This window comes from Streptomyces marokkonensis, assembly GCF_008312835.1.
Taxonomy (GTDB): Bacteria; Actinomycetota; Actinomycetes; order Streptomycetales; family Streptomycetaceae; genus Streptomyces; species Streptomyces marokkonensis_A.
Window position 1 is genome coordinate 397778 of the sequence record NZ_VSKS01000004.1, and the last position, 53169, is coordinate 450946.

Genomic DNA, 53169 nt, shown 5'->3' on the forward strand with positions numbered 1-53169 from the left:
AGCCCTTCCCGATCGTCTACGACGAGGACGGCATCGCCCACGCCCTGCCCGAGTCGATGCTGCCGCTGGAGCTGCCCGAGGTCGAGGACTACAGCCCGCGCACCTTCGACCCGGACGACGCCGACACCCAGCCCGAGACGCCGCTGTCGCGCAACGAGGACTGGGTCCACGTCACCCTCGACCTGGGCGACGGCCGCGGTCCGCGCCGCTACCGCCGCGAGACCAACACCATGCCCAACTGGGCCGGTTCCTGCTGGTACGAACTGCGCTACCTGGACCCGCACAACAGCGACAAGCTGGTCGACCCGGAGACCGAGCGGTACTGGATGGGCCCGCGCGAGGGCATGCCGCACGGCGGCGTCGACCTGTACGTCGGCGGTGCCGAGCACGCCGTGCTGCACCTGCTGTACGCGCGCTTCTGGTCCAAGGTGCTGTACGACCTGGGGCACGTGTCGTCGGCGGAGCCGTTCCACAAGCTGTTCAACCAGGGCATGATCCAGGCCTACGTCTACCGCGACAGCCGGGGCATCGCCGTACCGGCCGCCGAGGTGGAGGAGCGCGACGGCGGCTACTGGTACCAGGGCGAGAAGGTCACCCGGCTGCTGGGCAAGATGGGCAAGTCCCTGAAGAACGCCGTCACTCCGGACGAGATCTGCGCCGAGTACGGCGCCGACACGCTGCGCCTGTACGAGATGGCCATGGGCCCGCTGGACGTGTCGCGGCCGTGGGACACCCGCGCGGTGGTCGGTCAGTTCCGGCTGCTGCAGCGGCTGTGGCGCAACGTCGTCGACGAGGCGACCGGTGACGTCACCGTCGTCGACACCGAGGCCGTCGACGAGGACACCCTGCGCGCCCTGCACAAGGCGATCGACGGCGTGCGCGGCGACCTGGAGGGCATGCGGTTCAACACCGCCATCGCCAAGGTCACCGAGCTGAACAACCACCTGACCAAGCGGGGCGGAGCGCTGCCGCGGCCGGTCGCCGAGTCCCTGGTGCTGCTGGTGGCGCCGCTGGCCCCGCACGTCGCCGAGGAACTGTGGCGCAAGCTGGGGCACGCGGACTCGGTGGTGCACCAGGACTTCCCGGTGGCCGACCCGGCGTACGTGGTCGACGAGACGGTCACCTGCGTCGTGCAGATCAAGGGCAAGGTCAAGGCGCGGCTGGAGGTGTCCCCGGACATCTCCGAGGAGGAGCTGGAGAAGGCCGCGCTGGCCGACGAGCGGGTCGTCGCGGCGCTGGACGGGGCCGGGATCCGCAAGGTGATCGTGCGGGCGCCGAAGCTGGTCAACATCGTTCCGGCGTGAGGTGAGCGAGGGCGGCCGGGGCCCGGGCCGGATGCCGGTCAGGGCCCGGGCCGACGGCGGGTCCGGGTTCAGTGCTCGGGGTAGTCCCCTACGGGCAGGTTCGGGGTTCTCAAGGAACTTCCGGCCTGCCCGTTGCGTTTACCGTTGAAGAGCGGCGCGGAGTGCGCCGGGACAGGCCGAAGGGCCCGGGAGGAGAGCCTCGTGGAAGCGGTGTTCGCAGTGGTCGCCCTGCTCTTCGTGCTCCTCGTGGTGCTCGGCGCCTACGCCACGGTGAAGGTCGTCGGCGCCGCGAAGCGCAGCGCGGACCGCCACCTCACGCAGGCCCGCCGCACGGTCGAGGACCACACCCTGAGGGCCAAGGCCTTCGCCCAGCCCGGCCCGGCCGGTGAGATCGCCCAGCTCCGGCTCACACTGCGCACCTCCATGCGGGCCACCCAGGACGCCCTGGAGGCCACCGTCGCCGAGGACGAGTCCCTCAAGGAGTCCCTCGGTCTCTTCCAGCGTCTCAGCGCGCACGGTCACGAACTGGACGGCGAGCTCAGGCGCCTGGAGTCCGAGCCGGACCGCGCCACCCTCGCCGCGCGGCTGCCCGGGCTGCGTGAGCGCACCGAGCGCATCACGAGCTCCGCGGACTCCCTGCGCTGGGCCGCCCGCGACCGCGCCCGCCGCTTCGCGGACGACGACCTGGACTCCCTGAGCGGCCAGATCGACATGGAGGCCGGGGCCCTGCGGCACTGGACCGCCACGGAGCCGCAGCCCGCGCCCCCGCGCCGGCCCGAGGCCCCCGCCGCCGACGCCCCGGCGACCGGCCGGACCTGGCCGGAGGCGCAGGAGCCCGCCCCCGGGCGGACGCCCGAGCAGGACCCCGCGCGGGCCGCCCTCGACCCGCCGGCGCCGCGGCCCACCTACCCCTGGCAGAAGAAGCCGCGCCCCGAGAGCACCACGTGAGCGCCGCGTGAGCACCGCGTGATCCGGCCACGGCCGGACGCGGCCCGCGGGGCCGGGCTGCCGCACGGGCACTACGCCAGGTAACCTCCAGCTCATGTCCCGCCATGTCGCGATCGTCACCGATTCAACGGCCTACCTTCCGGCCCGGACGATGGAGTGGCACCGCATCACGGCGGTACCCCTGATCGTGGTCCTCGGCGACCGCGCGCTGGAGGAGGGCACGGAGATCTCCACCCGTTCCCTCGCCCAGGCTTTGCAGAAGCGGCGCCCGGTCACGACGTCGCGCCCCGGTCCCGAGGTCTTCGCCGAGACCTACCGCAGGGTCGCCGAGTCCGGCGCGACCGGCATCGTCTCCCTGCACCTGTCCGCCGAACTGTCGGGCACCTACGACGCGGCGGTCGTCGCGGCCCGCGAGGCGCCGGTGCCGGTGCGGGTGGTGGACACCGGGATGATCGCGATGGCGCTCGGCTTCTGCGCGCTCGCGGCCGCGGAGACCGCGGAGGCGGGCGGCACGGTGGACGAGGCGGTCACGGCCGCGGAGAAGCGGGCGGCGGCCACGTCCGCCTACTTCTACGTCGACACCCTCGACTATCTGCGCAGGGGCGGCCGGATCGGCGCCGCGCAGGCCCTGCTGGGCTCGGCGCTCGCGGTGAAGCCGCTGCTCCAGCTGGCCGGCGGCCGTATCGAACCGCTGGAGAAGGTGCGCACCGCGTCGAAGGCGATCGCCCGCCTGGAGGAGATCGCGGCCGATCGGGCGGGCGGCGCGAAGGTCGACGTGGCCGTCCACCATCTCGCCGCCCACGAGCGCGCGGCGGCGCTCGCGGAGCGGCTGCGGGGCCGGCTGCCGGGCCTGGCCGACCTGCACGTCAGCGAGGTGGGCGCGGTGATCGGGGCGCACACGGGGCCCGGGTTGCTGGGAGTCGTGGTCTCGGCCCGGTGAGGCGCGGGGCCGCGGCCCGGCGCTCGTACGGGTGACGGAGTTGTCCACAACCGGTGAGTAGTCCCCGGGAATCGAGCAAGATCATCGCGGGTCCGTCGATGTGCCGGATCCTCGTCGCATGGCACTTCGATCACGCTCGCGCACAGCGACCCCGACCAGCGGACCGGGCCGTGGCCCCACGTCCGACAACCGCGTCCGCCACCGCCGCACCGGCGGGCCCCGTTCCCGGGCACGGCACGGGTACCGCCCCCGCGACCGTCTCGCGTCGGCGGAGGAACTCCGGCGACGGGCGGAGGCGCTGTTCGGCGGGGGCGACGCGGGATCGGGTCCCGCCGGGGCGGGCGACGGGGTCGCCGGGCGGGTGCCGAGGTGGGCGGTGGACGGGGCGGGGCGCGGCGGGCGGTCCGCGGCGTTGGCGGCCGTGAACCGTTCGGTGACGGCCGGTGCGCACGGGCGGGCGGCTCAGCACCGCGCCCACGGGGTTCGGGTGGACCACGAGGTTCCCGTGGACCGCGGAACCGGGGACCGCCCGGTGGTGAACCGCCGGACCCCGGTGGCGCGTTCGCTCGCGACGGGGCGCCCGGCCGCCGTCCCGCGCGCGGCCTCCGCGGACCGAGCGGTGAGGATCGGCCACCCGGCTCGTCCGGTGAGCCCGGCCCGTCCGGCCGCTGCGGCCGGGGTGGCAGTGGCGGATGGGGCTGACGGTGGTGCGGGGTCCGTCGACCGGGGGACGCCCGAGGGGGTCCCGGAACCCGGGCCTCCCGTGGGCAGCGAAGCGGAGCCGTCCGTGGGCAGGCGGGGTGAGCGGGTGGGGCTCGCGTTGCGGGAGCGCCTGCCGCTGTGGGTGCAGGCCCGCTGCGGACTGGAACGGCGCGGCGTCGTCGCGCTGTCGGCGCTGCTCGTGCTCGTCCTCGGCTTCGCCGTGCAGCACTTCTGGTCGGGCCGGACCCAGCCGGTGAGCGCCCCCGAGGTGGTACGGGCGGCCGAGTCGCACGCGGGGCAGGCGAACGGGGAGGACGGAGCACGGGGAGCGCCGGCGGGCGCGGCGAAGGACGGCGGCTCGGCGGCGCCGCCGATCGTGGTCGACGTCAGCGGCAAGGTGCGCGAGCCGGGCATCCACCGCCTCCCGGCCGGTTCGCGCGTCGAGGACGCGCTGCGGGCGGCGGGCGGAGTGCGTCCCGGTACCAGGACCGACACCCTCAACCGCGCCCGCTTCCTCGTCGACGGCGAGCAGGTGGTCGTGGGAGCTTCCGCACCGGCCGCGGCGGCACCCGGCGGCGGCACCGGCACGGCGGCGGGAACCGGTCCCACCGCGCCGGTGTCCCTCAACACCGCCACGCCGGACCAGCTCGACGCCCTCCCGGGGGTCGGCCCCGTACTGGCCCGGCACATCGTCGAACACCGCACCCGGAACGGCGGCTTCCGCTCGGTGGACGAACTGCGCGAGGTCAACGGCATCGGCGACCGCCGCTTCGCGGATCTGCGGAACCTCGTACGCCCATGAGCACCGGGACGACGGTGCCACCGGCCACGGGCACCACTGCGCGGCGGCCCGTCCACGCGGCGTCCGGCAAACGGCTCGGCGCCGCGCACCCGAGACAGGAGGGACCGGCGGACCTCCGGCTGGTCCCGCCCGCGCTGGCCGCGTGGGCCACGGCGGCGCTGACGCTGCACGCGCCGCCCGCCCCGGTGGTGGGCGCCGTGCTCCTCTCCCTGCTGACGGCCCTCGCCCTCCTCGTCACCCGGAGCCGCCTGCCGGGGCGGGGACGCGCCGCCGCCCACGCCGTCGCCGCCGTGCTGCTCTGCGTCGCCGCTGCCGCCGGCTCGGCGGGGCTGCACGGCGCGGACCTGCGGCGCGGCCCCGTGCCCACGCTGGCACGGGAGTACGCCCGGGTCACCGCCGAGGTCGAGATCGCCGCCGACCCCCGGCTCACCCGGCCCCGGGTCAGCGGGAACCGTATGGCCCCGCCGTCCGTGCTGATCGAGGCCGACGTGCGGCGGGTGGAGCGCCCCCGTGGAGCGGTGCGGGCGACCCGGGCACCCGTGCTGCTGATCGTCGACGCGCGCCCGCCCGGGCGCACCGCGCCGACGAGCGGGCGGAGCTCCCCGTGGCTCGGTTTGCTCCCCTCCACCCGCCTGCGGGTGGAGGCACGGCTCGCCCCGGCGCTCGAGGGCGGTGACCGGTTCGCGGCGGTCCTGCGGGTGAAGGGCGGGGACGGGCCGCCGGTCGTGGGCCGGCCGTCGGGTCCGCAGCGGCTGGCGGGCAGGCTGCGGGCCGGTCTGCGGGAGGCGACCGACGAACTGCCCCCGGACGCGCGGGCGCTGCTGCCCGGGCTGGTCGTGGGGGACACCGCGAGGATCACCCCGGAGCTGGACGAGGCGTTCAGGGAGACCGACCTCACGCACACGCTCGCCGTCTCGGGCGCCAACTTCACCATCCTCCTCGCCCTGCTCCTCGGCCCTCCCGGCCTGGCGCAGCACACCGAGCGCCGCGGCCTCGCGCCCCGCCTCGGCATCTCGCTGCGGGCCACGGCACTGCTGGGCGCGGCGCTCTCCCTCGCCTTCGTCGTCGTGTGCCGGCCCGACCCCAGCGTGCTGCGGGCCGCCGCCTGCGGATCCGTCGCCCTGCTCGCGCTCGCCACCGGCCGCCGCAGATCCCTGATCCCGGCCCTGGCGACCGCCGTTCTGCTCCTGGTGCTCTACGACCCCTGGCTGGCCCGCAGTTACGGGTTCCTGCTCTCCGTGCTGGCCACCGGCGCGCTCCTCACCCTCGCTCCGCGCTGGAGCGCCGGACTGCGCCGGCGCGGTGTCCCGCCCCGCCTCGCGGAGGCGCTGGCCGCCGCGGCTGCCGCACAGGCACTGTGCGCGCCGGTGGTCGCCGTGCTCGCGGCGCGGGTGAGCCTGGTGGCGATCCCCTGCAATCTGCTCGCGGAGTTCGCGCTCGCACCCGCCACGGTGCTGGGTTTCCTGGCCCTGGCCACGGCACCGGTCGCGATACCGGCGGCGCGGGCCCTGGCAGGGTGCGCGAGCTGGCCCGCGGAGTGGATCGCGCACGTCGCCAGGGCCGGGGCCGCGCTGCCCGGCGCGGGCGTGGACTGGCCCGGCAATTGGGCCGGAGCGGCGGCGCTCGGCGCGGTCACCCTGGTCGCGCTGCTCGTGGTGCGGCGCCTGCCGGGGCACCCCTGGTGGTGCGGTGCCTGCGCACTGCTCCTGGTGCTGGTGGTGGTGCAGCCCCGGCCACTGACCCGGGCGGTCACGGGCTGGCCGCCGCCGGGCTGGCGGATGGTGATGTGCGACGTGGGCCAGGGCGACGCGCTGGTGCTGGCGGCGGGCGGGGGCTCCGGCGTGGTGGTCGACACCGGACCCGACCCGGCCCTGGTGGACCGCTGCCTGCGCTCCCTGGGCGTCACCCGCGTCCCCCTCGTCGTCCTGACCCACTTCCACGCCGACCATGTGGCGGGCCTGCCCGGCGTGCTGCGCGGACGCGAGGTGGGCGCCGTCCAGGCGACGGCCCTCGAAGAGCCCGCCGGCCAGGCCGCGTTCGTACGGCGGCTCGCCGCCGCCCGGCACGTCCCGGTGACGCACGCCTCCGCCGGTGAGGTGCGGCGCGCGGGCGGGCTGTCCTGGGAGGTGGTGTGGCCGCCACAGGGCGCCCACGGCGCGGTGGGAGGGCCGAACGACGCCAGCGTGGCCATGCTGGTCCGCACGGCGGGTCTGCGCCTGCTGCTCCTCGGCGACCTGGAACCCCCTGCCCAGCGAGCCCTGGCGGGGTCACCGGCGGTCCGGCGGCTGACCGGCGTGGACGTCCTCAAGGTCGCCCACCACGGCTCCGCCCACCAGGACCCGGACCTGCTGCGCCGGGCGGCCCCGCGGCTGGCGCTGATCAGCACGGGGGAGGACAACACCTACGGGCACCCGGCCCCGGGCACGGTCGCCGCCCTGCGCGCCGGGGGCGCGACGGTGCTGCGGACGGACCGGGACGGGGCGCTGGCGGTGACCGTCGGTGAGGACGGGGGAGGGGAGCTGAGGGTGGCGCGGCGCTGAGGAGGGCGGGCGAGGCCGCCTTCCACGCCGGGCCGACGGCGGCTAGGTTGGAGCCGGCGAGTCATCCACGAGGAGCTGAGACATGGTCGGTTCTCCGAGCACGCGTTGACGTGGGGCCGTGACCGGCCCGTCATCGCGTGCTGCCCTTGTCGGTGCGGCACAGCGAGCCCTTCCCTGCCCGGACCGTCGGCGCGCCCTCGTGCGACCGGCGGCGGGCCTCGTCGCCGGCAACCCGAGGGACTCCCGTGCCGACCGCTTCCTCCGCTTCCTCCCCTTCCTCCGCTGTGTCCGACCCCCGTCGGCCTGTTCCGCCGAGCCTGTGGCGAAACGCCGACTTCCGCAGGCTGTGGACCGGTCAGACAGCCTCCCAGATCGGTGAACACGCGAGTCTGGTGGTGCTGCCGCTCTTCGCCGTCCTGACCCTCCACGCCAGTGCCGGCCAGCTGGGTGTCCTGCGCGCGGTGGGGCAGGCGCCGATCCTGCTGCTCTCGCTCTTCGCCGGCGCGTGGGTGGACCGGTGGCGGACCCGCACCACGATGGTGCTCACCGACGCCGGCCGGGCCCTGGCGCTGGGCGCCGCCGCCGTAGCCGGTCTCTGCGGCGTGCTCGGCCTGCCCGCCCTGCTGGTCCTCGCCTTCGCCGTCGGAGCCCTGTCCGTGTTCTTCGACGTGGCCTATCAGGCGTCTCTCGTGCGACTGGTGGAGCGCGACCAACTGGTGCGGGGCAACAGCGCGCTCGAGGGCAGCCGGTCCGCGGCGCAGACCGGCGGTCCCGCTCTCGGCGGCGCGCTGGTGTCCCTGCTGTCGGCGCCGGTCGCCGCCGCCGCGGGCGCGCTGTTCTTCGCGCTGTCGTTCCTGTCGGTCCGGCGGATCCGCCGGACCGAAGCGATCCCGGAGCGCCCGGGGCCCACCCCTCGCGTCTGGCGGCGGATCCACGAGGGCCTGCGCTTCGTCGCCGGTGACAGCGCGCTCCGGGCGGTGTGTCTGGCCTCGGCCGTCTTCCAGTTCTCCTTCGCCGCCGTGATGACCGTCTACCTGCTCTTCCTGCCGAGGGAGCTGCACCTGTCGGGCACCGTCGTCGGGCTGGCACTCACGGCGGCGGGACCGGGCGCGCTCCTCGGCTCGCTGCTCGCCGCCCGTCTGCCGGCCCGGTTCGGTCACGGCGCGGTGCTCGTGTGCGCGGCGGCAGTCGGCGACGGTGTGTTCCTGTGTGTGCCCGCGCTGCACGGCTCGTCCGCGGTGACGGTGCCCGCGCTGCTCGCGGCCGGGTTCGTGTTCGGCTGCGGCGGCCAGTTGGTGAACGTCACGGTCATGGCCGTCCGGCAGGCCGTCACTCCGGACGGGATGCAGGGCCGCGCGGCCGCGACGATCACGTTCGTCGGCATGGGGATGACCCCGCTCGGTTCGCTGGCCGGCGGCCTCCTCGCGGAGGAGTGGGGGCTGCGCACCAGCCTCCTCGTGACGGCCGCGGGCATGATGCTGTCCCCCGTGGTGATGGCGCTGTCCCCGCTCGCCCGCCTGGGACGCCGGCTTCCGGCCCCGCCCGCGGCGCGGGCGGTGACCGGTGGTGAGGACGGGGGCAGCAAGCCGCGGGTGGCGCCACACTGAGGACATGACTGAGGGCATGAACCCCGCGGCGATCGACGCCTACCTGCGCCGGCTCGGCGTCGAGCAGCCCGCGTGGCCCACCGTGGACGCGCTGCGCGAGCTGCACCTGCGGCATCTGGAGAGCGTGCCGTTCGAGAACCTGTCCATCCATCTCGGCGAGGAGATCGTGCTGGACGAGAAGCGGCTGCTGGACAAGGTGGTGGAGGCGCGGCGGGGCGGGTTCTGCTACGAACTGAACGGCGCCTTCGCGGCGTTGCTCGCAGCGCTCGGCTACGACGTCACCCTGCTCGCCGGGCGGGTGTACGGGGACGGGGGCCGGCTCGGCATCCCGTACGACCATCTCGCGCTGCGCGTACGGACGGTGGACGGCGGCGACCGGCTGGCCGACGTCGGTTTCGGCGCGCACTGCCATCTGCCGCTGGCCTTCGGGGAGCGGGGGGAGCAGAAGGATCCCGGGGGTACCTTCCGGATCGTCGAGGCGGGGGCGGACGCCGCCGGGGTGCGCGGCGGGCACGGCACGGTGGAGGCGGCGGACCTGGACGTCTTCCGGGACGGCCGGCCGGTGTACCGCCTGGAGGTGCGGCCGAGGGTGCTCGGCGACTTCACCGCCGGGGCCTGGTGGCACAGCAGTTCGCCGGCCTCCCACTTCACACGGTCGCTCGTGTGCTCCCGGATCACCGGGGACGGGGGACGGATCACGCTCAGCGGCCGGCGGTTCACCGTCACCGCGCCGGACGGGACGCGGCGGGAGCGGGAGACCGGGACGGACGAGGAGGTGCTGGCGCTCTACCGGGACCGGTTCGGTATCGCGCTGGACACGGTGCCGACGGTGCGGGAGACCCCGAGGGGCGGCTGACCCCGGTACCGGACAATGGCCCGTGTGAGTGATGTGCGACATGTGCTGGTGCTGCCCGACCGTGAGGCCGCGGAAGAGGTGGCCGAGGCCCTCGGGGAACGGTTCGGTGTGGACGAGGAGCCCCGGCTGGTGCGGGACGCGCTCGCCGGTGAGGACGACGCGGAGGACGCGCAGTGGCTCGTCGTCCTGCGGGACGAGGCGCGGCGGCTGGACCCCGGTGAGCTGAACGAGTTCGTGGCCGGGTGGGAGGGGTGGCGGGAGGAGCCGTAGGGGACCGCACGGCTGGGGCGGCGTTGTCGGTGGCCCGTGGGATGCTTGTCGCGATGGCCAGGAAGACCGGATCCGACGACCCCCTCGCCCCCCTGACGCTCGCCGTGGGCCAGGAGGAGCTGCTGCTCGACCGCGCCGTGCAGGAGGTGGTGGCCGCCGCGAAGGCCGCCGACGCCGACACGGACGTACGCGACCTGACTCCCGACCAGCTCCAGCCCGGCACCCTCGCCGAGCTGACCAGCCCGTCGCTCTTCGCGGAGCGCAAGGTCGTGGTCGTACGCAATGCGCAGGACCTGTCGGCCGACACGGTCAAGGACGTGAAGGCGTACCTCGGGGCGCCCGCCGAGGAGATCACGCTCGTGCTGCTGCACGCGGGCGGCGCCAAGGGCAAGGGCCTGCTCGACGCGGCGCGCAAGGCGGGTGCCCGGGAGGTGGCGTGCCCGAAGATGACCAAGCCGGCGGACCGGCTGGCCTTCGTGCGGGGCGAGTTCCGGGCCGCCGGGAGGTCCGCCGCACCGGAGGCGTGCCAGGCGCTGGTCGACGCCGTCGGCAGCGACCTGCGCGAGCTGGCGTCGGCCGTCTCCCAGCTGGTCGCGGACGTCGAGGGCACCATCGACGAGGCGGTCGTCGGCCGCTACTACACCGGGCGGGCCGAGGCATCGAGCTTCACGGTCGCCGACCGGGCGGTCGAAGGGCGCGCGGCGGAGGCCCTGGAAGCCCTGCGCTGGTCGCTGTCGACCGGGGTGGCCCCGGTGCTGATCACCAGCGCGCTGGCCCAGGGCGTCCGGGCGATCGGCAAGCTGTCGTCGGCGCGCGGCGGCAGACCCGCCGATCTGGCCCGTGAGCTGGGCATGCCGCCGTGGAAGATCGACCGGGTGCGGCAGCAGATGCGCGGCTGGACCCCGGACGGCGTGGCCGTGGCGCTGCGCGCGGTCGCCGAGGCGGACGCGGGAGTCAAGGGCGGCGGGGACGACCCGGAGTACGCGCTGGAGAAGGCGGTCGTCACCGTCGCGCGTGCGGCGCGGTCGAGGGGACGGGCGTAGCACCCCCGGCGACGGCGTGATCGAGTCGCTCCCCTCCCGCCGGGGGGGACAATGGAGGGTGTCGGCCTTCGACCGCCCAGCAGTGGGAAGGTGGCGAGCGTCATGGCTGAACACCCGCACGCAATGCTCGTCCGCAAGGGCTACGAGGCGTTCTCGCGCGGCGACATGGATGCCCTACGGGGACTGCTGTCCGCGGATGCCACGTACCACGTACCCGGGAACCATCCCCTGGCGGGTGACTTCAAGGGGCAGGACGCGATCATCGGGTTCTACGAACAGCTCGCCCAGGAGTCCGGCGGGACCATGGACATCGAGCTGCGCCATATCCTCGTCGACGGCCGCGGTCACGCGGTGGCGGTGCACCGCGTGCGCGCCGAGCGGCAGGGCGCGAGCTTCGAACAGATGGCGTGCTACGTCTTCCGGATCGTCGGAGACAGGATCACCGATGTCGACGAGTGCCTCGAGGACCTCGATGAGGCCGACGCCTTCTGGGCATGAGGCGTGAGGGAGAGGCCGAAGGCCCCGCCGCCACCCGGGGAAGGGTGCGGGCGGGGCCTTCGGATGAAGACTGTGAGCTCGTACCCGCGTGGCGAACGCAGGCCGCGTACGAGCTCGGGGTGCCGGCCGGGGGCGGATGAGAGAGGGCCCGCCCGGGGTCCCGCCGACGGTCAGATCACAGGGTTTCAGCCCTTGACGGCCGCGACCTTCTGAGCCAGCGCCGACTTCTTGTTGGCGGCCTGGTTCTTGTGGATGACGCCCTTGGAGACGGCCTTGTCGAGCAGACGCGCGGCAGCGCGCTGGTACTCGGTGGCCTTCTCGGTGTCACCCGCGGCAGCGGCCTCGCGGGCCTTGCGGATCGCGGTCTTCAGAGAGGACTTGACGGCCTTGTTGCGCAGCCGGGCCTTCTCGTTGGTCTTGTTCCGCTTGATCTGGGACTTGATGTTCGCCACGAATGAGCCTCTACAGGTTCTGGCCCGGGGCCGTACGGTGCCGCACGGAACCCGCGCCGGGTGATTTCTTGGGGTGTGCCTCGCGCTGAGAGGGCATGAGACACAGCCCCCCACACTACCAGCGGCCCGTTCAGTGGCCCAAACCCGTCCCGGGTCGCCACCCGTGGGACCATGGAGGCTACGTATCGATCCGACCCGAGACCGCAGACGCACAAGCACACGTATGCGGACGCCTCAAGAATCAGGACCCTGCGTGCCCGCGATCCCCAGCCATGTGCCCGAGCCGAGCCGTACCGACCCGGCGCTGATCCGCAATTTCTGCATCATCGCGCACATCGACCACGGCAAGTCCACGCTCGCCGACCGGATGCTCCAGCTGACCGGTGTGGTCGAGCAGCGGCAGATGCGCGCTCAGTACCTCGACCGCATGGACATCGAGCGCGAGCGCGGCATCACGATCAAGTCCCAGGCGGTGCGGTTGCCGTGGGCCCCGACCCACGACAAGGCCGACACGCACATCCTCAACATGATCGACACCCCCGGGCACGTCGACTTCACCTACGAGGTCTCCCGTTCGCTCGCCGCCTGCGAGGGGACCGTCCTCCTCGTCGACGCCGCCCAGGGCATCGAGGCCCAGACCCTCGCCAACCTCTACCTGGCGATGGAGAACGACCTCACGATCATCCCGGTGCTCAACAAGATCGACCTGCCGGCCGCGCAGCCCGAGAAGTTCGCCGAGGAGCTCGCCAACCTGGTCGGCTGCGACCCCGACGACGTGCTGAAGGTCTCCGCGAAGACCGGCCTCGGCGTCGAGGCGCTGCTGGACCGGGTGGTCGCCGACGTCCCCGCCCCGGTCGGCGTCAAGGACGCCCCCGCCCGCGCGATGATCTTCGACTCGGTCTACGACTCCTACCGCGGTGTCGTGACGTACGTCCGTGTCATCGACGGCCAGCTCAACAAGCGCGAGCGGATCCGGATGATGTCCACCGGCGCCACCCACGAGCTGCTGGAGATCGGCACCAACTCGCCGGAGATGCTGCCCGCCGACGGTCTCGGCGTCGGCGAGGTGGGCTACCTGATCACCGGCGTGAAGGACGTCCGCCAGTCCAAGGTCGGTGACACCGTCACCAGCCAGCACAAGGGCGCCCAGGAGGCGCTCGGCGGCTACAAGGACCCCAAGCCCATGGTGTTCTCGGGCCTGTACCCGCTGGACGGCTCCGACTACCCGGAGCTGCGCGAGGCCCTGGACAAGCTCCAGCTCAACGACGCCGCCCTGGTGTACGAGCCGGAGACCTCCGCCGCGCTCGGTTTCGGCTTCCGCGTCGGCTTCCTCGGCCTGCTGCACCTGGACGTGATCCGCGAGCGCCTCGAGCGCGAGTTCGGCCTCGACCTCATCGCCACCGCGCCGAACGTGGTCTACCGCGTCGTCATGGAGGACGGCAGCGAGCACATCGTCACCAACCCGAGCGAGTTCCCCGAGGGGAAGATCGGCGAGGTGTACGAGCCGGTCGTGCGCGCCACCATCCTGGCGCCCAGCGAGTTCATCGGCTCGATCATGGAGCTGTGCCAGACCCGGCGCGGTGTCCTGCTCGGCATGGACTACCTCTCCGAGGACCGGGTGGAGATCCGCTACACCCTCCCGCTCGCCGAGATCGTCTTCGACTTCTTCGACCAGCTGAAGTCCAAGACCCGCGGCTACGCCTCCCTCGACTACGAGCCCACCGGCGAGCAGACCTCGAGCCTGGTCAAGGTCGACATCCTGCTGCACGGCGACAAGGTGGACGCGTTCTCCGCGATCACCCACAAGGACCAGGCGTACGCGTACGGCGTGCGGCTCGTCGCCAAGCTCAAGGAGCTGATCCCGCGGCAGGCCTTCGAGGTGCCGGTGCAGGCCGCCATCGGCTCGCGGGTCATCGCCCGCGAGACCATCCGCGCCATCCGCAAGGACGTGCTCGCCAAGTGCTACGGCGGTGACATCTCCCGCAAGCGGAAGCTGCTCGAGAAGCAGAAGGAGGGCAAGAAGCGGATGAAGATGGTGGGCTCCGTGGAAGTCCCGCAGGAGGCCTTCATCGCCGTCCTCTCCAGCGACGACAGCGCGGGATCGGGCAAGGGCAAGAAGTAACCGTTGGTTACCGCGGGTCACTCCGCAAACCGGGCGGAACCGGGGCCCGTCGCACGCGAGTGCGGCGGGCCCCGCGTGTCGTTCGGGTAGCTCTCTGTACGAAGTAACAGGCCGTGGCCCCTTACGCCGTGGGCGGTCGGCCTTTACTCTGTCCGTGCTCGATAGTTACTCGCGAGTTAAACAACGGCGCGAGGAAACCCCAGCCGCACTGAGCCAGCCGCACCGTCGCGGGCCCCGGAGGACGTCGTGAGCGACACACAGACACTGATCGAGAACCGACCGCCGACCGTGGCGGCCCTCTTCCTGGAGCGTGTGGCGGCCACACCGGACGCCGAGGCCTACCGCTACCCCGTCCCACCGGCCTCCGGCGAGGGGCCGGACGACTGGAAGTCCCTCACCTGGGCGGGCACCGCCGAACGGGTCCACGCCATCGCGGCGGGCCTGATCGAGCTGGGCGTGCAGCCGGAGGAGCGGGTGGCGCTGGCGTGCGCGACCCGCGTCGAGTGGATCCTCGCCGACCTCGGCATCCTCTGCGCGGGCGCCGCCACCACCACGATCTACCCGCAGACCAACGCCGACGAGTCCGCCTACATCCTGTCCGACTCCCAGAGCCGGGTGCTCATCGCGGAGAACGCCGAGCAGGCGGCCAAGGCGGTGGCGAAGCGCGCCGAGCTGCCCGAGCTCACCCGCGTCGTGGTCATCGACCCGGCCGGCGTCGAGACCGACGACTTCGTGATGGCCCTCACCGACCTGGAGAAGCTCGGCGCCGGGCGGCTCCAGAAGGAACCGGAGCTGATCAAGGAGCGGGTCGCCGCGATCACCAAGGACCAGCTCGCCACCCTCATCTACACCTCCGGCACCACCGGCCGCCCGAAGGGCGTGCGCCTGCCGCACGACTGCTGGTCGTACATGGCCAAGGCCATCGCCGCGACCGGCCTGGTCAGCGGCGACGACGTGCAGTACCTGTGGCTGCCGCTCGCCCACGTCTTCGGCAAGGTGCTCACCTCCGGCCAGATCGAGGTGGGCCACGTCACGGCCGTCGACGGCCGCGTGGACAAGATCATCGAGAACCTGCCGGTGGTCCGGCCGACGTACATGGCGGCCGTGCCCCGCATCTTCGAGAAGGTCTACAACGGTGTCGCCGCCAAGGCGAAGGCCGGCGGAGGCGCCAAGTACAAGATCTTCCAGTGGGCGGCCGGGGTCGCCCGCGAGTACGCCAAGGTCACCCAGGACAACTTCCGCCGCACCGGTACCGCGAGCGCCCCCTTCGGCCTGCGCAGCAAGCACGCCGTCGCCGACAAGCTCGTGTACGCCAAGATCCGCGAGGCCTTCGGCGGCAACCTCCGCGCCTGCGTCTCCGGCTCCGCGGCCCTCGCGCCCGAGATCGGCTACTTCTTCTCCGGCGCCGGCATCCACATCCTGGAGGGCTACGGCCTCACCGAGTCCTCCGCGGCCTCCTTCGTCAACCCCGGCGAGGCCTACCGCACCGGCACCGTCGGCAAGCCGCTGCCCGGCACCGAGGTGCGCATCGCCGACGACGGCGAGATCCTGCTGCGCGGCCCCGGCATCATGCAGGGCTACCACAACCTGCCCGACAAGACCGCGGAGGTCCTGGAGGCGGACGGCTGGCTCCACACCGGCGACATCGGCGAGCTGTCCGCCGACGGCTACCTGCGCATCACCGACCGCAAGAAGGACCTGATCAAGACCTCCGGCGGCAAGTACATCGCGCCCGCCGAGGTCGAGGGCCAGTTCAAGGCGGTCTGCCCGTACGTCTCCAACATCCTGGTGCACGGCGCCGACCGGAACTACTGCACCGCCCTCATCGCCCTCGACGAGGCGGCCATCACGGCCTGGGCCGCCGAGAACGGCATGGCGGGCAAGCCGTACGCCGAGATCGTCGCCGCGCCCGTCACGGTCGAGATGGTCGACGGCTACGTCAAGCAGCTCAACGAGGGCCTCCAGCGCTGGCAGACCATCAAGAAGTTCCGCCTCCTGCCGCGCGACCTCGACGTCGAGCACGGCGAGATCACCCCGAGCCTGAAGCTGAAGCGCCCGGTGGTGGAGCGCGAGTACAAGAACCTCATCGAGGAGATGTACGAGGGCACCCGCGAGGCGTGACCGTCGCTCCGTGACACGCAGCGGGGCGGGATCCTCCCCGCCCCGCGTGCGTCCTGCCGTTCCGCGCGGCCGCGCGGAACGGCAGCGGGCGAGACCCGCGACGAGCCCGCGCGGGGACGCCCGATCGGACCCCTGTGCGTCCGTATGAGTGAACACCTGGCACCATGCCGGACATGACCACCCGGCCCGGCTTCCGTCTCGCGCGAGCCGCGGTCTTCGCGGCGGTGTGCGTGGTGACGACGGCTCTCGGACACTCCATGATGTCCGGCGCCGCGCCGCCGGCGTGGACCGTGGCCGGCGCGTTCGCCGCGGCGACGGGGGGAGCGTGGTGGCTGACCGGCCGGGAGCGCGGGGCGTCCGCCGTGACCGGGTCGACGATCATCACCCAGTTCGTGCTCCACAGCCTGTTCAGCCTGACGCACGTGCCGTCCCCCATGGGCTCCGCGCCGGGGGCCCACGCTCACGGCATGGCGGGCATGGACCACGCGATGCACACGATGCCGATGTCCGGTGCCTCGTCCGCACACGGCTGGACCACCGGCATGGTGCTGGCGCACACACTGGCCGCCCTGTTCTGCGCGCTGTGGCTGTGGCGCGGCGAGGCGGCCGCGTTCCGGCTCGGCCGCGCGCTCGCGGCCTTCGTCTTCGCGCCGCTGCGCCGTGCCCGCCTGGCGGTGGCCCGCACCGCGCCCGTTCTCCTGCCCGGCCGTATCGTCACCGCACCGCCCGCACAGCGGCTGCGCAGGTCACTGCTGTTCCACAGCGTCTCCCGCAGAGGTCCGCCGGCCCTCCCCGTCTGCTGCTGACCGCCCGTCCCGCGGTCTTCACGGTTCCTCGGTGACGGGCGGAGTACCGGCGCGCCCGTGACGCGTCGCACGTCCGACGTCGCACGTCCCACGCGCCGGCCCACGGCCCTGCGGTACCCCGGGCCCGACGGCCCGACGGTGTGCCGCTCATCACGCATCGCAAGGAACCTGTGATGACCCCTGCACCGACACCGACCCCTGCACCGACACCGACCCCTGCACCGACACCGACCCCTGCACCGACACTGACCCCTGCCCTCGAACGGGCCCCGCTCCCGGGCCCCGCCGCGCGTGACGACCAGCAGATCACCCGGTGGGCGCTGGCCGCCCGAGGCGGCGACAGCGAGGCGTTCGACAAGTTCGTGCGCGCCACGCACAGCGACGTCTGGCGCTTCGTCGCCCATCTCTGCGCCGACGTACAGGGCGCCGACGACCTCGCTCAGGAGACGTATCTGCGGGCGCTGACCGGGCTGCCGCGCTTCGCCGGCCGCTCGTACGCGCGTACCTGGCTGCTGTCCATCGCCCGCCGCGTGGTCGTCGACCGCCACCGCGCGGCCGCGGCCCGTCCGCGGCTCGCCGACGCCGAGGACTGGCGGGTGACCGCCGAGCGGGCGCAGCGCGCCCAGCAGACGGGGCTGCCCGGCTTCGACGACGGCGTCGCGCTCCTCGACCTCCTGGGAGCCCTGGACGCCCCGCGGCGGGAGGCGTTCGTCCTCACCCAGGTGATGGGCCTGCCCTACGCGGAGGCGGCGGCACTGGTGGGCTGCCCCATCGGCACCGTCCGCTCCCGGGTGGCGCGGGCGCGCGCGGAGATGGCCGGACTGCTGCGGATGGCGGAGACCGCCGGGGAACCCCGGCCGGTGAGTGCCGCCGCCTGAACGCGGCGAACGTGGAGGCCGCCTCCGGTTCCCGTCGGCGGACGGGGCCGGAGGCGGTGCGGTCCGCCGGAGGTCACGCCGACGGCGGAGAGTCCCGGCCGGGCCGGAGGCGCCGGTCGCGCTGGGAGTTCCGGTCCGGGAGTTCCGGTCCGGTCTGGTGGCTGGTCCGGGCGCCCGGCCGGGCTCGGGGGTGCCGGTTGTGCCGGGAGCTCAGGTCCGGCCCGGAGGCCCCGGTCCGGCCCGGATCCACGGGCCGGACCCGGAGGCACAGGCTGCCGGGCCCGGCCCGCTCAATCCGGCCCGGGGCTCACGGACGGCGTACCGACCGGACCAGGAGCACGCCCAGCAGGGCCAGGACGGCCACCAGCGACGCTCCTCCCACGAGCCACAGGGCCGGCAAGGGCGCGTCGCCGTTGCCGGCGGTGTCCGTTGCGCCCGCCCCGCCCCCACGGCGTGACGGCGTTCCGCCCGCGGTACCCGTCGTCGGCGAGGACGGGGCCGGTGACACGGCCGGCGCCGCCGGATCCGTGTTGGTGAAGGTGTAACGGCCCTGCAGCGGAGCCCCGTCGGCCGCGACGGTGCGCCAGGTGACGACGATCTCCCCGGAGGGCAGCGCCTTCACCTTCTGCTCCACGTCGTCGTTGAACGCGCCGGGCGTGCCGTCGCTGTACGACACCCCGTCGGCGCCGGACACCGCGATGCTGGTGAACTGCTGCTTGACCGGCCCGTCGAAGGTCAGCGTGACCGACTCAGGGGACCGGGACACCGCGGACCCCGCCGCCGGGTCGGACCCGACCAGCCGCGCGTGCGCCCGCGCCGGCGCGGCCGCCGCGACGACCAGCAGCAATGCGAGCAGCACGAGCAGCGCCGGCAGGGCCGCCGGGAGTGGGGCCGGCCCCCTCCCGGCGCGCCAGGACGTGGTGGCGGACTCGGTCATCGGTGTGGGCACGGCCCCGCGGAGGGCCGTGGACGGCCCGGCGGGCGTGAACGGGGAATCGCTGCGGCGCTTCACATACCAGTACGTCGGATCCGGTACCCGGAAAGTTCCCGGAAGTCTTTCCGCGAGACCCCGGGAACTTCCGGCCGGTGCGCCACGACTACCTGTCCGAACTGCCGAACGCCAAGCCGGAGGGCCGACGAATCATGCGCGCCACCACCAGTCCCACAGCCCGGAGAACCCGCCGCCCGCGTGTCCTCGTCGCCGCCTCGGCGGTCGCGGTGCTGGGGATGATCACCCTTGCCGGTTGCGGCTCGGACGACTCGTCCCCGTCCGGCTCGGGCGGTTCCGCCACCGCGACACCCGGCGAGGCCACCGCCACCGCCGCGCCGGTCACCATGAAGGATCCGTGGGTGAAGGCCGCCGAATCCGGCATGACCGGGGCGTTCGGGACCCTGGTCAACCGCACCGACGCCGACATCACCGTCGTGTCCGCCACATCCGGCGCGTCCAGGACGACGGAGCTGCACGAGGTGGCCGACGTGGACGGCAAGATGGTGATGCGTCCGAAGGAGGACGGGTTCGTCATACCGGCCAAGGGCAGCCACCGGCTCGAGCCGGGCAGCGACCATCTGATGCTGATGGGGTTGGCCGACGCGGTGAAACCGGGTGACGAGGTCCCGGTCACCCTGACCTTCAAGGACGGCCGGACGCTCGAGTTCACCGCCGTCGCCAAGCAGTTCGCGGGCGGCAAGGAGAACTACGAACCCGGCGAGTCGGGCATGAAGGACTCCGGCATGTCCGACATGAAGAAGGACTGACCACCCGCCATGGAGGAGAACCGCATCCCGCCCGTCAGCCGCCGCAGGGTGCTGGCTGGAGGAGCGCTCACCGTCACGGGCGCCCTCGCCGGTGCCGGGATCACCGCCGCTGTGGAGCGTGGCAGTGGCTCCCAGGACGGCAGCGGCGGCGACGCGGGCCGGCGCCCGCGGACCGTCACCGTCGCCTACGGAGAGGAGACCGTGCCCTTCCACGGCAGACACCAGGCGGGCATCGCGACCCCGGCCCAGTCCCACGCCGTGTTCCTCGGCTTCGAGCTGGCCAAGGGCACGGACCGCGCGGCCCTGGGCCGGATGATGCGGCTGCTCACCGACGACGCCGCCCGGCTCACCCGGGGCGAGCCGGCCCTGGCCGACACCGAACCCGAACTCGCGGCGCTGCCGGCCAGGCTGACCGTGACCTTCGGGTTCGGACCCGGGCTCTTCAGGGCGGCAGGCGTCGACGACCAGCGGCCCGCGTCCCTGGAACCGCTGCCGCGGTTCGGCATCGACCGGCTGCAGGACCGCTGGAGCGGCGGCGACCTGCTGATCCAGATCTGCGCCGACGACCCGCTCACCGTCGCGCACGCCCAGCGGATGCTGATCAAGGACGCCAGGTCGTTCGCCCGGCTGCGCTGGACCCAGCGCGGGTTCCGCCGCGGGCGCGGCGTCGAGGACGACGGGGTCACGCAGCGCAACCTCATGGGCCAGCTCGACGGCACCGCCAACCCGTATCCGGACGACGACGTCTTCTCGGAGATCGTCTGGACCGACGCGGGGCCGCGGTGGCTGCGAGACGGCGGTACGACCCTGGTACTGCGCAGGATCCGCATCGAGCTCGAGACCTGGGACGCGGTCGACACCGGCGCCAAGGAGTTCACCATCGGGCGCAGGCTGGGCACCGGGGCACCGCTCACCGGCACCGCGGAGAAGGACCTCCCCGACTTCGGCGCCGAGAACGACCTCGGCCTCCCCGTCATCTCCGAGCACGCCCACATACGGCGGGCCCACGTGGGAGAGGACCGGCGGCGCATCTTCCGCCGGCCGTACAACTACGACGAGGCCGTTGCCGCGGACGGGCGGTCGGAGACCGGACTGCTCTTCGCGTCGTTCCAGCGTGACATCGGCGAGCAGTTCCTGCCGATCCAGCGCAGCCTGGCCGAGTCCGATCTCCTCAACGAGTGGACCACCCCGATCGGTTCGGCGGTCTTCGCCGTCCCGCCGGGCTGCGCCGCCGGCGGCTGGATCGGGGACACCCTGCTCGGCTGACGCAGGACCGACCCGGGCCCCGTCGGAACGCGGCCCGGGGATGCCGCCATGCACGTCCGGGCCGCACGGCCCCGACCTCAGCCCGCGTCTCGTGGGGCGAGCCCCGACAGCCGGTCGTACCGCCCTCCTGTCCGACGGCGCGGGCCGTGGGCCGCCCCCTCCCGGTGCGGAAGTTTTCGGAACGGGTCGGGTTTCCCTTCGTTCCTGAACACGTGCGTAGCACTCTTTTCACCCCTGGCGGTCCAGTTCGGTGACTCCCCGCTTATGGGCCGGGCCTGTCTGTCACCCTGTCGGCAGCGATCGAGGTTCTATTCGTACGAACTGCCCGGGGAGCCGCCCATGCGGGCCATTCCGACCCAGCGCGAGACCGCCCTGTGCGCCTCCGACGCGCCGGGGTGCACGCGGGTGGAAGCGACCCTGTCCGGAAGCCCCCTCGCGCCCGGTTCCGCGCGGGCCCTGCTGCGCAAGGCCCTCAGCGAGTGGACGCAGCTCGCACTGCCCGGCGCCGAGCACCTCACCGGCCGCGTCGGCGACGACGCGGCGCTCGTCGCCAGCGAACTCGTCACCAACGCCGTCGTGCACGCCGGCACCGAGGTGTGCCTGACCTGCAGGCTGGAAGGGGACACCGGCGCGCTCGTGGTCGAGGTCGCCGACCGGCATCCCTCCCGCGCACCGCGCGGCGGCGGACCGGAGTCGCCGCCGGCGCACGACACCCCCGAGTACGGGCGGGGCCTGCGCCTCGTCGCGGCGCTCTCGGAGTCCTGGGGGATCACCTACCGCCCTGGCACGAAGACCGTGTGGGCCCGGCTGTCCGCCGGGGAGCACCCGGTGAGCGAGCAGACCGAGGCGTACGCGGGGGAGCGCGCGTCGGCGCCCGACCTCAGGGTGGCGGAGATCCTCGCCCCGGACCCCCTGGGACCGCCCGACCCGCCGGACCCGCTCGTCGCCCGGGGCGCGCCCGGCCACCGGGAGACGCCGGGGTCCGCCCGGGAGACCTGGCGCGGGGGCTCGTACGGCGACGACTGGCTCGCCCGCCGTCACGGGCGCGACGGCACCTGGCTCGGGCGGGGCGCCCTCTCCTTCCTCGCCGAGGCCTCCGACCTGCTCGCCGGGCAGCTGGACGAGGACCTGGTCGCCTCGCTCACCGGACAGCTCATCGTGCCGCGGCTGGCCGACTGGTGCGCGGTCTGGCTGGAGGACGAGACCACCGGCCACGGCGGCTGGAGCGACGGCGCCGGGACCGGCGGCCCCCGCCTCGCCCGCGTGTGGCACGCCAGCGAGAACCGCATCGAGGACCTGAGCCGGGTCCTGGAACAGAACCCGCCCCGCCCCGGAGACCCGCTGAGCCCGGGCCCCGTCCCCTACCGGTGCCCGGACGGGGCGCCCGACGTCCCGGCCGGCGGTACCTGCGGGACCGCCCTCGCCTACCGGCTCGTCGCCGGCGGGCGGCCGCTCGGGACGCTGGTGATCGGACGGGGCGGGATCGACCGCTTCCCCGACGAGATCACCGGTCTCGTGGAGGACCTCGGCCGGCGGGTCGCCCTCGCCATCGGCGCCGCCCGGCAGTACTCCCGGCAGGCCACCATCAGCGCCGTGCTCCAGCGCGGACTGCTGCCCGGCGCCGTCGCCGAGATCCCCGGGGTGCGCAGCGCCCTCGTCTACGAACCCTGCGACAAGGGCGGACCGAGCGGCGACTTCTACGACCTCTTCCCGGCCGGCCGCGGCCGCTGGTGCTTCGCCGTCGGCGACGTCCAGGGCAAGGGCCCCGAGGCGGCCGTCGTGATCGGGCTGGCCCGGCCCTGGCTGCGGCTGCTCGCCCGCGAGGGCTACCGCGTCGCCGACGTCCTGGACCGCCTCAACCAGCTCCTCCTCGACGACGCGACCGAGGCCGCCGACGCCGCCGCCCGCGCGCTGGTGGCCGCCGGCGCCCGCCCGGCCGTCCCCGGCGACGGTCCCCAGACCCGCTTCCTCTCCCTCCTCTACGGCGAACTCGCCCCGTTCCCCGGCGGTGTCCGCTGCACCCTCGCCTCCGCGGGACACCCCCTGCCCCTGCTGCTCGACCCCGAGGGCTCCGTCCGCGCCGTCGCCCAGCCGCAGACGCTGCTCGGGGTGATCGAGGACGCCGCGTACACCAGCGAGACCTTCGAGATGTACTCCGGCGACACCCTGCTCTGCGTCACCGACGGGGTCACCGAGCGGCGCTCCGGTTCCCGCCAGTTCGACGACGGGGACGGCCTCGCGACGGCGCTCGCGGGGTGCGCGGGCATGGACGCGGAGCGGATAGCGGAACGGATCACCCAGCTCGTGCACGAGTTCGGGGCCCGGCCGCCGGCCGACGACCTCGCGCTGCTGGTGCTGCAGGCGGAGTGACGCGGAGGGCGGGGGACGGGCACCCGGGGGACGCCGACGGGTGCGGGACAATGGAGCACATGCCTTCCGCACTCCCCGACGGCGAGCCCGTCCCCGCCGACGGCGCGCTGCCCGCCTCCGCGCTCACCGGGGCCGCCGACCGCCCCCTCGGCTTCTACCTGCACGTCCCGTACTGCGCGACCCGCTGCGGCTACTGCGACTTCAACACGTACACCGCGACCGAGCTGCGCGGCACCGGGGGAGTGCTGGCCTCCCGCGACAACTACGCCGAGACCCTGATCGACGAGATCCGCCTGGCCCGCAAGGTGCTGGGGGACGACCCGCGGCCGGTCCGCACGGTGTTCGTCGGAGGGGGCACGCCGACGCTGCTGGCGGCCGACGACCTCGTACGGATGCTGGGGGCGGTCCGGGAGGAGTTCGGGCTCGCGGCGGACGCCGAGGTGACGACGGAGGCGAACCCGGAGTCGGTCGGTCCGGACTATCTGGCGACCCTGCGCGCGGGCGGCTTCAACCGGATCTCCTTCGGCATGCAGAGCGCCCGGCAGCACGTGCTGAAGGTCCTCGACCGCACCCACACCCCGGGCCGCCCCGAAGCCTGCGTCGCCGAGGCGCGGGCGGCGGGCTTCGAGCACGTCAACCTCGACCTGATCTACGGCACGCCGGGGGAGTCCGACGACGACTGGCGGGCGTCCCTGGACGCGGCGCTCGGCGCCGGGCCGGATCACGTGTCGGCGTACGCGCTGATCGTCGAGGAGGGCACGCAGCTCGCTCGCGGCATCCGGCGCGGTGAGGTGCCGATGACGGACGACGACGTGCACGCGGACCGGTACCTGATCGCCGAGGAGATGCTGTCGGCGGCGGGGTTCGACTGGTACGAGGTGTCCAACTGGGCCACCTCGGAGGCGGGCCGCTGCCTGCACAACGAGCTGTACTGGCGCGGCGCCGACTGGTGGGGCGCGGGGCCCGGTGCCCACTCGCACGTGGGCGGGGTGCGCTGGTGGAACGTCAAGCACCCGGGGGCGTACGCGGCGGCGCTGGCGGAGGGGCGGTCGCCGGGGGCGGGGCGGGAGGTTCTGTCGGCCGAGGACCGGCGGGTGGAGCGGATCCTCCTCGAACTGCGCCTGGAGGAGGGCGTCCCTCTCTCCCTCCTCCGCCCTGAGGGGCTGGCGGCATCACGCCGGGCCCTGATGGACGGGCTGCTCCAGCAGGGTCTGTACGAGGAGGGCCGCGCGGCCCTCACCCTGCGGGGGCGGCTGCTGGCGGACGCGGTGGTGCGTGACCTGGTGGACTGACCTTCTTCCGCGGGGGCGAAGAAGCCCGGCTGTCACGACGGGGCCGTGACGAAGTCGATCAGTTCCTCCACGCGGCCCAGGAGTTCCGGCTCCAGGTCCTTGTACGTGCGCACCGAGCCGAGGATCCGCTGCCACGCCTCCCCCGTGTTCGCCACGCGCCACCCCAGCGCCGCGCACACCCCCGTCTTCCAGTCCTGCCCCCGCGGCACCCGGGGCCACGACCCGATACCCACCGCCGCCGGCTTCACCGCCTCCCAGATGTCGATGTACGGGTGGCCGACCACCAGCGCGTGCTCGCTCGTCACCGCCTCCGCGATCCGCCACTCCTTCGACCCCGGGACCAGGTGGTCCACCAGGACCCCCAGCCGCGCGTCCGGGCCGGGGCCGAAGGACTCGACGATCGACGGCAGGTCGTCCACGCCCTCCAGGTACTCCACGACGACCCCCTCGATGCGCAGGTCGTCGCCCCACACCTTCTCGACCAGCTCGGCGTCGTGCCGGCCCTCGACGTAGATGCGCCCCGCGCGGGCGACACGCGCCCGCGCGCCGGGAACGGCCACCGACCCCGACGCCGTACGGGCGGGCCGCCGAGGCCCTGTCGAGGGCCGTACCAGCGTCACCACGCGCCCCTCCAGCAGGAACCCACGCGGCTCCAGCGGGAACACGCGGTGCTTGCCGAAGCGGTCCTCCAGGGTCACCGTGCCGGCCTCGCAGCGGATCACCGCGCCGCAGAAGCCGGTGCCCGGCTCCTCCACGACCAGGCCGGGCTCGGCCGCGACCTCGGGAACCGGCTGCGGTTTCTTCCACGGAGGGGTCAGATCGGCGGAGTACTGGCGCATTCTGACGACGATACGAGGATCCCGCCCGCGGTGATCAGTCCGACACGCCGAAACGCCCCGCCAGGACCTCGCGTTGGGCCCGGACGAACGCCGCGTCGACCACCGCCCCGTGACCGGGGACGTACCGCGCGTCCTCCCCGCCCAGCGCCAGCAGCCGGTCCAGCGCGGCCGGCCACTGCGACGGTACGGCGTCGGGGCCCGCCTGCGGTTCGCCGGACTCCTCGACCAGGTCGCCGCAGAAGACCACCTCCGGGTCGCCGGGCACGAGGACCGTCAGATCGTGGGCCGTGTGCCCCGGACCCACGTTCGCCAGCAGCACCTGCCGGCCGCCGAGGTCGAGCGTCCACTCGCCGGACACCGCGTGCCGGGGCGGGGTCAGCGCGTCCGCGGCCTCCTCAGCCGTGCGCGCGTCCAGCCCGTGGCGCACCGCGTCCGCGCGCAGCTCCTCGCGCCCGCGCGCCGTCAGCACGGTCTCCATGCCCACCGCGCCGAACACCTCCGCCCCCGCGAACGCCGCGGCCCCGAGGACGTGGTCGAAGTGGGGATGGGTGAGCGCGAGATGCGTCACACGGCGGCCGGTGAGCGCCCGCGCCTCGGCCCGCAACCGCGCGCCCTCACTCAGACTGGACCCGGCGTCGACGAGCAGCACGGCGTCGGTACCCACCACGAGCCCCGCCGTGCAGTCCCACACCGGCAGCCGGCACCGCCCCACCCCGGGCGCCACTTGCTCCCATCCCGACTCTTCCCAAGTCACGGTCATGACGGGGACGCTATCGGGGACGGCGCCGCCCGGCACGACGGCGCGGGACCGGCCTTGCCCGGGGCGTACCCCCCGGCCGTACACTGGGCCGGGGAAGTCTGGCACTCGCGTGCGAAGAGTGCCAGAGACGTTACCGGGCGGAAAGCTACTGGAGGTGCGCGCGATGCTCAGTGAACGCAGGCTCCAGGTGCTGCGCGCCATCGTCCAGGACTACGTGGGCACCGAGGAGCCCGTCGGCTCCAAGGCGCTCACCGAGCGGCACAACCTCGGCGTGTCCCCGGCCACCGTGCGCAACGACATGGCGGCCCTGGAGGACGAGGGCTTCATCGCCCAGCCGCACACCAGTGCCGGGCGCATCCCCACCGACAAGGGCTACCGGCTGTTCGTCGACAAGCTCGCCGGTGTCAAGCCGATGACCGCGCCCGAGCGGCGGGCCATCCAGAACTTCCTCGAGGGCGCCGTCGACCTGGACGACGTGGTGGCCAGGACCGTACGGCTGCTCGCTCAGCTGACCCGGCAGGTCGCCGTCGTGCAGTACCCGTCGCTGACCCGTTCGACGGTGCGGCACGTGGAACTGCTGGCCCTGGCGCCCGCGCGGCTGATGCTGGTGCTGATCACGGACACCGGCCGGGTCGAGCAGCGCATGGTCGACTGCCCGGCGCCGTTCGGCGAGTCGTCCCTGGCGGATCTGCGGGCGCGGCTCAACAGCCGGGTCGCGGGCCGCCGGTTCGCGGACGTGCCGAGTCTGGTGGAGGACCTCCCGGAGGCCTTCGAGGCCGACGACCGCGGTACGGTCTCGACGGTGCTCTCCACTCTCCTGGAGACGCTCGTCGAGGAGAACGAGGAGCGGCTGATGATCGGCGGCACCGCCAATCTCACCCGCTTCGGACACGACTTCCCCCTCACGATCCGGCCCGTCCTGGAGGCGCTCGAGGAGCAGGTCGTGCTCCTCAAGCTGCTCGGCGAGGCGAAGGATCCGGGCGTGACCGTCCGTATCGGTCATGAGAACGCCCATGAAGGACTCAACTCCACGTCTGTCGTGTCGGTGGGCTACGGTTCGGGCGGCGAGGCGGTTGCCAAGCTCGGCGTGGTCGGACCGACCCGCATGGACTACCCGGGAACGATGGGAGCGGTACGCGCAGTGGCACGGTACGTCGGACAGATCCTGGCGGAGTCGTAGTGGCCACGGACTACTACGCCGTACTCGGCGTGCGCCGCGACGCGTCGCAGGAGGAGATCAAGAAGGCCTTCCGGCGGCTCGCCCGCGAGCTGCATCCGGACGTCAACCCGGATCCGAAGACCCAGGAGCGGTTCAAGGAGATCAACGCCGCCTACGAGGTGCTGTCGGACCCGCAGAAGAAGCAGGTCTACGACCTCGGCGGCGACCCGCTCTCGCAGGCCGGCGGCGCCGGCGGCGCGGGCGGCTTCGGGGCCGGCGGCTTCGGCAACTTCTCCGACATCATGGACGCGTTCTTCGGCACGGCGTCGCAGCGCGGGCCGCGCTCGCGCACCCGCCGGGGCCAGGACGCGATGATCCGCATCGAGGTCGAGCTGGACGAGGCCGCGTTCGGCACGACCAAGGACATCCAGGTCGACACGGCGATCGTCTGCACCACGTGCAACGGCGAGGGCGCGGCGCCCGGCACCAGCGCGCAGACCTGTGACATGTGCCGCGGCCGTGGTGAGGTCTCGCAGGTCACGCGGTCCTTCCTGGGCCAGGTCATGACGTCCCGCCCGTGCCCGCAGTGCCAGGGCTTCGGCACCGTGGTCCCCACGCCGTGCCCGGAGTGCGCCGGCGACGGCCGGGTCCGCTCCCGGCGCACGCTCACGGTCAAGATCCCGGCCGGTGTCGACAACGGCACCCGGATCCAGCTGGCCGGCGAGGGCGAGGTCGGTCCCGGCGGCGGTCCGGCAGGCGACCTGTACGTCGAGATCCACGAACTCCCGCACCCGACCTTCCAGCGGCGCGGAGACGACCTGCACTGCACGGTCACCATCCCGATGACCGCGGCGGCCCTCGGCACCAAGGTGCCGCTGGAGACGCTGGACGGCATGGAGGAGGTCGACATCCGGCCCGGCACCCAGTCCGGCCAGTCGATCCCGCTGCACGGCCGGGGCGTCACGCATCTGCGCGGCGGCGGCCGGGGCGACCTCATCGTCCACGTCGAGGTCCAGACCCCGACCAAGCTCGACCCCGAACAGGAACGCCTCCTGCGCGAACTGGCCAAGCTGCGGGGCGAGGAACGGCCTCAGGGCACGTTCCAGCCGGGTCAGCAGGGATTGTTCTCGCGGCTGAAGGACGCGTTCAACGGCCGCTGACCGGTCACCTCGGGCCGCTGGTGGTGTGCTGCTGGGGGTCCGGGGGTGGGCCCCCGGGTGGTGGGGTCAGCCGGGTCGGCAGGGATTGTTCTCGCGGCTGAAGGACGCGTTCGACGGCCGCTGAGGAACGCTTCCGAAAAGTGGCTTATGCCAAGGGGAAGGGCGGATTCGGACTTGGTCGGGGGACGTGACAACATGCCGTCATGTCCTCCGTACCCACCGATCTCTTCCCGCACCCGATCGTGCAGGCCCCCATGGCGGGCGGTGTCGCCGTGCCGCAGCTCGCCGCGGCCGTGTCCGAGGCGGGCGGGCTCGGTTTCCTGGCCGCCGGGTACAAGACCGCGGACGGGATGTACCAGGAGATCAAGCAGCTGCGGGGACTGACCGCCCGGCCCTTCGGCGTCAACCTCTTCCTGCCGCAGCCGGAGACGGCCGACCCCGCCGCCGTCGGTGTCTACGCCCACCAGCTGGCCGGTGAGGCCTCCTGGTACGAGACCGAGCTCGGCGACCCCGACAGCGGCCGCGACGACGGCTACGACGCCAAGCTCGCCGTGCTGCTGGACAACCCGGTGCCGGTGGTGTCGTTCCACTTCGGGGTGCCCTCCCGGGAGGTATTGGACTCCCTGCGCCGTGTCGGCACGTTCACCATGGTCACCGCCACGACCGCGGAGGAGGCCCGGGCCGTGGAGCGGGCCGGAGCGGACGCGGTGATCGCGCAGGGCGTCGAGGCCGGCGGGCACCAGGGCACCCACCGGGACGACCCGGAGACGGACGGCTCCGGCCTCGGGGTGCTGTCCCTCGTCGCCCAGGTCCGAGAGTCCGTCGGCATCCCGGTCGTCGCCGCCGGCGGCATCATGCGCGGCGGCCAGATCGCGGCCGTCCTCGCGGCCGGCGCCGCCGCGGCACAGCTCGGCACGGCCTTCCTCGCCGCCCACGAGTCCGGCGCGCACGCCCTGCACAAGCAGGCCCTCACCAGCCCCCTGTACGTCCGCACCGAGCTCACCCGGGCCTTCTCCGGCCGCCCGGCCCGCGCCCTGGTCAACCGCTTCCTGCGCGAGCACGGCCCGTACGCGCCCGCCGCCTACCCGGACGTCCACCACCTCACCGCACCGCTGCGCAAGGCCGCCGCCAAGGCCGGCGACGCCCAGGGCATGGCGCTGTGGGCGGGACAGGGCCACCGGATGGCCCGCGAGCTGCCCGCCGGACAGCTCGTGGAGGTCCTGACCGCCGAACTCGCCGCCGCCCGGACAGCGTTGTCGGCGGGAGGTGCCCGATGACCGCCCCGGTGTTCGTCGTCGACGGCTTCGGCACGGACGAGGCCGGCCGTTACGTCCTCGACGGTCCCGAGGGCCGCCACGCCGTCTCCGTGAAGCGGCTGCGCGCCGGTGAGGGCGTCGTGCTCACCGACGGGGCCGGCCGCTGGGCCGAGGGCGAGGTGGACGCCACCGAGGGCAAGGACCGGCTGATCGTGCGGCTCGGCGGGGTCGTCGAGGAGCCCGAGGAGTCCCCGAGGCTCACCGTCGTCCAGGCCCTGCCCAAGGGCGACCGGGGCGAGCTGGCCGTGGAGACGATGACCGAGGTCGGTGTCGACGCGATCGTGCCGTGGTCGGCGGCGCGCTGCGTCACGCAGTGGAAGGGCGAGCGCGGGCTGAAGTCGCTCGCCAAGTGGCGGGCGACGGCCCGGGAGGCCGGCAAGCAGTCCCGCCGGGTGCGCTTTCCGGCGGTCGCGGACGCGGTGACGAGCAAGGGGGTTGCGTCACTTCTCGCCGAAGCGTCGTTCGCCGCCGTGCTCCACGAGAGCGGTACGGAGCCACTGGCGACGGCCGAACTCCCCACCTCCGGTGACATCGTGCTGGTCGTCGGGCCCGAAGGCGGTGTGTCGCCGGAGGAGTTGGCCCTCTTCGGAACGGCCGGCGCGCGGGCCTACCGGCTGGGGCGCAGTGTGCTGCGCACGTCCACGGCCGGGACGGCGGCGGCGGCGCTGCTGTTGGGCCGCACGGGCCGCTGGTCGTGACCCGGGGGCGCTGCCCCCGGACCCCGCTCCTCGAACGCCGGAGGGGCTGATTCAGCCGGTCCGGCGTTCGAGGACGAGGCCCGTTTGGAAGCATGTGGCCGTATGCGCTCTACCGTCCCGCCTGTGACGGTGGCAGTCTGCCGTCCATGGGGGCGATGAAAAGGGTTCCGCGCGGAGCGCGTTGGTGGCGGCGGCAGGCACTCGCCGCCGGATTCGCCGTGGCCGCCGTGGCCGGCGTCACGGCGTGCGAGGGCGGCGGACTGAGCTCCGCGGCCGTCGCGCTCACGACCGACGAGACCGTGACCAAGGAGCTCAACCGGCAGAAGGCCAAGGTCCGCTGGCTCAGCTGCACCGCCTCCTTCGGCGACAAGGACGACAAGAACGACAAGAACGGCTCCTCGTCCGGCGGTGAGGACACCGTCGCCTCCGTCGACTGCCAGGGCGAGACCCAGGACGGCAAGGAGATCGCCGTGACCGGCAGGGTCACCCACGCCGTCAACGGCGCCTGCGTGCGCGGGAACATCACCGCGAAGGTGGACGGCAAGCAGGTGTTCCGCGTCGACGGCCTGGGCGACTGCGACTCCACGAGCCCGCCGCGCGTGGGCGAACCCACGCAGCGGGGACCACGGCCCACCGTCACCGTGACCGTCACGACGACCGTGTGGTGCGAGCAGTACCCGTCCTGTCGCCCCGTCGAGGGCAAGTGATCGGAACCCCTGTCCAGGACCGCCCGAGCCTGCATAGGGTGATCGGGTGACACAGTCCGCATCGGTCGCATCCGCCGCCTACCTCCGGTTCCCGCATCTGCACGGCGAGTTGGTCGCCTTCACCGCCGAGGACGACGTGTGGCTCGCCCCGCTCGACGGCGGCCGCGCCTGGCGGGTCAGCGCCGACAACGTGCCGGTGACCCAGCCCCGCATCTCGCCCGACGGCACCACCGTCGCCTGGACGTCCACCCGCGACGGTGCCCCCGAGGTGCACATCGCGCCCGTCGACGGCGGCCCCGCCCGCCGCCTGACCCACTGGGGGAGCCTCAGGACCCAGGTGCGCGGCTGGACGGCCGACGGCCGGGTCCTGGCGATCAGCACCCAGGGCCAGGCCAGTCTGCGCCGCACCTGGGCCCGCGCCGTGCCCCTCGACGGCGGACCCGCCGACACCCTGCCCTACGGCCCCGTCGGCGACGTCGCCCACGGACCGCACACCGTGCTGCTGTCCGCGCCCATGGGCCGCGAGGCCGCCTGGTGGAAGCGCTACCGGGGCGGCACCGCGGGCAAACTGTGGATCGACCGCGAGGACGACGGCGAGTTCGTCCGGCTGCACGAGGACCTCGACGGGAACATCGAGTACCCGCTGTGGGTGGGGGACAGGATCGCGTTCCTCTCCGACCACGAGGGCACCGGCGCGCTGTACTCCTCCCTCGCCGACGGCTCCGACCTGCGCCGGCACACCGCTCTCGACGGTTTCTACGCCCGGCACGCCGCCACCGACGGCACGCGCGTCGTCTACTCCGGCGCCGGTGAGCTGTGGCTGCTGGACGACCTCGACGGGGACGGGCCGCGCCGCCTCGACATCCGGCTCGGCGGGCAGCGCGTCGACCTCCAGCCCTTCCCGGTGAACGCCGCCCGCTGGTTCGGCTCCGCGTCCCCCGACCACACCGCGCGCGGCAGCGCCGTCTGCGTGCGCGGCACCGTCCACTGGGTCACCCACCGCTCCGGGCCGGCCCGTGCGCTCGCCGCGACGCCGGGCGTACGGGCCCGGCGGCCGTGCGCCTTCCGCGCGGACGGCGAGGAGTGGGTGGTGTGGGTGACCGACGCCGAGGGCGACGACGCGCTGGAGTTCGCCCCCGCCACCGGCCTCGCCCCCGGAGCGACCCCGCGCCGGATCGCCGCCGGGCGGCTCGGCCGGGTCGTGGAGCTGGCCATGGCGCCCGACGGCAGCCGCGCCGCGATCGCCTCGCACGACGGCCGCCTCCTCCTCGTCGAGCGGGAGACCGGCGAGGTCCGGGAGGTCGACCGCAGCGAGGACGGCGACGTCTCCGGGCTTGTCTTCTCGCCCGACTCCGCCTGGCTCGCCTGGTCCCACCCCGGCCCGCGCCCGCTCAGCCAGCTCCGCCTCGCCAACACCACCGACCTCTCGGTCACCGAGGCGACCCCGCTGCGCTTCCAGGACTACGCGCCCGCGTTCACCCTCGACGGCAAGCACCTCGCGTTCCTGTCGACCCGCTCCTTCGACCCGGTCTACGACGAGCACGTCTTCGACCTGGCCTTCGTCGAGGGCGTACGCCCGTATCTGATCACCCTCGCGGCGACCACCCCGTCCCCGTTCGGGCCGCAGCGGCACGGCCGCCCCTTCGAGACGCCGGACCGGGACGAGACGCCCGACAGCGAGGGCACGCCGACCACCCGCGTCGACCTCGACGGCCTCGCCGACCGCATCGTGCCGTTCCCGGTCGAGGCCGCCCGCTACACCAACCTGCGCGCCGCCAAGGACGGGCTGCTGTGGCTGCGGCACCCGGTGCGGGGCGTGCTGGGCGCGTCCAGGGCCACCCCGGACGATCCCGACCCCAAGACCGACCTGGAGCGCTACGACCTCGCCCAGCAGCGCATCGAGCACCTCGCCGTGGACGCCGACCACTTCGAGGTCAGCGGCGACGGCAAGCGGGTGCTGCTGTGGACCGACGGGCGGCTGAAGGTCGTCCCCAGCGACCGGCGCGCCTCGGGTGACGACGACAGCGACTCCAACATCACCGTCGATCTGGGCCGGGTCCGCCAGTTCGTCGACCCGGCGGCCGAGTGGCGGCAGATGTTCGACGAGAACGGCCGCATCATGCGGGACAACTTCTGGCGTCCCGACATGAGCGGGGTGGACTGGGACGCGGTGCTGGACCGGTACCGGCCCGTGCTCGACCGGCTGGCCACGCACGACGACCTGGTGGACCTGCTGTGGGAGGTGCAGGGGGAGCTCGGCACCTCGCACGCCTACGTCACCCCGCGCGGCGGGCACGGCGGCACCGGGGCACGGCAGGGGCTGCTGGGCGCCGACATCTCCCGGCACGAGGACGGCAGCTGGCGGGTCGACAGGATCCTGCCCGCGGAGACCTCCGACCCGGACGCCCGCTCGCCGCTCGCCGCGCCGGGGGTCGCCGTACGGGTCGGCGACGCGATCGTCGCCGTCGCGGGCCGGGCGGTCGATCCGGTGACCGGGCCCGCGCCGCTGCTGGTGGGGACGGCGGGCAAGCCCGTCGAGCTGACCGTGTCGCCCTCGGGGGGCGGCGAGCCGCGGCACGCGGTCGTCGTACCGCTCGCCGACGAGGAGCCGTTGCGGTACCACGCCTGGGTCGCCGACCGGCGGGCGTACGTGCTGGAGAGGTCCGCGGGGCGGCTGGGGTACATCCACGTCCCCGACATGCAGGCGCCCGGGTGGGCGCAGATCCACCGCGACCTGCGGGTCGAGGTGCTGCGCGAGGGGCTGATCGTGGACGTGCGGGAGAACCGGGGCGGGCACACCTCGCAGCTCGTCGTGGAGAAGCTGGCCCGGCGGATCGTCGGGTGGGACCTGCCGCGCGGGATGCGGGCGGAGAGCTATCCGCGCGACGCGCCCCGGGGGCCCGTCGTCGCGGTGGCCAACGAGTTCTCCGGGTCCGACGGCGACATCGTGAACGCGGCGATCCGGGCGCTGGGGATCGGGCCGGTGGTCGGTACGCGGACGTGGGGCGGCGTGATCGGGATCGACAGCCGGTACCGGCTGGTCGACGGGACGCTGGTGACGCAGCCGAAGTACGCGTTCTGGCTGGAGGGGTACGGCTGGGGGGTGGAGAACCACGGGGTCGACCCCGACGTGGAGGTCGTGCAGCGGCCGCAGGACCACGCGGCGGGGCGGGACGTCCAGCTCGACGAGGCGGTCCGGCTGGCGCTGGAGGCGCTGGAGTCGGCGCCCGCGAAGGTGCCGCCCGCGTTGCCGTGAGCGACCGGCAGGGCCGCGGGCACGACTGCCCGCGGCCGGGTCGGTAGCATGCCTGCGTAGGTGATCGTCGGGTCGAGGAGGGCGTATGGCTGGGGAACCTCAGGACGACTGTTTGTTCTGCAGGATCGTGGCGGGGAGCATCCCGGCGACGATCGTGCGGGAGACGGAGACGACCGTCGCGTTCCGTGACATCAACCCCCAGGCGCCCACCCATGTGCTGGTGATCCCGAAGGCGCACCACCGCGACGCCGCCGCCCTCGCCGCCGCCGCGCCCGGGCTGGCCGCGGACGTGCTGCGGGAGACGCAGGCCGTCGCCGACGACGAGAAGCTGGAGAGCTACCGGGTCGTCTTCAACACCGGCAGCGGCGCCGGTCAGACCGTCTGGCACGCGCACGCCCACGTCCTGGGCGGCCGCGGCCTCGACTGGCCCCCCGGATAGACGGCCTTGTCCGTACGCGAACTGGTGGTGCTCGGCACCGCGAGCCAGGTCCCCACCCGGCACCGCAACCACAACGGCTACCTGCTGCGCTGGGACGGCGAGGGCATCCTCTTCGACCCCGGCGAGGGCACCCAGCGCCAGATGCTGCGCGCCGGGGTCGCCGCCCACGACCTGAACCGGATCTGCGTCACCCACTTCCACGGCGACCACTCCCTCGGGCTCGCCGGGGTGATCCAGCGCATCAACCTGGACAAGGTGCCGCACGAGGTCACCGCCCACTACCCCCGCTCCGGGCAGCGCTTCTTCGAGCGCCTGCGGTACGCGACCGCCTACCGCGAGAGCGTCCCCCTCACCGAGGCCCCCGTCGACGTCGACGGCCCCCTCGCCCGTACGCCCGGCTACACGCTGGAGGCGCGGAGGCTGTCCCATCCCGTCGAGGCGTACGGCTACCGGCTCGTCGAGCCCGACGGCCGGCGCATGCTGCCCGACCGGCTGGCCGCGCACGGCATCAAGGGGCCGGACGTCGGCCGCATCCAGCGTGAGGGCTCGCTGGGCGGGGTCCCGCTGGAGGAGGTCAGCGAGGTGCGGCGCGGGCAGCGCTTCGCGTTCGTCATGGACACCCGGCTGTGCGACGGGGTGTACGCGCTTGCCGAGGGCTGCGACATGCTGGTCATCGAGTCGACGTTCCTCGACGAGGACGAGGAACTCGCCGTCGAGTTCGGCCATCTGACGGCCGGGCAGGCGGCGCGGGTGGCGCGCGAGGCGGGCGTGCGGCATCTCGTCCTCACCCACTTCAGCCAGCGCTACTCGGATCCGGAGGAGTTCGAGCGGCAGGCGCGGGCGGCCGGGTACGACGGGGAGCTGACCGTGGCACACGATCTGCAACGGGTGGGACTTCCGAAGCGTCGGTGAAACGGCCGTACGATGGCCGGATGTCCCTACCGAAAGCCGAACTCCACCTTCATATCGAAGGTACTCTGGAGCCCGACCTCGCCTTCGCCCTCGCCGCTCGCAACGGCGTCGAGCTGCCCTGTGCCGACACCGACGCGCTCCGCGAGGCGTACCGTTTCCAGGATCTCCAGTCCTTCCTGGACCTGTACTACGCGCTCATGACGGTGCTGCGCACCGAGCGGGACTTCGAGGACCTCGCCGACGCCTATCTCGCGCGGGCCGCCGCGCAGGGCGTACGGCACGCGGAGATCTTCTTCGATCCCCAGGCCCACCTGGCGCGCGGGGTCGGTATGGGCACGGTGGTCGAGGGGCTGTGGCGGGCGCTGGGCGGGAGCGAGGAGCGGCACGGGGTGTCGACCCGGCTGATCATGTGCTTCCTGCGGGACGAGTCCGCGGAGTCGGCCATGGCGACGCTCGACGCCGCCGGGCCGTATCTCGACCGGATCACCGGCGTCGGGCTCGACTCGGCCGAGGTGGGGCATCCGCCGCGGAAGTTCCGGGAGGTGTACGAGGCCGCCGCCGCGCTGGGGCTGCGGCGCGTGGCGCACGCGGGTGAGGAGGGGCCGCCGGAGTACATCACCGAGGCGCTGGACGTCCTCGGAGTCGAACGGGTCGACCACGGGCTGCGCTGTGTGGAGGACCCGGCTCTGGTGGAGCGGCTGGTGCGCGAGCGCGTCCCGCTCACCCTGTGCCCGCTGTCCAACGTCCGCCTGCGCACGGTCGACACCCTCGCCGGCCACCCGCTGCCGGCGATGCTGGACGCGGGTCTGATGTGCACGGTCAACTCCGACGACCCGGCCTACTTCGGCGGCTACGCCGGGGACAACTTCGACGCGGTGCGCGGGGCTCTGGGCCTCGGCCCGGAGCGTCTGCGCGAGCTGGCGCGAAACTCCTTCCTCGCCTCGTTCCTGGACGACGACGAGGCGCTGCGGGCGCGGTACCTCGCCGAGGTGGAGGCGTACGACTTCGGCTGAGCGGTGCCCGTGCTTCGACTTCGCTCGAGCGGGGGTACCCCCATCGCCCCTGGGGGTACCTCCCAGGCCCTCAAGGCACTGGGGAGGCACGACTGCCGGCGGGAGCGGGGTGGGTCAGGAGGCCCCCGGGCTCTGTGTCGCCGCCGCCGTGCCGTAGGCGCGCCGGGCCGGGGCCGGGGTGCCGTCGAGGGGGATCTCGACCACCGGCTGTTCCTGGGCGCCGACCTCGGGGACCGCGCCCGTCGGGGTGCCCGTGGCGGCGGCGACCAGGGCCGCCGGGTGGCCGCCGCGGCGGCGGATCGCGCCCGGCAGCAGCGGACGTCCGCCGGTGTGCAGGGCGACCGCCGTCATCGGCAGCGCCACCAGCAGCAGGCCCGTGCCGAGCACCGCGCCCATCACCGGGAACCCGGCCTGCGCCGACAGCACGCTGCCGGTCAGCGGACCCGCCGCCGTGCCCAGTGACGACGCCGAACCGACCAGCACGGCCCAGCGCCCGCGCGGGTCCAGCGAGGCGGCCAGCCCGATCAGGTACGACAGCACGACCGGGTAGATCGTGTTCCAGGCGATCTCACCGGCGGCGAAGCTGCCCAGCCCGGTCGCCGAGGCGCTGAGCGCGATGCAGCCCGCGATGAGGACCGTACCGCCGCCGATGGGCAGCGCCCGCCCCAGCCGGGACCCCAGCGCGCCCGCGGCGAGGACGCCCAGCAGCCCGGCGCCCAGCGCCACCGCGAAGACGGCTCCCACGGTCGGTTCGGACAGGTGGGCCTGGCCGACCCCGATGCGTCCGCTCACGCCCCACAGCGCGTTCTGCGCGAGCGACCACAGCAGCATGGTGCCGGCCAGGACGAGCCCCGAACGCCGGTGCGGCAGGCGGACGGTGGCCGGGGCTGGTCCGGTGGGGCGCTGACCGGGCGTGCCGGCGGGCAGCCGGGAGGTCAGGGGCCACACGGCGAGCGCCGTGAGGGCGATGGCGGCCAGGGTGAGGCCGTGGCCCGGCAGGTGCGGCACCGTCAGGTACACCACGCCCGCGAGCGCGGAGACGCTGAGCAGTCCGAGGGTGGACGCCCGGTGCGGATCCGGTTCCGCGGCGATCCGGGTGGCGGCGACCGTCGTGGCGGTGCCGGAGCCGAGGCCGCCGACCACCGCGCCGGCGACGACGGCCGGTACGGCGCTGCTGAGGGCGGCCCCGCCGTAGCCGATGACGGCCAGGACGAGACCCAGCCGGGCCAGGGTCCGCGCGCCGGCCCGCTCCACGCGCGAGGCGAGGAGGAAACCGGCCGTGGCGGAGCTCAGCAGCAGCGCGCTGCCGACGGCCCCGGCCTGGGTGGCGGAGAGGCCGAGCCCGCGTTCCAGCCGGCCGACGGTGGTCGGCAGCAGATACGGGGCGAGGTACCCGGCCGTGAAAAGGGCGACGAGGGGCCAGGGAGTGGTGCGGGGGGCGAACACGGGCGTTCCCAGGGCATGCGAAAGGGACGGACGGTGCGAAAAGAAGAAGAAGGGGGAGCGACGACCGTCGACCGACAGGAACGCGCGGCCAATTTGTATCAAGCCGGGGGAGGGCAACGGGAGGGCGCCAGATGTGATCTGGATCACTCTGTCGTTTGGGTCGTGAGAAGCTTGGGTAGCGGCGTGTGCCGCTGTGGGTGAAAACCCCCGCCACCTGCGGAAACCGTGCTCGTGAAGGAGTGACGGGCGTCACTTACCCGGTGGTGTGGTGCACACTGGCCTGATCGGCACCATGTCAGGGAGCGCACCGTGATGGCGTCCACCGGGAAGGCACGCGTCGAGGGACCGTACGGCTCGTCCCCGCTCGACCCCCTCGCCGCCCTGCGCGCTCCGGACGATCCGCCCTGGGACGTCTACCTCACCGGGACCGTCTTCCTCGACATCGTCTTCACCGGGCTCGACTCCGCCCCGGTGCGCGGGACCGAGTCCTGGGCGCGCGGGATGGGGTCGAGCCCCGGCGGCGTCGCCAACATGGCCACCGCCCTCGCCCGGCTCGGCCTGCGCACCTCCCTCGCGGCGGCCTTCGGCGACGACCACTACGGCGAGTACTGCTGGGACACGCTGGAGCAGGGCGAGGGCATCGACCTCTCCCCGTCGCGCACCGTCCCCGGCTGGCATTCGCCCGTCACCGTCTCCATGGCCTACGAGGGCGAGCGCACCATGGTCTCCCACGGCCACGAACCGCCCCCGGAGGAGCCGGCCCCCGACTGCCCGCCCCGGGCGCGTGCCGCCGTCGCCTCGCTCACGCCCGGCCGCGGCGCGCCCTGGATCGCGCAGGCCGCGCGCAAGGGGGCGCGGATCTTCGGCGACGTCGGCTGGGACGACAGCGGCCAGTGGGACCTGGCCCGGCTGCCCGACCTGCGGTACTGCGAGGCGTTCCTGCCGAACGCGCAGGAGGCGATGCGGTACACCGGCACGGACTGTCCGCGCGCGGCCGCGCGCGCCCTCACCGACCACGTGCCGGTCGCGGTCGTCACCCTCGGGGCGGAAGGTGCGTACGCGGTGGACCGGCGCACGGGGGAGACGGCGTCGGTCCCGGCGATCGAGGTCGAGGCGCTGGACCCGACGGGGGCGGGGGACGTGTTCGTCGCCGGGTTCGTCACGGGGACGCTGGCGGGGTGGCCGCTGGCCGACCGGCTCGCCTTCGCCGGGCTCACGGCGGCGTTGTCCGTACAGGAGTTCGGGGGGTCGCTGTCGGCGCCGGGGTGGACGGAGATCGGGGCGTGGTGGCGGAGGGTGCGGTCGGTCGAGGGGCAGGACCCCTCGGCGCTGCGGCGCTACGCGTTCCTGGCGGGGCTGGTTCCGGGGGAGCTGGGGCGGCCGTGGCCGCTGCGGCGGGCGGTGCCGACGATCGGCTTCCGCCGGCCGGCCTGACACGGGGCGCGCCCGCGGGCGGCGGGACGAGAGGCCGTGTGAAAAGTCCTACGGGGTTGTCACCCCTCCGTCGTACCCTGGGAGACGCGAGGCCGCCCTCAGCTGCGCGGCCGTGACGAGGAGGATCCGCAGGCCTTCAGAGCCGGCCCATGACTCAGACACCCACAGCTCACACCCCCGCGCAGGGGCAGGCGAGAGTGCAGTTCACCGTCCCCGCCCAGCACCCCATGGTGACCGTTCTGGGGTCGGGGGACTCCCTCCTGCGCGTCATCGAGAAGGCCTTCCCGGGGGCCGACATCCACGTCCGGGGCAATGAGATCAGCGCGGTCGGCGACGCCACGGAGGTCGCCCTCATTTCGCGCGTGTTCGACGAGATGATGCTGGTGCTCCGCACCGGGCAGCCGATGACGGAGGACGCAGTGGAACGCTCGATCGCCATGCTCAAGGCGAGCGAGAACGGGGAGAGCGACGGCCAGGAGACCCCGGCCCAGGTGCTCACGCAGAACATCCTGTCCTCGCGCGGCCGCACGATCCGTCCCAAGACGCTCAACCAGAAGCGCTACGTGGACGCGATCGACCAGCACACCATCGTCTTCGGCATCGGCCCGGCGGGCACCGGCAAGACGTATCTCGCCATGGCCAAGGCGGTGCAGGCCCTGCAGTCCAAGCAGGTCAACCGCATCATCCTGACCCGGCCCGCGGTCGAGGCGGGGGAGCGGCTGGGATTCCTGCCGGGCACGCTCTACGAGAAGATCGACCCGTATCTGCGCCCGCTGTACGACGCGCTGCACGACATGCTCGACCCCGACTCGATCCCCCGGCTGATGGCGGCCGGCACCATCGAGGTCGCGCCGCTGGCGTACATGCGCGGTCGCACGCTCAACGACGCCTTCATCATTCTCGACGAGGCCCAGAACACCAGCCCCGAACAGATGAAGATGTTCCTCACCCGCCTCGGCTTCGACTCGAAGATCGTGATCACGGGTGACGTGACGCAGGTCGACCTGCCGGACGGCACCAAGTCCGGCCTGCGGCAGGTGCAGGACATCCTGGAGGGCCTCGACGACGTCCACTTCTCCCGGCTGTCGTCCCACGATGTCGTCCGGCACAAGCTGGTGGGCCGTATCGTCGACGCGTACGAGCAGTACGACAGCAAGCACGGCACCCAGAACGGCACCCAGAAGGGCGGCCGGGGCAAGGCCGGGCACAAGGGGAAGTAGACCGAGCACCAGATGTCGATCGACGTCAACAACGAGTCCGGAACCGAGGTCGACGAGCAGGCGATCCTCGACATCGCCCGCTACGCGCTCGCACGGATGCGCATCCACCCGCTCTCCGAGCTCTCGGTGATCGTCGTGGACGCGGGCGCCATGGAGCAGCTGCACATCCAGTGGATGGACCTGCCCGGGCCGACGGACGTCATGTCGTTCCCGATGGACGAGCTGCGGCCGCCGTCCAAGGACGACGACGAGCCCCCGCAGGGGTTGCTCGGCGACATCGTGCTCTGCCCCGAGGTCGCCGCCCAGCAGGGCAAGGACGCGCCGACGCGGCACACCATGGACGAGGAGCTCCAACTGCTCACCGTCCACGGTGTGCTGCACCTGCTCGGCTACGACCACGAGGAACCGGACGAGAAGGCCGAGATGTTCGGTCTGCAGGCCGCCATCGTGGACGGCTGGCGCGCGGAGAGGGGCCTCACCGGCCCGTCCCCGGCCCCGACCGTGTCATGAGTCCGGCTCTCGTCCTCGGCGCGATCGCCCTGGTCGTCGTCGCCTGGCTGGCCGCCTGCGCGGAGGCCGGCATCGCGCGCGTGTCCAGCTTCCGCGCCGAGGAGGCCGTGCGCTCCGGCCGCCGGGGCAGCGCCAGGCTGGCGCAGATCGCCGCCGACCCCACCCGCTACCTCAACGTGGCGCTGCTGGTCCGCGTCGTCTGCGAGATGGCCGCCGCCGCGCTGATCACCTACGGCTGCCTGAGGGAGTTCGACGGCACGGCCGAGGCGCTGCTGATCGCCATCGCGGTCATGGTCCTCGTGTCGTACGTCGCCGTCGGGGTGTCCCCGCGCACCATCGGCCGCCAGCACCCGCTGAACACGGCCACGGCCGCCGCGTACGTGCTGGTGCCGCTCGCGCGGATCATGGGCCCGATCCCGTCGCTGCTGATCCTCATCGGCAACGCGCTCACCCCCGGCAAGGGCTTCCGGCGCGGCCCCTTCGCCTCCGAGGCGGAGCTGCGCGCGCTGGTGGACCTGGCGGAGAAGGAGTCGCTGATCGAGGACGAGGAGCGCCGCATGGTGCACTCCGTCTTCGAACTCGGCGACACCCTGGTGCGCGAGGTCATGGTGCCGCGCACCGACCTGGTGGTGATCGAGCGGTACAAGACCATCCGCCAGGCCCTCACCCTCGCCCTGCGCTCCGGTTTCTCCCGGATCCCGGTGACCGGCGAGAACGAGGACGACATCGTCGGGATCGTCTACCTCAAGGACCTGGCCCGCAAGACGCACATCAGCCGGGACGCCGAGAACGAACTGGTGTCAACGGCGATGCGCCCGGCGTTCTTCGTGCCCGACACCAAGAACGCCGGCGACCTGCTGCGCGAGATGCAGAAGGAACGCAACCACGTCGCCGTCGCCGTCGACGAGTACGGCGGCACCGCGGGCATCGTCACCATCGAGGACATCCTCGAGGAGATCGTCGGCGAGATCACCGACGAGTACGACCGGGAACTGCCGCCGGTGGAGGAGCTCGGCGAGGACCGCTACCGGGTCACCGCCCGGCTCGACATCGGCGACCTGGGCGAGCTGTACGGGCTGGAGGAGTTCGACGACGAGGACGTGGAGACCGTCGGAGGGCTGCTCGCCAAGCACCTCGGCCGGGTGCCGATCGCGGGCGCCTCGTCCGTGGTCGAGCTCCCCGACGCCCGCGAGCTGCGGCTGACCGCGGAGGCGGCGGCCGGACGCCGGAACAAGATCGTGACGGTGCTGGTGGAGCCGGTGGCCCCGGCGGACCCGCCCGGCGGGGAGGCGGAGCCGGAGTGACACCTGGGCAACTGCGCACCCTGTGCCTGTCCTTCAACGCGGCCGTGGAGGACTTCCCCTTCAACCCGGAGACGTCGGTCTTCAAGGTGCGGGGCAAGCTCTTCGCGCTGACCGCCCTGGACGCGCGGCCCCTGAAGGTCAACCTCAAGTGCGACCCCGAGGACGCCGTCCGCCTGCGCGAGGAACACCCGGACCTCATCGTCCCGGGCTGGCACATGAACAAACGCCACTGGAACACGGTGACGGCGGACGGCACCCTCCCCGACCGCCTGGTCCGGGAACTGGTCGAGGACTCCTACGACCTGGTCGTGGCGGGCCTGCCGCGCGCGGAGCGGCTGAGGCTCGACCGGGCGTGACGTCCGCGGATGTGCTCCCGGCGCACACCGAATTGGCCTGACTGGCCTCTCGCCAATGCCGGGGGCGCGGCGGCAGAATGTATGCACGGTGCGCTACGACGCCACCGCTCCGGGCCGCCTGCCAGGGAAACTCGGAGCGGAAGCGTCTTCCTACGGCGTCCGCCGCTCTCGGCCCCGGCCCTTCAGGTCGGGGCTGACTGCTGTCACACGAACGGGAGAACCCACTCGTCGACGATCTTGTGGATCGCGATGAGGAGGTTGATCAGCGGGAGGGCCAGGGCCACCCGCTTCCCCCACGTGCGCTCGACTCGCTCGGGGCGGCGCTCTCCTTCCTGTCCTTCCTGACGGTCCGGCATCGATGATCGGCTCCTTTCGGCTCCGTTCGTCGCCGTGGCTCGGCGAACCACGAACGGGCGCTGTCAGGAGTAGGGACGGTGCCTCCGACGTGCACTCACCGTGCCTGCTGTGATTCCTGATGGCTGATCAACTCCCTTGCCGACAGGGACGGTTCGACAAGCGTTACGCTGGACAGCGTAACCCGAAGGGTGCGCATTGGACAGTGCTCGTTGGAAGGCGGCCATGCGACGCGTCTGAAACGGTCCATCCTATGTGCGAGATAGCAGACTGCAGGGAGGCCGAATGCGGGAGTGTGCGTGCCGTGGTAGTCCTCTCCCTGGGGCAACATGCAGTGGTGTTCGCCCCGATGCATCGTCTCGAAAGGTATCGATGGGTAACATGCACATCTGCTACGTTGCACAGTGCTGGATCCGATGGGGGGTGGAGCAGGCATGGCCGTGACGAGTGCCGCATTGCTACGCCTGCGGCTGCGCACCGAACTGCGCAAGGCCCGTATGGCCGCCGGCCTGACGCAGCGTGAGGTTGCCGACCGGATGGAGTGGAGTCCGTCCAAGCTCATCCGGATCGAAGCGGGCGAGGTCGGTATCTCCGTCAACGACCTGCGTCCTCTCGTCGCCGCGTACGGGATCACTGACCGACGCAAGCTCGAAGAGCTGTTGAACATGGCTCGTGGCAGCCGGCGGATGCCCTTCGCGGAGTACCGGGACCTCTACAGCAAGGACTTCCTGCAGTTCCTCGCTCTCGAGGCCGCGGCCTGGATCAACCGGCAGTACGGCTCTCTCGTCATCCCCGGTCTGCTCCAGACCGAGGAGTACATGCGTGCCGTGATGGAGGCGTTCGGCAAGGGCACGCCGGAGGAGCGCGTCGAGCGCACCGTGGAGGCCCGCTTGGCGCGTCAGGAACTGCTTGATGATTCCGACGGGCGCGAGTTCTTCTTCATCCTGGACGAGTCCGTGGTGCGCCGGCTGACCGGAGGCAGAGGGGTCATGCGGGCGCAGCTGGAACACTTGGCCGAACTGTCGACCCGCGACCACATCACGATCCAGATCCTGCCGTTCAGCGTCGGGGCCCATCCCGGTATCCAGGGTCCCTTTACCCTGTTCGAATTCCAGGCCGAGGAGATGGAGGACGCCCTCTTCGTCGAGGACTCCCGTGGGGCCACTTACCCCGCAGGTTCCTCGGAGGAGACCAGACGCTACCTGGAGCGGTTCTGGGACCTGGAAGACCTGGCCCTCAAGGACGGGGTCGACGTGGTGCTCCGTCGACTCGCGGAGCGTGTCGCCGAGGGAGGGGACGAACTGGAGGTACTGCTGGAACAGGAGACCGCCTGAGTCGTGGCATGACCGCCAACTTCCGGTGGGGCCGGCAGGTTGGCGGGATTGTCATGCTCGAATGCGTGACCGCTGCCGATATCCTGAATTGGCTGCTGCGTGTCCCCGCGACAGCTGTACGGGGGCACCCCGGCTGGTCCGTCCGCGACCGGGGTGGAGGTTGAGGGTGAGTGGATCATGGGCATGGCGCAAGAGCAGCCGTAGCACCCATGTGGACAACTGCGTCGAGGTCGCCTGCACCGACCACATGATCTTGGTTCGCGACTCCAAGCGGCGGCATGGCGTCGTCGGTGTCACACCGGCCGCCTGGGGCTCCTTCGTCTCCTCTCTTTCAGGCGACTCCACGGTCCCCGGTCATCCCGAGCCGGGGCGCCCGTAACCCCGACGGAACGCGATTCCTTATGCTCGGATCATGACCGACAGCAGCGCGCTCGACCCCGAGGACCGCAAGATCGTCACCCTGGCCCGTTCCGCGCGGGCCCGCAACGGTGTGCCCGAGGGGGCCGCCGTGCGTGACGAGACCGGGCGGACGTACGTCGCGGGAACCGTGGCCCTGGACTCCCTGAAGCTGAGCGCCCTGCAGACGGCGGTGGCGATGGCCGTGGCGTCCGGCGCGAAGTCACTGGAGGCGGCGGCCGTGGTGACGGAGGCGGACTCCGCGTCGGCCGGGGACCGCGCCGCCGTACGGGACCTCGGCGGACCCGGGACCCCGGTGCTGGTGGCCGGTCCCGACGGCACGGTCAGGGAGACGCTCACCGCGGGCTGACGCGCGTCGGCCGCCGTCACCGTGCGCGGGGTGGCCGAAGCCCATGGTGTTACCGCCGGTAAATAGGCCAGATTTCAACCTTGTCGCGCACTGCCTCCCGCGCATCAATGGAAACGCCGACCCCGACGAGACGTCGTCGGACGGCGTGATGCAGCGGGTCCGGACCCCATCTGCCGAACAGTTCCTCGAACAGTTCCCCCGACGGAGTTCCCCCACGGAATTCCCCCCACACGGAAAGGGAGCCGGAATCCATGAGAGGCAAGCGATTCGGAACAGGTGTGTCCCTGGCGGCAGGTGCGCTCGCGGTCTGCGGGCTCGCCTTCGCCCCCACCGCCGCAGCCGTCGCCCCCGGGTCGGCGACCGTCAACGCCGACTGCGGAAGCTGGGGCGGCGGCGACGCCACCCTGACGGCCACACAGAACGGCACGTCCGCCACCATCACCCTCAACACCTCCGCGGTCACCGCGCCCGTCGCGCTCGGCAAGGACTCGCTGGTCTCGGAGCTCACCATGGTGAAGGCCGGCGGCGGCACCACCGTCTTCAAGGGCACCAAGAACCCGGCCATGGCGACCGGCGACGCCCTCGAGGTCGGCCCGCTCTCCGGGACCGTGGCCTCCGGCGACAGCCTGGAGGCGTTCGGCGGCACGCTGAAGGTGACCGCCTTCGGCTTCATCACCATCACCTGCACGGCGACCGCACCGCAGGCACCGGGCCCGTTCGTCTTCGACTGATCCGGCCGGGCGGACGGCCGGGCGGGGCCCCTCACGGGGGTGCCCCGCCCGGTCCCGTCGCGGCCGGTGGTACGGCGGGGCTTCCGGCATCAGGGAGAATGGGCGGCATGAGTGTTCGTACCCAGTCATCCGAGCAGCCGGCCGAGGCCGGCCACAGGGCCGGTTTCGCCTGCTTCGTGGGCCGCCCCAACGCGGGCAAGTCCACCCTCACGAACGCTCTGGTCGGGCAGAAGGTGGCGATCACCTCGAACCGGCCGCAGACGACCCGGCACACCGTGCGCGGCATCGTCCACCGCCCGGACGCCCAGCTGATCCTGGTGGACACCCCCGGTCTGCACAAGCCGCGCACCCTGCTCGGCGAGCGGCTGAACGACGTGGTCCGCACCACCTGGGCGGAGGTCGACGTGATCGGCTTCTGCCTCCCCGCGGACCAGAAGATCGGCCCCGGTGACCGCTTCATCGCCAAGGAACTGGCCGGGATCAAGAAGACCCCGAAGGTCGCGATCGTCACCAAGACCGACCTGGTGGACGGCAAGGCGCTGGCCGAACAGCTGATCGCCGTCGACCAGCTGGGCCAGGAGCTGGGCATCACCTGGGCCGAGATCGTCCCCGTCTCGGCGACCGCGAACCAGCAGGTCGACCTGCTGGCCGACCTCCTCATCCCCCTGATGCCGGAGGGACCCGCCCTCTACCCCGAGGGCGACCTCACCGACGAACCCGAGCAGGTCATGGTCGCGGAACTGATCCGCGAGGCGGCCCTGGAGGGCGTCCGCGACGAGCTCCCGCACTCCATCGCCGTGGTCGTCGAGGAGATGCTCCCGCGCGAGGACCGCCCCGCCGACAAGCCGCTGCTCGACATCCACGCCAACCTGTTCATCGAGCGCCCCAGCCAGAAGGGCATCGTCATCGGCCCCAAGGGCAAGCGCCTGAAGGACGTCGGCATCAAGTCCCGCAAGCAGATCGAGGCGCTCCTCGGGACACCGGTCTTCCTGGACCTGCACGTCAAGGTCGCCAAGGACTGGCAGCGCGACCCCAAGCAGTTGCGGCGTCTGGGGTTCTGATCAGCGGCGCTGGTCGCGCAGTACCTGCCTGAACCAGTCGTACGACGCCTTCGGGGTCCGCTCCAGCGTGTCGAAGTCGACGTGGACCAGCCCGAAGCGGCGGGTGAAGCCCTCGGCCCATTCGAAGTTGTCCAGCAGGGACCACACGAAGTAGCCGCGCACGTCCACGCCCGCCTCCACCGCCCGGTGCAGCGCGCGGATGTGGCCGTCGAGGTACGCGATGCGGTCACGGTCGTCCAGGCCCTCGTAGGCGCAGCCGTTCTCGGTGATGACGACCGGCGGGAGACGGTCGCCGTAGCGGGCGCGGAAGGCGGTGAGGAGCTCCGTCAGGGCCTCCGGCACCACCGGCCAGCCGAAGTCCGTCACCGGGTGACCCTCGATCTCCCGCACCGAGAAGGGCAGCCCGGCCGGCATCCGGACCCCGCCGAAGTCGATCTCCGTGCCCTGCGGGGCGCCCACGCGTGTCGGCGCGTAGTAGTTGATCCCGTACCGGTCCAGCGGCTCGGCGACGACCTTCAGGTCCGCCTCGACGTCGCCGGGCATCAGTTCACCGATGCCCTCCGGGTAGCGGCCGAGCAGCAGCGGGTCGGCGAACAGCCGGTTCAGCAGCGCGTCGTAGAAGCCGGCCGCCGCCACGTCCGCCTTGTCCCCGGACGCGGGCCACGTCGGCGCGTGGGAGTTGGCGATGCCGATGTCACCCGCCCCCGCCGCCCGCAGCGCCCGCACCGCCAGACCGTGCGCGAGGAGCTGGTGATGGGCCACGGGGAGCGCGTCGAAGAGCAGCTTCCGGCCGGGCGCGTGCACTCCCAGCGCGTGCCCAAGGAGGGTGTGCTCGGCCGGCTCGTTGAGCGTGATCCACGTCTTCACCCGGTTGCCCAGCCGCCCGGCGACCTGCGACACGTACTCCGCGAACCGCTCCGCCGTGTCCCGCTCCAGCCAGTCGAGACCGGCCGGCAGGTCCCAGTGGAACAGCGTCGGCACCGGCCGCACGCCCGCCGCGCACAGGTCGTCGACCAGCCGGTCGTAGAAGTCCAGGCCGCCCTTCGCCAGCACCCTCGGCCAGGAGACGGAGAAGCGGTACGCGTCCACACCCAGGCCGGCCAGCAGCGCCACGTCCTCGGCGTGACGGTGGACGTGGTCGCAGGCCACCGCCGCCGTGGAGCCGTCCCGCACCCGCCCCGGCCCGGCCGAGAACACGTCCCACACGGACGGCTCGCGCTCGTCCGCCGCCCCCTCGATCTGGTGCGCCGAGGTCGACACACCCCACAGGAAGCCGGCCGGGAAGCGGGGAAGCGGGTTCGTCGTCGCCATGGCCCGGATCATCCGCACCGACGCCGGACGAAGTCAACGCCCGTGCGTCGAGGGGCCGTTACGCGCCCTCCTTGAGCACGGCGCGGATCAGCCGCCGCTGCTCCTCCGTCAGCCGGGGATCCGCGCAGTACACCGACCTCCCGTCCACCGTGATCCGGTAGCTGAAGCCGTCCGGCACCCCGGCCGGCGGTGTGTCCCGGCCGGCGGCCAGGGCCCGCTCGGCCAGGGCGTGCCACTCGTGGGCGTCGGCCCGCCCCGAGGTGTCCACCTCGGCCCGCCGCTCGATCCCCGCGAACCCGCCCGTGCGCCGCACCTGAATACGCATGGGACCGTGTCTAGTACGGAACTACAGAGTCCGCACCCCCACCCGCTCCCAGGCCTTCGTCACCGCCTGGAGTTCCTCGCCCTCCCCGTACCGGGCGCGCGCCGCCTTCACCGTCAGCGTCGCGAAGTCCGTGAACTGCGCGTCCTGCTGGAGCTCGCCGCCGGTCAGCACGTCGTACCAGACCTGCCCGGCCCGCTCCCAGGCGTGCCCGCCGAGCGTGGTGGCCGCGACGTAGAAGGCGTGGTTGGGGATGCCGGAGTTGATGTGCACGCCGCCGTTGTCCCGGCCGGTGCGGACGTAGTCGTCCATCGTCGCCGGCTGCGGGTCCTTGCCGAGCACGTCGTCGTCGTACGCCGTGCCCGGTGCCTTCATGGAGCGCAGCGCCTCGCCCGTGACCCGCGGGGCGAGCAGGCCGGCCCCGATCAGCCAGTCGGCCTCCTCGGCGGTCTGGCCGAGCGTGTACTGCTTGATGAGCGCGCCGAAGACGTCCGACACCGACTCGTTGAGCGCGCCGGACTGGCCGAAGTAGTCCAGGTTCGCGGTGTACTGCGTGACGCCGTGGGCGAGTTCGTGGCCGATGACGTCGACGGGGATGGTGAAGTCGAGGAAGATCTCCCCGTCCCCGTCGCCGAAGACCATCTGCTCGCCGTTCCAGAAGGCGTTGCCGTAGTCCTCGTCGTAGTGCACCGTCGCGTCCAGCGGCAGCCCGTTGCCGTCGATCGAGTCGCGGGCGTACGCCTTCAGGAACAGCTCGAACGTGGCGCCGAGACCGGCGTAGGCGCGGTTGACGGTGGCGTCCTTGCCGGGTGCGTCGCCCTCGCCGCGCGCCTTCCTGCCCGGCAGGTCCGTGCCGTTCCGGGCGTCGTACACGGTGCGGCGCGGCTTGCCCGGCTCGGCGTCGGCGAGCGTGGCGACGGCCGTGGCGCCGACGACCGTGGTCAGCCGGCGCTGGGTGCGCTCGTAGGCGTCACGCCGGAGGGTGCGGCGCGCGGGGCCGTGGACCACGGGGTCCTCCGCCTGCGCGAGACGGTCGAGGACGTGCGGCGGGACGATGGTGCAGAAGACGGGCTCGAAGCCCCCGTTCTCGGTCATGTCCAGCACGGTCGCACTGCGTGCTGAAGCTGTCACCCCCCGCAACCATGATTGATGAAATGCGCCGCCACTTCACCTCCAAGGCCCCCGGAAAGTGGTATACAGCACCCTTTGTCCCGTTCATCCCGACGGTCCCGCATACTGATACGGACCCTCGCACGGTGGTCGACTCGGTTAGGCTGCGGAGCATCATGCGTTTCGGGCTGCTTCTCCTTAGCTGCCGCGGTGAGGGTCCGCAGTAAAGGCCGACCCCCTCCCCGCGGAGTTCGGCGCTGCGCCGTCGGCCGTCCACCAGGACACCCCGCGGACCTCCGAGGAGCCCACGCACCATGGCAAACCGCCAGCAGCCCAGTTCCATGCCGATCCAGAAGTACGGCCGCTACGAGCAGGTCGACATCCCCGACCGCACCTGGCCGCAGAAGCGGATCACCACCGCCCCCCGCTGGCTCTCCACCGACCTGCGCGACGGCAACCAGGCCCTGATCGACCCCATGTCGCCCGCCCGCAAGCGCGCGATGTTCGACCTGCTGGTCAGGATGGGCTACAAGGAGATCGAGGTCGGCTTCCCCGCCTCCGGCCAGACCGACTTCGACTTCGTGCGCTCCATCGTCGAGGACCCGGACGCCATCCCGGACGACGTCACCATCTCCGTACTGACCCAGGCCCGTGAGGACCTGATCGAGCGGACGGTGGAGTCGCTGAAGGGCGCCAGGCGCGCCACCGTCCACCTGTACAACGCCACCGCCCCGGTCTTCCGCCGCGTGGTCTTCCGCGGCTCCAGGGACGACATCAAGCAGATCGCCGTCGACGGCACCCGGCTGGTGATGGAGTACGCCGAGAAGCTGCTGGGCGACGAGACCGAGTTCGGCTACCAGTACAGCCCGGAGATCTTCACCGACACCGAGCTGGACTTCGCGCTGGAGGTCTGCGAGGCGGTGATGGACGTCTACCGGCCCGGCCCGGGCCGCGAGATCATCCTCAACCTGCCCGCCACCGTCGAGCGTTCCACCCCCTCCACGCACGCCGACCGCTTCGAGTGGATGGGCCGCCACCTGTCCCGCCGCGAGTACGTCTGCCTGTCGGTCCACCCGCACAACGACCGCGGTACGGCCGTCGCCGCCGCCGAGCTGGCGCTGATGGCCGGCGCCGACCGCGTCGAGGGCTGTCTGTTCGGGCAGGGCGAGCGCACCGGCAACGTCGACCTGGTCACGCTGGGCATGAACCTGTTCTCCCAGGGCGTCGACCCGCAGATCGACTTCTCCGACATCGACGAGATCCGTCGCACGTGGGAGTACTGCAACCAGATGGAGGTCCACCCGCGCCACCCGTACGTGGGCGACCTGGTCTACACGTCCTTCTCCGGCTCCCACCAGGACGCCATCAAGAAGGGCTTCGACGCCATGGAGGCCGACGCGAGGGCCAAGGGCGTCACCGTCGACGACATCGAGTGGGCGGTCCCGTACCTGCCCATCGACCCCAAGGACGTCGGCCGCTCCTACGAGGCCGTCATCCGCGTCAACTCGCAGTCCGGCAAGGGCGGCATCGCGTACGTCCTGAAGAACGACCACAAGCTGGACCTGCCGCGCCGGATGCAGATCGAGTTCTCGAAGATCATCCAGGCGAAGACGGACGCGGAGGGCGGCGAGATCACGCCGGCCGACATCTGGGCGGTCTTCCAGGACGAGTACCTGCCGAACCCGCGGAACCCCTGGGGCCGCATCCAGGTCGCCAACGGGCAGAGCACCACCGACCGCGACGGAGTGGACACCCTCATGGTCGAGGCCACCGTCGACGGCGAGGAGACCACCCTGGTCGGCACCGGCAACGGCCCGATCTCGGCCTTCTTCCACGCGCTGCAGGGCATCGGCATCGACGTACGCCTGCTCGACTACCAGGAGCACACCATGAGCGAGGGCGCCTCCGCGCAGGCCGCCTCGTACATCGAGTGCGCGATCGGCGACAAGGTTCTGTGGGGCATCGGAATCGACGCGAACACCACGCGGGCCTCGCTGAAGGCGGTCGTCTCGGCCGTCAACCGCGCGGCGCGCTGAGCAGCCGTTTCGTGGGGTTTGAGGGCTCCGTCCGCCTTTTCGGGCGGGCGGGGCCCCGTCGGTTACCGGCCAATGGCTGTGGAGGTCACGGAAAGGTCTCGTCCGGGGTGCTGACGCCACCTCATGGATGTGGCTAACATCACGCAAGCGCGGCGATGGTGCTGTGGCGTTGATGGAGGTGCGACGTGCTGCCAGAACGGGGAACCAACAGCCGTGCCACTGCTGCCGGAATGTCGCGCCTGATGGGCACCCGCACCGCGTGGACGGCCGTCGGCGACGGGGAGTTCTTCTGCCCCGGCTGCGGCGGCGACCGCAACTACCAGCGGCTCACCGGACGCCGCCGCTTCACCCTGCTCGGCGTGCCCGTGCTGCCGCGCGGCGCGTCCGCACCGACCGTCGAGTGCGCCGCCTGCCGCCGCCACTTCGGCACCGACGTCCTGGACCACCCCACCACCACGCGCTTCTCCGCGATGCTCCGCGACGCCGTCCACACCGTCGCCCTCGCGGTCCTGGCCGCGGGCGGCACCTGCTCGCGCGCCTCCCTGGAGACGGCCGCGGCCGGGGTGCGCGCGGCCGGCTTCGACGACTGCACGGAGGAGCAGCTGGCCGCGCTCGTCGAGGCGCTGGAGGCGGACACCGGCCGCTTCACCGGCGAGCCCTGCGCCGCGGGCCTCGCCATCGAACTCCACGAGGCCCTGGACCCCCTGGCCCCGCACCTGGCCGCCCCCGGCCGTGAGTCGATCCTCCTCCAGGGCGCCCGCATCGCCCTCGCCGACGGCCCCTACACCCCCGCCGAACGCGACGCCCTGGCCACGGTCGGCGCGGCCCTCACCATCTGCTCGGACGACGTCACCCGCCTCCTGGCGGCGGCCCGGACACCGTCCTGACCGCCGCCTGACGGCTCTCCGGCCGCGGCCGGCCCTAGGAGGCCGTCGGGGAAGCCAGGGGAAGAGACATCAGGATGCGGTCGGCGCCCGGGCCGAAGTGGTCCGGGCGAGCGCCTTGTGGGTCGGGCACGAAGCCGAGGGATTCGTAGAGTG

Annotated in this window: 48 protein-coding genes (1 of these 48 running past the window's edge); 39 read left to right on the forward strand and 9 right to left on the reverse strand. The window is 72.8% G+C overall.

The features are described 5' to 3' along the window. The 10 genes from leuS to F1615_RS10185 form a co-directional block, all read left to right on the forward strand. Positions 1-1304, forward strand: the final stretch of a protein-coding gene (gene leuS, locus F1615_RS10135) for a leucine--tRNA ligase (RefSeq protein WP_149548546.1). It extends 1573 nt beyond the left edge of the window; only the last 1304 of its 2877 coding nucleotides appear in the window; its start codon lies off the left edge, out of view; its stop codon occupies positions 1302-1304. A gap of 201 nt (positions 1305-1505) precedes the next feature. Next, the gene (locus F1615_RS10140; protein WP_149548547.1) at positions 1506-2252 is read left to right on the forward strand and encodes a hypothetical protein; all 747 of its coding nucleotides are present in this window, start codon (positions 1506-1508) and stop codon (positions 2250-2252) included. 94 nt (positions 2253-2346) lie between these two features. Further along, complete coding sequence (locus F1615_RS10145) at positions 2347-3192, forward strand: DegV family protein (protein ID WP_149548548.1); 846 nt, start codon at positions 2347-2349, stop codon at positions 3190-3192. A gap of 787 nt (positions 3193-3979) precedes the next feature. Continuing rightward, positions 3980-4696 (forward strand): helix-hairpin-helix domain-containing protein, encoded by a 717-nt coding sequence (locus F1615_RS10155; RefSeq protein ID WP_425385630.1) that lies wholly within the window; start codon positions 3980-3982, stop codon positions 4694-4696. Continuing rightward, entirely contained in the window at positions 4693-7236 is a 2544-nt protein-coding gene (locus F1615_RS10160; RefSeq protein ID WP_149548549.1) for a ComEC/Rec2 family competence protein, read from the forward strand. The genes F1615_RS10155 and F1615_RS10160 overlap by 4 nt, the downstream gene beginning before the upstream one ends. Before the next feature lie 284 nt (positions 7237-7520). Beyond that, a complete protein-coding gene (locus F1615_RS10165; RefSeq protein WP_244328681.1) occupies positions 7521-8843 on the forward strand; it encodes an MFS transporter in 1323 nt (440 codons plus the stop codon). Positions 8844-8859: 16 nt separating this feature from the next. Further along, on the forward strand, positions 8860-9699 hold the full coding sequence (locus F1615_RS10170) for an arylamine N-acetyltransferase family protein (RefSeq protein ID WP_149548620.1): 840 nt from the start codon (positions 8860-8862) through the stop codon (positions 9697-9699). Between the two features lie 24 nt (positions 9700-9723). After that, positions 9724-9969, forward strand: a complete 246-nt coding sequence (locus F1615_RS10175) for a hypothetical protein (protein ID WP_149548551.1) — start codon at positions 9724-9726, stop codon at positions 9967-9969. A gap of 53 nt (positions 9970-10022) precedes the next feature. Further along, positions 10023-11012 carry a DNA polymerase III subunit delta gene (gene holA / locus F1615_RS10180; RefSeq protein ID WP_208818285.1) on the forward strand — a complete coding sequence of 330 codons (990 nt, stop codon included), beginning with the start codon at positions 10023-10025 and terminating at the stop codon, positions 11010-11012. A gap of 102 nt (positions 11013-11114) precedes the next feature. Then, the gene (locus F1615_RS10185; RefSeq protein WP_149548553.1) at positions 11115-11510 is read left to right on the forward strand and encodes a nuclear transport factor 2 family protein; all 396 of its coding nucleotides are present in this window, start codon (positions 11115-11117) and stop codon (positions 11508-11510) included. Positions 11511-11695: 185 nt separating this feature from the next. Here the strand turns inward: F1615_RS10185 and rpsT are convergent, their stop codons facing one another. After that, positions 11696-11962, reverse strand: a complete 267-nt coding sequence (rpsT, locus tag F1615_RS10190; RefSeq protein ID WP_149548554.1) for a 30S ribosomal protein S20 — start codon at positions 11960-11962, stop codon at positions 11696-11698. A 253-nt stretch (positions 11963-12215) separates the two neighbouring features. Between rpsT and lepA the strand changes: the two genes are divergently transcribed. The 4 genes from lepA to F1615_RS10215 all read left to right on the forward strand — a co-directional run bounded on the left by lepA (position 12216) and on the right by F1615_RS10215 (position 17889). After that, the gene (gene lepA / locus F1615_RS10200; RefSeq protein WP_149548555.1) at positions 12216-14084 is read left to right on the forward strand and encodes a translation elongation factor 4; all 1869 of its coding nucleotides are present in this window, start codon (positions 12216-12218) and stop codon (positions 14082-14084) included. 246 nt (positions 14085-14330) lie between these two features. Beyond that, the gene (locus F1615_RS10205; protein WP_149548556.1) at positions 14331-16205 is read left to right on the forward strand and encodes an AMP-dependent synthetase/ligase; all 1875 of its coding nucleotides are present in this window, start codon (positions 14331-14333) and stop codon (positions 16203-16205) included. 173 nt (positions 16206-16378) lie between these two features. Then, a complete protein-coding gene (locus F1615_RS10210; protein WP_149548557.1) occupies positions 16379-17011 on the forward strand; it encodes a hypothetical protein in 633 nt (210 codons plus the stop codon). A 173-nt stretch (positions 17012-17184) separates the two neighbouring features. Then, a complete protein-coding gene (locus tag F1615_RS10215; protein WP_149548558.1) occupies positions 17185-17889 on the forward strand; it encodes a sigma-70 family RNA polymerase sigma factor in 705 nt (234 codons plus the stop codon). 307 nt (positions 17890-18196) lie between these two features. Here F1615_RS10215 and F1615_RS10220 read toward each other — a convergent pair whose 3' ends face one another. After that, on the reverse strand, positions 18197-18826 hold the full coding sequence (locus F1615_RS10220) for a copper resistance CopC family protein (protein ID WP_149548559.1): 630 nt from the start codon (positions 18824-18826) through the stop codon (positions 18197-18199). A 149-nt stretch (positions 18827-18975) separates the two neighbouring features. Between F1615_RS10220 and F1615_RS10225 the strand changes: the two genes are divergently transcribed. From F1615_RS10225 to hemW, 4 genes are all read left to right on the forward strand, one after another. Continuing rightward, complete coding sequence (locus F1615_RS10225; RefSeq protein WP_208818286.1) at positions 18976-19647, forward strand: copper chaperone PCu(A)C; 672 nt, start codon at positions 18976-18978, stop codon at positions 19645-19647. 9 nt (positions 19648-19656) lie between these two features. Then, positions 19657-20913: a Dyp-type peroxidase gene (locus F1615_RS10230; protein ID WP_149548560.1), complete on the forward strand. Its 1257-nt coding sequence runs from the start codon at positions 19657-19659 to the stop codon at positions 20911-20913. Positions 20914-21252: 339 nt separating this feature from the next. Next, positions 21253-23283, forward strand: coding sequence for an ATP-binding SpoIIE family protein phosphatase (locus F1615_RS10235; RefSeq protein WP_149548561.1), 2031 nt, complete (start codon positions 21253-21255; stop codon positions 23281-23283). Positions 23284-23342: 59 nt separating this feature from the next. Then, positions 23343-24575, forward strand: coding sequence for a radical SAM family heme chaperone HemW (gene hemW / locus F1615_RS10240; RefSeq protein ID WP_149548562.1), 1233 nt, complete (start codon positions 23343-23345; stop codon positions 24573-24575). A 32-nt stretch (positions 24576-24607) separates the two neighbouring features. Here the strand turns inward: hemW and F1615_RS10245 are convergent, their stop codons facing one another. Both F1615_RS10245 and F1615_RS10250 read right to left on the reverse strand, forming a co-directional pair. After that, on the reverse strand, positions 24608-25414 hold the full coding sequence (locus tag F1615_RS10245) for a DUF3097 domain-containing protein (RefSeq protein WP_149548563.1): 807 nt from the start codon (positions 25412-25414) through the stop codon (positions 24608-24610). 34 nt (positions 25415-25448) lie between these two features. Further along, positions 25449-26174, reverse strand: coding sequence for an MBL fold metallo-hydrolase (locus F1615_RS10250; protein ID WP_149548564.1), 726 nt, complete (start codon positions 26172-26174; stop codon positions 25449-25451). Between the two features lie 163 nt (positions 26175-26337). On the opposite strand from F1615_RS10250, the gene hrcA reads away from it, so the two are divergent. The 9 genes from hrcA (at position 26338) to F1615_RS10295 (ending at position 36834) form a co-directional block, all read left to right on the forward strand. Continuing rightward, positions 26338-27354 (forward strand): heat-inducible transcriptional repressor HrcA, encoded by a 1017-nt coding sequence (hrcA, locus tag F1615_RS10255; protein WP_149548565.1) that lies wholly within the window; start codon positions 26338-26340, stop codon positions 27352-27354. After that, entirely contained in the window at positions 27354-28493 is a 1140-nt protein-coding gene (gene dnaJ, locus F1615_RS10260) for a molecular chaperone DnaJ (protein WP_149548566.1), read from the forward strand. The genes hrcA and dnaJ overlap by 1 nt, the downstream gene beginning before the upstream one ends. Positions 28494-28696: 203 nt before the next feature. Further along, a complete protein-coding gene (locus F1615_RS10265; protein ID WP_149548567.1) occupies positions 28697-29770 on the forward strand; it encodes a nitronate monooxygenase in 1074 nt (357 codons plus the stop codon). Beyond that, a complete protein-coding gene (locus tag F1615_RS10270; protein ID WP_149548568.1) occupies positions 29767-30507 on the forward strand; it encodes a 16S rRNA (uracil(1498)-N(3))-methyltransferase in 741 nt (246 codons plus the stop codon). The genes F1615_RS10265 and F1615_RS10270 overlap by 4 nt, the downstream gene beginning before the upstream one ends. 146 nt (positions 30508-30653) lie before the next feature. Further along, positions 30654-31214, forward strand: a complete 561-nt coding sequence (locus tag F1615_RS10275; protein WP_244328682.1) for a hypothetical protein — start codon at positions 30654-30656, stop codon at positions 31212-31214. Between the two features lie 109 nt (positions 31215-31323). Then, positions 31324-34470, forward strand: coding sequence for a S41 family peptidase (locus F1615_RS10280; RefSeq protein WP_425385633.1), 3147 nt, complete (start codon positions 31324-31326; stop codon positions 34468-34470). 85 nt (positions 34471-34555) lie between these two features. Continuing rightward, positions 34556-34909 carry a histidine triad nucleotide-binding protein gene (locus tag F1615_RS10285; protein WP_149548570.1) on the forward strand — a complete coding sequence of 118 codons (354 nt, stop codon included), beginning with the start codon at positions 34556-34558 and terminating at the stop codon, positions 34907-34909. A 6-nt stretch (positions 34910-34915) separates the two neighbouring features. Beyond that, complete coding sequence (locus tag F1615_RS10290; protein WP_149548571.1) at positions 34916-35821, forward strand: ribonuclease Z; 906 nt, start codon at positions 34916-34918, stop codon at positions 35819-35821. A 20-nt stretch (positions 35822-35841) separates the two neighbouring features. Continuing rightward, positions 35842-36834, forward strand: coding sequence for an adenosine deaminase (locus F1615_RS10295; RefSeq protein WP_167533701.1), 993 nt, complete (start codon positions 35842-35844; stop codon positions 36832-36834). A 114-nt stretch (positions 36835-36948) separates the two neighbouring features. On the opposite strand, the gene F1615_RS10300 is transcribed toward F1615_RS10295, so the two are convergent. Further along, a complete protein-coding gene (locus F1615_RS10300) occupies positions 36949-38280 on the reverse strand; it encodes an MFS transporter (RefSeq protein WP_149548573.1) in 1332 nt (443 codons plus the stop codon). Between the two features lie 312 nt (positions 38281-38592). On the opposite strand from F1615_RS10300, the gene F1615_RS10305 reads away from it, so the two are divergent. The 5 genes from F1615_RS10305 to F1615_RS10325 all read left to right on the forward strand — a co-directional run bounded on the left by F1615_RS10305 (position 38593) and on the right by F1615_RS10325 (position 43104). Then, positions 38593-39714, forward strand: coding sequence for a carbohydrate kinase family protein (locus F1615_RS10305; protein WP_244328683.1), 1122 nt, complete (start codon positions 38593-38595; stop codon positions 39712-39714). A 149-nt stretch (positions 39715-39863) separates the two neighbouring features. Beyond that, the gene (locus tag F1615_RS10310; protein ID WP_149548575.1) at positions 39864-40934 is read left to right on the forward strand and encodes a PhoH family protein; all 1071 of its coding nucleotides are present in this window, start codon (positions 39864-39866) and stop codon (positions 40932-40934) included. A gap of 12 nt (positions 40935-40946) precedes the next feature. Then, positions 40947-41444, forward strand: a complete 498-nt coding sequence (ybeY, locus tag F1615_RS10315) for an rRNA maturation RNase YbeY (protein ID WP_149548576.1) — start codon at positions 40947-40949, stop codon at positions 41442-41444. Next, positions 41441-42748: a hemolysin family protein gene (locus tag F1615_RS10320; RefSeq protein WP_149548577.1), complete on the forward strand. Its 1308-nt coding sequence runs from the start codon at positions 41441-41443 to the stop codon at positions 42746-42748. Before ybeY ends, F1615_RS10320 begins: the two co-directional genes overlap by 4 nt. Continuing rightward, positions 42745-43104, forward strand: a complete 360-nt coding sequence (locus F1615_RS10325; protein WP_149548578.1) for an MmcQ/YjbR family DNA-binding protein — start codon at positions 42745-42747, stop codon at positions 43102-43104. Before F1615_RS10320 ends, F1615_RS10325 begins: the two co-directional genes overlap by 4 nt. 203 nt (positions 43105-43307) lie before the next feature. Here F1615_RS10325 and F1615_RS35585 read toward each other — a convergent pair whose 3' ends face one another. Continuing rightward, complete coding sequence (locus tag F1615_RS35585) at positions 43308-43460, reverse strand: hypothetical protein (protein ID WP_167533702.1); 153 nt, start codon at positions 43458-43460, stop codon at positions 43308-43310. A gap of 432 nt (positions 43461-43892) precedes the next feature. On the opposite strand from F1615_RS35585, the gene F1615_RS10330 reads away from it, so the two are divergent. From F1615_RS10330 to era, 5 genes are all read left to right on the forward strand, one after another. Then, the gene (locus F1615_RS10330) at positions 43893-44792 is read left to right on the forward strand and encodes a helix-turn-helix domain-containing protein (protein ID WP_149548579.1); all 900 of its coding nucleotides are present in this window, start codon (positions 43893-43895) and stop codon (positions 44790-44792) included. 61 nt (positions 44793-44853) lie between these two features. Next, on the forward strand, positions 44854-45171 hold the full coding sequence (locus F1615_RS10335) for a DUF397 domain-containing protein (RefSeq protein ID WP_149548580.1): 318 nt from the start codon (positions 44854-44856) through the stop codon (positions 45169-45171). Between the two features lie 33 nt (positions 45172-45204). Then, positions 45205-45558, forward strand: a complete 354-nt coding sequence (locus F1615_RS10340; RefSeq protein ID WP_149548581.1) for a cytidine deaminase — start codon at positions 45205-45207, stop codon at positions 45556-45558. Between the two features lie 251 nt (positions 45559-45809). After that, positions 45810-46289 carry a hypothetical protein gene (locus tag F1615_RS10345; protein WP_149548582.1) on the forward strand — a complete coding sequence of 160 codons (480 nt, stop codon included), beginning with the start codon at positions 45810-45812 and terminating at the stop codon, positions 46287-46289. 107 nt (positions 46290-46396) lie between these two features. Continuing rightward, positions 46397-47350 (forward strand): GTPase Era, encoded by a 954-nt coding sequence (gene era / locus F1615_RS10350; protein WP_167533703.1) that lies wholly within the window; start codon positions 46397-46399, stop codon positions 47348-47350. Here the strand turns inward: era and F1615_RS10355 are convergent, their stop codons facing one another. Genes F1615_RS10355 through F1615_RS10365 form a run of 3 tightly spaced genes read right to left on the reverse strand, consistent with a single transcriptional unit; the run spans position 47351 to position 50078 of the window. Continuing rightward, on the reverse strand, positions 47351-48661 hold the full coding sequence (locus tag F1615_RS10355) for a GH1 family beta-glucosidase (RefSeq protein WP_149548584.1): 1311 nt from the start codon (positions 48659-48661) through the stop codon (positions 47351-47353). It abuts the gene before it with no gap. A gap of 58 nt (positions 48662-48719) precedes the next feature. Next, positions 48720-48986, reverse strand: coding sequence for a protealysin inhibitor emfourin (locus F1615_RS10360; RefSeq protein WP_149548585.1), 267 nt, complete (start codon positions 48984-48986; stop codon positions 48720-48722). A 21-nt stretch (positions 48987-49007) separates the two neighbouring features. Further along, a complete protein-coding gene (locus tag F1615_RS10365) occupies positions 49008-50078 on the reverse strand; it encodes a M4 family metallopeptidase (RefSeq protein WP_149548586.1) in 1071 nt (356 codons plus the stop codon). A 329-nt stretch (positions 50079-50407) separates the two neighbouring features. Here F1615_RS10365 and leuA point away from each other — a divergent pair, with 329 nt between their 5' ends. Together leuA and F1615_RS10375 are read left to right on the forward strand one after the other, a co-directional pair. Then, on the forward strand, positions 50408-52129 hold the full coding sequence (gene leuA, locus F1615_RS10370; RefSeq protein ID WP_149548587.1) for a 2-isopropylmalate synthase: 1722 nt from the start codon (positions 50408-50410) through the stop codon (positions 52127-52129). Between the two features lie 185 nt (positions 52130-52314). After that, entirely contained in the window at positions 52315-53016 is a 702-nt protein-coding gene (locus F1615_RS10375; protein WP_149548588.1) for a TerB family tellurite resistance protein, read from the forward strand. Positions 53017-53169 lie beyond the last annotated feature (153 nt).

What these genes read in the sequence shown, in the direction of transcription:
- F1615_RS10335 (WP_149548580.1), top strand. Translation starts at nt 44,854, where the DNA reads ATGCGTGACCGCTGCCGATATCCTGAATTGGCTGCTGCGTGTCCCCGC.
- F1615_RS10345 (WP_149548582.1), top strand. Translation starts at nt 45,810, where the DNA reads ATGAGAGGCAAGCGATTCGGAACAGGTGTGTCCCTGGCGGCAGGTGCG.
- holA (WP_208818285.1), top strand. Translation starts at nt 10,023, where the DNA reads ATGGCCAGGAAGACCGGATCCGACGACCCCCTCGCCCCCCTGACGCTC.
- F1615_RS10160 (WP_149548549.1), top strand. Translation starts at nt 4,693, where the DNA reads ATGAGCACCGGGACGACGGTGCCACCGGCCACGGGCACCACTGCGCGG.
- F1615_RS10185 (WP_149548553.1), top strand. Translation starts at nt 11,115, where the DNA reads ATGGCTGAACACCCGCACGCAATGCTCGTCCGCAAGGGCTACGAGGCG.
- F1615_RS10245 (WP_149548563.1), bottom strand. Translation starts at nt 25,414, where the DNA reads ATGCGCCAGTACTCCGCCGATCTGACCCCTCCGTGGAAGAAACCGCAG.
- F1615_RS10305 (WP_244328683.1), top strand. Translation starts at nt 38,593, where the DNA reads ATGGCGTCCACCGGGAAGGCACGCGTCGAGGGACCGTACGGCTCGTCC.
- F1615_RS10295 (WP_167533701.1), top strand. Translation starts at nt 35,842, where the DNA reads ATGTCCCTACCGAAAGCCGAACTCCACCTTCATATCGAAGGTACTCTG.
- F1615_RS10275 (WP_244328682.1), top strand. Translation starts at nt 30,654, where the DNA reads ATGGGGGCGATGAAAAGGGTTCCGCGCGGAGCGCGTTGGTGGCGGCGG.
- F1615_RS10265 (WP_149548567.1), top strand. Translation starts at nt 28,697, where the DNA reads ATGTCCTCCGTACCCACCGATCTCTTCCCGCACCCGATCGTGCAGGCC.
- F1615_RS10320 (WP_149548577.1), top strand. Translation starts at nt 41,441, where the DNA reads ATGAGTCCGGCTCTCGTCCTCGGCGCGATCGCCCTGGTCGTCGTCGCC.
- F1615_RS10235 (WP_149548561.1), top strand. Translation starts at nt 21,253, where the DNA reads ATGCGGGCCATTCCGACCCAGCGCGAGACCGCCCTGTGCGCCTCCGAC.
- hrcA (WP_149548565.1), top strand. Translation starts at nt 26,338, where the DNA reads ATGCTCAGTGAACGCAGGCTCCAGGTGCTGCGCGCCATCGTCCAGGAC.
- ybeY (WP_149548576.1), top strand. Translation starts at nt 40,947, where the DNA reads ATGTCGATCGACGTCAACAACGAGTCCGGAACCGAGGTCGACGAGCAG.
- F1615_RS10220 (WP_149548559.1), bottom strand. Translation starts at nt 18,826, where the DNA reads ATGACCGAGTCCGCCACCACGTCCTGGCGCGCCGGGAGGGGGCCGGCC.
- F1615_RS10210 (WP_149548557.1), top strand. Translation starts at nt 16,379, where the DNA reads ATGACCACCCGGCCCGGCTTCCGTCTCGCGCGAGCCGCGGTCTTCGCG.
- F1615_RS10270 (WP_149548568.1), top strand. Translation starts at nt 29,767, where the DNA reads ATGACCGCCCCGGTGTTCGTCGTCGACGGCTTCGGCACGGACGAGGCC.
- F1615_RS10340 (WP_149548581.1), top strand. Translation starts at nt 45,205, where the DNA reads ATGACCGACAGCAGCGCGCTCGACCCCGAGGACCGCAAGATCGTCACC.
- F1615_RS10365 (WP_149548586.1), bottom strand. Translation starts at nt 50,078, where the DNA reads ATGACCGAGAACGGGGGCTTCGAGCCCGTCTTCTGCACCATCGTCCCG.
- leuA (WP_149548587.1), top strand. Translation starts at nt 50,408, where the DNA reads ATGGCAAACCGCCAGCAGCCCAGTTCCATGCCGATCCAGAAGTACGGC.
- F1615_RS10360 (WP_149548585.1), bottom strand. Translation starts at nt 48,986, where the DNA reads ATGCGTATTCAGGTGCGGCGCACGGGCGGGTTCGCGGGGATCGAGCGG.
- F1615_RS10145 (WP_149548548.1), top strand. Translation starts at nt 2,347, where the DNA reads ATGTCCCGCCATGTCGCGATCGTCACCGATTCAACGGCCTACCTTCCG.
- F1615_RS10285 (WP_149548570.1), top strand. Translation starts at nt 34,556, where the DNA reads ATGGCTGGGGAACCTCAGGACGACTGTTTGTTCTGCAGGATCGTGGCG.
- F1615_RS10215 (WP_149548558.1), top strand. Translation starts at nt 17,185, where the DNA reads ATGACCCCTGCACCGACACCGACCCCTGCACCGACACCGACCCCTGCA.
- F1615_RS10310 (WP_149548575.1), top strand. Translation starts at nt 39,864, where the DNA reads ATGACTCAGACACCCACAGCTCACACCCCCGCGCAGGGGCAGGCGAGA.
- F1615_RS10230 (WP_149548560.1), top strand. Translation starts at nt 19,657, where the DNA reads ATGGAGGAGAACCGCATCCCGCCCGTCAGCCGCCGCAGGGTGCTGGCT.
- F1615_RS10330 (WP_149548579.1), top strand. Translation starts at nt 43,893, where the DNA reads ATGGCCGTGACGAGTGCCGCATTGCTACGCCTGCGGCTGCGCACCGAA.
- F1615_RS10170 (WP_149548620.1), top strand. Translation starts at nt 8,860, where the DNA reads ATGAACCCCGCGGCGATCGACGCCTACCTGCGCCGGCTCGGCGTCGAG.
- era (WP_167533703.1), top strand. Translation starts at nt 46,397, where the DNA reads ATGAGTGTTCGTACCCAGTCATCCGAGCAGCCGGCCGAGGCCGGCCAC.
- F1615_RS10355 (WP_149548584.1), bottom strand. Translation starts at nt 48,661, where the DNA reads ATGGCGACGACGAACCCGCTTCCCCGCTTCCCGGCCGGCTTCCTGTGG.
- hemW (WP_149548562.1), top strand. Translation starts at nt 23,343, where the DNA reads ATGCCTTCCGCACTCCCCGACGGCGAGCCCGTCCCCGCCGACGGCGCG.
- F1615_RS35585 (WP_167533702.1), bottom strand. Translation starts at nt 43,460, where the DNA reads ATGCCGGACCGTCAGGAAGGACAGGAAGGAGAGCGCCGCCCCGAGCGA.
- F1615_RS10250 (WP_149548564.1), bottom strand. Translation starts at nt 26,174, where the DNA reads ATGACCGTGACTTGGGAAGAGTCGGGATGGGAGCAAGTGGCGCCCGGG.